Raw genomic sequence first — 55,200 nt, 5'->3', positions numbered from 1 at the left:
AGGAGATGCGGATGTTAAAGCGTGAAATGAACATTGCCGATTATGATGCCGAACTGTGGCAGGCTATGGAGCAGGAAAAAGTACGTCAGGAAGAGCACATCGAACTGATCGCCTCCGAAAACTACACCAGCCCGCGCGTGATGCAGGCTCAGGGTTCTCAGCTGACCAACAAATACGCTGAAGGGTATCCGGGCAAGCGCTATTACGGCGGCTGCGAATACGTCGATATCGTTGAGCAACTGGCTATCGACCGTGCGAAAGAGCTGTTTGGCGCAGACTACGCGAACGTGCAGCCGCACTCTGGCTCCCAGGCGAACTTCGCGGTCTACACCGCGCTGCTGCAGCCGGGCGATACCGTGCTCGGTATGAACCTGGCGCAGGGCGGCCACCTGACTCACGGTTCTCCGGTTAACTTCTCCGGTAAGCTGTACAACATCATCCCTTACGGTATCGATGAGTCCGGTAAAATCGACTACGAAGATATGGCTAAGCAGGCACAGGAACACAAACCGAAGATGATTATCGGTGGCTTCTCTGCTTATTCCGGCGTGGTTGACTGGGCCAAAATGCGTGAAATCGCTGACAGCATCGGCGCTTACCTGTTCGTGGATATGGCGCACGTTGCGGGTCTGATTGCCGCAGGCGTATACCCGAACCCGGTTCCACACGCTCACGTCGTGACCACCACCACCCACAAAACGCTGGCTGGCCCTCGCGGTGGTCTGATCCTGGCGAAAGATGGTAGCGAAGAGCTGTACAAAAAGCTGAACTCCGCTGTCTTCCCAAGCGCTCAGGGCGGCCCGCTGATGCACGTTATCGCGGCAAAAGCCGTGGCGCTGAAAGAAGCGATGGAGCCAGAGTTTAAAACCTACCAGCAGCAGGTCGCGAAAAACGCCAAAGCGATGGTGGAAGTGTTCCTGAACCGCGGTTACAAAGTGGTGTCTGGCGGTACTGAGAACCATCTGTTCCTGCTGGATCTGGTCGACAAAAACCTGACCGGTAAAGACGCTGACGCCGCGCTGGGCCGTGCCAACATCACCGTTAACAAAAACAGCGTTCCAAACGATCCGAAGAGCCCGTTTGTGACTTCCGGTATCCGTATCGGCTCCCCGGCAGTGACTCGCCGCGGCTTCAAAGAAGCTGAAGTGAAAGCGCTGGCTGGCTGGATGTGCGATGTTCTGGACAACATCAATGATGAAGCCATCATTGAGAGCGTCAAAGGGAAAGTCCTGGATATCTGCGCCCGCTTCCCGGTTTACGCATAATCCCGTTGTGCCCATGAAAAAGGCCGCTGATGCGGCCTTTTTTGTTGCCTGATGGCGGCTACGCCTTATCAGGCCTACAACGCTTTTCCGTAGGCCGGGTAAGCACCAGCGACACCCGGCAATCGTTTATCGCCGATCAAGAGAAAGCGAACCCGGCCCGGCGATTGCCAACAGCAGAAAACCGCCCGCAATACTGATGTTCTTATAGAAGTTAATCATGTTTGGCACCACGGCATCACCGCTCATATCCCAATAGTGATGCCCAATCACTGCCGTTCCCAGGGTATAAAAGATGAAAATCACCGCCAGCGGACGAGTGAAGAAACCCAGCACGATAAGGATCGCGGCAGGCACTTCCATAATCACCGCGATGATAGCCGACAGCATCGGCACTGGCGCACCGCTTGAGGCCATATACTGCACGGTGCCCTGAAAACCCGGCAGTTTGGGATAACCGAAAATAATAAACACGGCCACGAGGGCAATTCGGGCGATCAGCAGTAGTAACGAGCGTGAGGAACCAAAATCGAAATAACGGATGGCGTTCATAGCAAGTCCATTGTGTAAAGGGGGGTCCTTAAACCCTAATACACAACGGAAAAATCTGCCATTACGCTACGATGACAAGGTGTTCAATCTCATTCCGGGGAGGATACGAAAATGCATCCGGAGGACGGCACCGCGCATAAAGAAATAATTTAAAACCGTTCCTGAGAGTATTTCCGTGATCAGCACATTTATCGCTGCCCCCATTATTCCCATTCTCTGAATGAGAACGTATGAAATTAGCACACTGGTCAGGCCGGTAATAAGGGCTTTGATGGAAATGTAGCGATATCCTGTGTACTTGATCATATATCTGGATGAAATGGTTCCCAGTCCGGAAAATAAGCAGCTAATACATAAGATAATGCCGGGTTTGTAAGCCTCGATGTAGGCCTCTCCGTACAACGAAGAAATAATGAAGTGTCCGATGAAAATATATCCAACAATACAAATCATAGCGATCAGGATAGTCACCCGACAGAGTCTGGCGGTTTTATCCTCGGCTCGATTATTATCACGTTCATTATAAATAGAAGGCATCAGAGTCGTGACCAGTGCTACAGTAATAAAGCTCCAGGTCATTGATATCGCCAATGCACAAGAGTAAACACCCAGCGCTTTATCCCCGATCAGGGAGGAAATCAGCAGTTGATTAATGCGAGTGTAAATTGCCACCGAAAGTGCGCTGACAACCAAAGCGCCGCCGGTCTGAAAAATATATTTTGCGTAGCGAGTTCCGTGCTTTTTGACGTTGAACTGTGTGGCTTCGCCAGTGGTTGCAGATGAACGAAAAAACCAGATACAGCGCAAGATTAGCGGTACCAGTGTGGTCAGGATTATCGGTATGCCTAGCCATTCTGCTGGCATCCCCAGTTTGACGATGAGATAGCGGATAGACAGACCGCTAATCAGGCCAGAAAGATTGGCCAGAGTGTTACGTTCTGACTGCAATAATGCATTGTTAAAAAAAGAAAATAAGTCAACAGTAAGAAAAAAGTAAGAGGTAAATACCGCGGCGAAAAGGACCACCGTGACAGGTTCACGGCCCACGCTGATAAACCCTAACACTGGCAAGCCAAGGAGCAGGTATGTCATCCCCACCAGCGTTATGGCGATTTTAGTCAGTCTGATGCCAGAGAGAACTCTGAGTGAGGCCCGCTTGATAATCAGCGTATCGGTACCCATTTGCGCAATAAACTGCACTATCTGAAATACAGATACCGCCAGCGCAATCCGCCCATAAATTGTAGGGCCAATGTAGCGGGCAACATACGCGGTTACCAGTATCAAACCCAGAATTGCTATTATCTTTTCGACAATAATCCACAGGAAATTTGAAATTTTCCTGTCATTCCTTTTGAATCTGTTAAACATATTCCCGCCTTTTTTGTGAAGAGGGCGAATATGGCTTTGTTCGATAAGTAAGTCAATGTGATGTGCTAAGCTGCGATAGAATAATGATTTTCAATAAATACTATATTGCATGCTTTTGCTTTGATTTATAGTAGACACATTATTTATTTTCTGGGTGGATTTATTGTGTTTGTTTTAATCGTATTGTTGTTGGTGGTAATACTTCTGGGATATTGGTTTTATCCCTGGTTTTCGAGAGGCAGTTATGATGTGACAACATTTATTGAAAAAATGGAAAGTGAAGAATCAGAAGAATAAAAACACCCGAGATTTATTTATAAAATTCAGGTGTGGCGACGTTATATTTTCATGTTTTCGTTTGCCAACAGCGCTTCGACATATAAATAACCAATCCCCATGACCTGCTGAGCGCGGGTCAGTTGCCCGAAACTTATCTCCGTCTCGTTTTGCTTTAAACCGTCATTATGATCAAAGGGATTGAAGCCGATGCGCTGTTTGATAGTCGCCAGCCACTGCTCACCAAATTCACAACTGCGGCCATAAAACCAAATCTGATTAATGTTTAAGATATTCAGGAAGTTGTACAGGCTCAGGCCAATGGCATTCGCCGATTCTTCTACCCAGCGCACGACACGCTCATCGCCTTCGCGCCAGGCGCTGACGAGCTGGTGAGATTTAAGCGTATCAGGATCTTGCTGCGCTGGCTGCGGTGACGCTTTGAGCCAGATGCGAGCCTGCTTTTTCAACGCAGACAGGGAGGCTACCGTTTCCAGGCAGCCGTAGCGCCCGCAGTCACAGGCCATTCCGTCGGGGTCGATGATGGTATGCCCGATTTGCCCACTGCCGTACAGGCTGCCGCGATACACCTGATCGTTAATGACAAACGACGAGCCAATTCCGTAATCCACGTTGATAACGCAGAAATCTCGCCCGCGAGCGGTGTTTTGCCATTTCTCTGCCAGCGCCAGCATCACGCAGTCATTGTCTACCATCACCCGCACGCCCAGCTTCTCCTCCAGCAGATATTTCACCTCGATAGGCGCTTTCCACGGGGCCTGTGGCATGGTTTGCGACACACCGGTGACCGGGTCAACCTGACCGTGGATAGCCAGCGCCAGATTGATGGTTCGGTTGGGCCAGAGTTTACGGTGACGGTGCCAGCATTTTTCTATTTCGCCCAGCAGAGCCTGCGGGGAAGGGGCGTCTATCGCCACGCGTTCGAAATCACCCTTTGGGCTCAGGCAGGCGTTCGCCAGCTGGCATTCGATACTGGTCGGGGTGATATTCAGGCACAGCGTCCAGTCACCCTCCGGGGCAATCAGCCAGACTCCGCCGCTGTGACCCCGAGTGGGTTTTTCTTCCTCAACATTCAGCACCCGATTCTCTTTCGCTAACTCATCCAGAATGTTGCTCACGGCCGGAATGGAAATCTGCGCCAGACGAGCCAGCGTCGACTTGTTCGCGCGTTTGACACGGTACAACAGCTCCAGAAGCACACATTTGTTGTGATGCCGGATTTGCTGATTGTTGATGCAAGCCTTCATATCACTAAATCCCGTTTACTGTATTGCGTGATTATTGCGCGAAAACAGTGCCAGATTGTTCATTAAACTGCCATCAATCTTTTTGTTTAGTGTGTCTTGTTAATATTGAGGGCGATATGGAATCAGTCAAAGCGTGGCAAGAAAACCTCAGCATCCCGACCTATGAAACCGGGCCGCAGGATAGTCATCCTATGTTCCTCGAAAATCGCGTTTATCAGGGATCGTCCGGGGCGGTGTATCCCTACGGCGTGACCGATACGCTCAGCGAAGAAAAAACGCTGAAACAGTGGCAAGCGGTGTGGCTGGAAAATGACTACCTCAAAGTGATGATTTTGCCGGAGCTGGGCGGGCGCGTGCACAGAGCGTGGGACAAGGTCAAACAGCGTGATTTTGTCTATCACAACGAGGTTATCAAACCCGCGCTAGTGGGATTGCTCGGGCCGTGGATCTCCGGAGGCATTGAGTTTAACTGGCCGCAGCATCACCGCCCCACCACGTTTATGCCCGTCGATTTCACTATGGAGTCGCATGAAGATGGCTCGCAAACGGTTTGGGTTGGCGAAACGGAGCCGATGCACGGCCTGCAGGTGATGACCGGATTTACCCTAAGACCCGACCGCGCGGCCCTGGAGATCGGCAGCCGTGTTTACAACGCCAACGCCACGCCGCGTCACTTTTTGTGGTGGGCCAACCCGGCGGTGAAAGGGGGTGAAGGGCATCAGAGCGTTTTCCCGCCGGACGTTACCGCGGTGTTTGATCACGGCAAGCGCGCAGTGTCTTCCTTCCCGATTGCCACCGGCACTTACTACAAAGTCGACTATTCCGCTGGCGTGGATATCTCGCGCTACAAAAACGTGCCGGTGCCAACGTCTTATATGGCGGAAAAATCAGAATACGATTTTGTCGGCGCCTGGTGTCATGACGAGGACGGCGGGTTGCTGCACGTCGCCAATCACCATATCGCGCCCGGCAAAAAGCAGTGGAGCTGGGGCTACAGCGAGTTTGGCCAGGCGTGGGATAAAAGCCTCACCGATGAAAACGGCCCTTACATCGAGCTGATGACCGGCATCTTTGCCGATAACCAGCCTGATTTTACCTGGCTTGATGCGTATGAAGAGAAGCGCTTCGAGCAGTATTTCCTGCCTTACCATTCGCTTGGCATGGTGCAGAACGCGTCGCGTGATGCGGTGCTCAAACTTCAACGCAGCAACGAGGGCATTGAGTGGGGGCTGTATGCGATTGCTTCTTTAACGGATCACCGTCTGACCGTCCGTGAAGAAGGGCGACAGGATGCTCTGATCGATGAAGCGATTTCGCTGACACCGGCCACAGCGATTCAGGGCGTGCTGCAACAGGCAGCGCCAGGAAGGCTGACGATTGAGCTTATTAATGCGCAGGGCCAATGTGTCTTACGCTACCAGGAACATCAGCCGACGGCGGTGCCGCTGCCGGAAGTGGCGACCGCCCCTTTGGCTGCTGAAGAGATTGCCAGTGCGGATGAAGCCTGGTTTATCGGTCAGCATCTGGAGCAATATCACCATGCCAGCCGTTCGCCGTTCGATTACTACCTTCGCGGCGTGGCGCTCGACCCGCTTGATTATCGCTGCAACCTGTCGCTGGCGATGCTGGAGTACAACCGGGCTGATTTCACCCGAACGATAGACTATGCAACCCAGGCGCTGAAACGCGCCCATCGGCTCAATAAAAATCCTCAGTGTGGTCAGGCAAGCCTCATCCGTGGCAGTGCCTATGAGCGGCAGGAGAAATGGCACGAAGCAGAAGAAGACTTCTGGCGTGCGGTGTGGAGTGGGAACAGTAAAGCAGGTGGGTATTATGGCCTCGCGCGTCTGGCGGCGCGTCGTGGCGAAAATGATGCTGGCCTGGAATTTTGCCAGCAGAGCCTGCTCGCGTGCCCGACCAATCAGGACGTTTTATGCCTGCAAAACCTGCTGTTGCTGCAAAGCGGCAAACAGCGTGAGTCCCGCGAACAGCGCGAAAAATTGTTGCGGGGGTATCCGCTGAATCCAACGCTTTGGTGGCTTAGCTGGTTTGATGAGCGCAGCGAAACCCGTCTTTCACAGTGGCGCGGGATGTGTCGTGGTCGCGATATCAACGCGCTGCTCACCGCCGGGCAGCTGCTGAGCTGGGGAATGCCAGCGCTTGCTGCGGAAATGCTGGATGCGTTGCAATGTCAGCAGACGCTGGCGCTCTATTTGCAGGCCAGCCTGAAGCAGCCGCAGGAGAGAGCCGCGCTTATCGAACAGGCGCGTGCGGCCTTCCCGCAGTTTGTCCGTTTCCCAAATAGTCTTACCGAAGTCGCCTCGCTGGAAAACCTCGAAGCGTGCTGGTTTGCCCGTCATCTGCTGGCCTGTTTCCACTACAACAAAGGCCGCTACGACAAAGCCGTCGGGCTTTGGCAGCGCTGTGTGGAGATGGAGCCTGAATTTGCCGACGCCTGGCGCGGGCTGGCCATCCACGCCTGGAACAAACTTCATGATCCTCAGAAGGCTACGCGTTACCTCGATACTGCCTGCGCATTGGCCCCACACGATCCTCGTCTGCTCTTCGAACGAGACTTGCTGGACAAGCTGGTGGGCGTCGCCCCTGAGCAACGACTGGCTCGTCTGGAGCAACATTTATCCTGTGCGCTTCAGCGTGACGATATGACCGCAGAATTGCTGAGTCTGTGGCATCTGACAGGGGAAACCGCCAAAGCCGCAGACATTCTGGCCACGCGTAAATTCCATCCCTGGGAAGGTGGGGAAGGGAAGGTTACCGGCCAGTTCATTCTCAACCAGCTGTTGCGCGCCTGGCAGTGTATTCAGCAAAAACAGCCGCAGCCCGCTCAGGCTTTGCTCCGTGCTGCATTGCACTACCCGGAGAATCTGAGTGAAGGTCGTCTGCCCGGACAGACCGATAACGATATCTGGTTTTTCCTTGCTGTCTGCGCTCAGGCGTCTGGCGATGAAGCTGAGACAAAGCGTTGTTTGCGGATGGCGGCAACCGGCGATCGCACTATCAATATTCACAGTTATTACAACGATCAGCCGGTCGATTATCTGTTCTGGCAAGGGCTGGCGTTGAAGATGCTGGGGGAAGAGCAAGCTTCCGGGCAGCTTTTCAGCGAGATGAAACAGCGGGCACAGCATATGGCGAAAAGCAGCATTGAGGCCGATTTCTTCGCCGTTTCCCAGCCAGACCTGCTGTCGCTGTATGCCGATTTACAGCAACAACACCGGGAAAAATGCCTGATGGTGGAGGCGCTGGCGGCTGCCGGGCTTGGCGATATCGAGGCTTATGAGAATGCCAGCCGTGCGCTTGCAACACTCAATCCGGCCTGGCCGAAAGCGGCGCTGTTTCGTGAGGTCATGCCTGCTGTACAGCAGTGGGTGAAGTCCTGATTTAGCCTGTCAGTGAGCGGCGTTGTCTGCCGCTCAGTTTTCGATGTCTGTATTCAACTGTCAGCAGGTGTGCCGGAGCCTGCTGAAGACGCTTTGCCGTAAATAACAACAATGCCTTAACCCTACAAGGAGGCACTTAATGTGCGGAAATATCAGAACATCTCTTCTCTTCCTTATCGCTTTGCTCAGTTTGACCTCGTCTGCGTTCGCAGTCCCGAAGCAAATCACCGTCGGGGCAATCTATCTGGATACCCAGGGCTACTATGCGGGCGTCCGTCAGGGCGTGCAGGACGCGGCGAAAGCGTCTGCGGTGCAGGCTGAATTAATCGAAACCAACGCTCAGGGGGATATCTCCAAAGAAAGCACCTTCGTGGATACTTTGGTCGCGCGTAACGTCGACGCGATTATTCTTTCCGCCGTATCCGAAAACGGCAGCAGCCGTACCGTACGCCGTGCCAGCGAAGCCGGTATTCCGGTGATTTGTTACAACACCTGCATTAACGCCAAAGGCGTGGATAAATATGTCTCCGCCTATCTGGTGGGCGACCCACTGGAGTTTGGCAAAAAGCTCGGTAACGCCGCGGCGGACTACTTCCTTGCCAGCCATATCAGCGAGCCAAAGATTGCCGTTATCAACTGTGAAGCGTTCGAAGTCTGCGTTCAGCGCCGCAAAGGATTTGAGGAAGCCCTGAAAGCGAGAGTGCCTGCCGCACAAATCGTGGCGAATCAGGAAGGGACGGTTCTCGATAAAGCCATCTCGGTCGGCGAAAAGCTGATCATTTCGACTCAAGGTTTGAACGCCATTATGGGCGAATCTGGTGGAGCGACGCTTGGCGCAGTGAAGGCCGTGCGTAACCAGAATCAGGTCGGAAAAATCGCGGTGTTCGGCTCTGACATGACCACGGAAATCGCGCAGGAGCTGGCGAGCAATCAGGTTCTGAAAGCGGTGGTGGATATCTCCGGCAAGAAGATGGGCGATGCGGTCTTTGCCCAGACCCTGAACGTCATCAATAAAAACCCGCCAAAAGAGAAAGTGATTCAGGTGCCGATTGACCTTTACAGCACCACTGAAGATGGCAAGCAGTGGCTGGCGACGCACGTTGACGGTCTGCCGTGAGTGAACTGAGGGGATCATGATGACGGCAACGCAATTCATCTCGCTTCCTGTCGCGCAGGTTATCGGCGGCAACAAACGCTATCCCGGCGTGGTGGCTCTGGAAGATGTCAGCTTCACGCTGAAAAAAGGGGAGGTGCGCGCGCTACTCGGGAAGAACGGCGCGGGAAAATCCACGTTGATTCGATTGCTGACCGGCAGCGAAAAGCCTGACAGCGGCGAGATTTGGCTGGACGAAATACGGCTTGAGGGAGACGAAGCCACGTTAACCCGCCGCGCCGCTGAGTTGGGGGTTCGCGCGGTGTATCAGGAGCTCAGCCTGGTGGAAGGGCTGACGGTGGCAGAGAACCTGTGTCTTGGGCACTGGCCGCAGCGCAACGGCATGATTGACTACCAGCAGATGAAAGACGAGGCCAGCCAAAGCTTGATGGCGTTGGGTGTGGAAGTCGATCCTCTGCAGCTGGTTTCCTCACTTAGCCCGGCGCAAAAACAGCTGGTCGAGATAGCGCGGGTGATGAAAGGCCAGCCGAAAGTGGTGATCCTCGATGAGCCGACCAGTTCGCTCGCCAGCGCGGAGGTGGAGCTGGTTATCAACGCCGTTAAAAAGATGTCAGCGCTGGGCGTGGCGGTAGTTTATGTCAGCCACCGCATGGAGGAGATCCGCAGGATTGCCTCCTGCGCCACCATCATGCGCGACGGGCGAGTGGCCGGGGATGTCGTCCTTGAAAGCACCTCCACCCGCGAGATTGTGTCGCTGATGCTTGGGCGCGATCACATCGAAAGCGATCCAATTGTCTCTCTTAACTGTCCGCAAGACGCTGTGCTGGAAGTACGTGAGCTGCGGCAGGCCCCAAAACTGAACAACATCAGTTTCACCCTGCACCGGGGCGAAGTCTTAGGGATTGCCGGGCTGCTTGGCGCAGGGCGAAGCGAATTGCTGAAAGCGTTGCTTGGGCTGGAGGAAGCCGAGACTGGCGAGATCGTCGTTAACGGTGAAAGCATCAAACGGCCTGACTACCAGGGCATGCTGCGCCGGGGAATCGGCTACACCCCGGAAAATCGCAAGGAAGCGGGGATCATTCCCTGGCTTGGGGTAGATGAAAATACGGTTATCACCCATCACCGGAAAGTCAGCGTTCGCGGTGTTCTGCAATGGCCGGCGATCCGCCGTCTCACGGAACAAGTGATGCAAAGAATGACCGTGAAAGCCGCCAGCAGTACGACGCCGATTGGCACGCTGTCCGGTGGCAATCAGCAAAAAGTGGTGATTGGCCGTTGGGTGTATGCCGCCAGTCAAATCCTGCTGCTGGATGAGCCCACCCGTGGCGTCGACATTGAAGCCAAGCAGCAGATTTACCGCATCGTACGCGAGCTGGCCGCCGAGGGAAAAAGCGTGGTCTTTATCTCCAGTGAAGTGGAAGAGCTGCCGCTGGTGTGCGATCGCATTTTGCTGCTCCAGCACGGCACGTTTACCCAGGAATTTCGTTCACCCGTCAGTGTGGATGCGCTGATGTCCGCCATTTTGTCCGTCCACTGATGGGCTCACCACGAGGAAACTGAACATGTCTGCATCGCCAATCCCGCTGACGCAAGGCAAGGGTGTCTCGCTCAAAAGTATCGTCAGCCGCCATATCAACGAAATTGGGCTGCTGGTGGTTATTGCCGTGCTCTACCTGGTGTTCTCACTGAATGCGCCCGGCTTTATCTCATTGAATAATCAGATGAACGTCCTGCGAGATGCGGCCACCATCGGCATTGCGGCATGGGCGATGACGCTTATCATCATCGCGGGCGAAATTGACGTCAGCGTCGGGCCGATGGTGGCGTTCGTGTCGGTGTGCCTGGCGTTTTTATTGCAATACCAGGTGCCGTTGAGCATCGCCTGCCTGCTGGTACTGCTGCTTGGAGCGCTGATGGGGACGCTCGCCGGGGTCCTGCGTGGCGTGTTTAACGTGCCGAGCTTTGTTGCCACGCTAGGGTTGTGGAGCGCACTGCGCGGCATGGGGCTGTTTATGACCAACGCGTTGCCGGTACCCATTGATGAAAACGATGTGCTGGACTGGCTTGGCGGCCAGTTTCTCGGCATACCGGTCTCCGCGATAGTGATGATGATCCTGTTTGTGGCGTTCGTGTTTATCAGCCGGAAAACGGCCTTTGGGCGTTCGGTGTTTGCGGTCGGCGGCAACGCGACAGCGGCACAGCTCTGCGGCATCAACGTCCGCCGGGTGCGCATTCTTATCTTTACGCTTTCCGGCCTGCTGGCGGCCATCACCGGGATTTTGCTGGCTGCACGCCTTGGCTCGGGAAATGCGGGCGCGGCCAACGGGCTTGAGTTCGACGTGATTGCTGCGGTGGTGGTCGGGGGAACCGCACTTTCCGGCGGTCGGGGCTCACTGTTTGGCACACTGCTTGGCGTGCTGGTTATCACGCTTATCGGCAATGGCCTGGTGCTGTTGGGCATCAACTCCTTTTTCCAGCAGGTGGTACGCGGCGTGATCATTGTGGCCGCTGTGCTGGCCAACATCCTGCTGACCCAGCGCAGTCAAAAAGCAAAGCGCTGAAGAACGATGAGCCTGGCGCGCCTGCGGCAGGCCTGAATTTTCAATTAAGAGCGATGAGGGAACTATGAACACCATGCTGGCAGCGTATTTACCCGGTAATTCAACGGTCGATCTGCGGGAAGTGCCCGTGCCGACGCCGGGCATTAATCAGGTGCTTCTTAAAATGAAATCCTCCGGGATTTGCGGCAGTGATGTGCATTACATCTATCACCAGCACCGCGCGACGGCGGCGGCTCCGGACAAACCGCTGTATCAGGGTTTTATCAATGGACATGAACCGTGCGGGCAGATTGTCGCCACCGGGCCGGGCTGTCGTCATTTTCAGGAAGGCGACCGGGTGCTGGTGTATCACATTTCCGGCTGCGGTTTTTGCGCCAACTGTCGTCGCGGTTTTCCTATTTCCTGTACGGGCAAAGGGAAAGCGGCATACGGCTGGCAGCGTGATGGCGGCCATGCGGAGTATCTGCTGGCGGAGGAAAAGGACCTGATCATGCTGCCGGAAGCGTTGAGCTATGAGGATGGCGCTTTTATCAGCTGTGGCGTGGGGACGGCCTACGAAGGCATTTTGCGAGGTGAGGTTTCGGGCAGCGACAACGTGCTGGTGGTTGGCCTTGGCCCGGTGGGCATGATGGCGATGATGCTGGCGCGTGGACGCGGGGCGAAGCGCGTTATCGGCGTTGACATGCTGCCGGAGCGTCTGGCGATGGCGAAACAGCTTGGCGTCATGGACAACGGTTATCTGGCGACAACGGCGAACCTGCCGGAACTCATCGCGGACATCACCCGCGGCGGCGCAGACGTGGCGTTGGATTGCTCAGGAAATGCGGCGGGGCGCCTGCTGGCGTTACAGTCCACGGCGGACTGGGGGCGCGTGGTGTATATCGGAGAAACGGGCAAAGTTGAGTTTGAAGTCAGCGCCGACCTGATGCATCACCAGCGTCGGATCATCGGTTCCTGGGTCACCAGCCTGTTCCACATGGAAAAGTGCGCTCATGACCTGACCGACTGGAAACTCTGGCCGCGCAACGCTATCACGCACCGCTTTTCGCTGGAGCAGGCCGGTGAGGCCTATGCGCTGATGGCCAGCGGCAAGTGCGGAAAAGTGGTGATTAACTTTCCGGAATAAGGAGGCAACGCATGGCGCTCTATGGTTTACAAAACGGCGATCTCCGTCTGGCGGTTTCCTCAACGGGCGGGGTGATTGAGGGGTTGTGGCGGCAGGATATCCCACTGCTGCGGGAAGGGAAGAACAGCGGCGTAGCAACAGATTCTTCCTGTTTTCCTCTGGTGCCCTTTGGCAATCGGGTCAGCGGCAATCATTTTGAGTGGCAGGGAAAGACGTACCAGCTGGAAGCCAATGTCGCCTGGGACTCGCACTATCTGCACGGCGACGGCTGGCTCGGCGAATGGTGTTGTGAGTCGCAGAGTGCCGACACTCTGACGCTGGTGTACCAACATGGCCACGGCGTGTACCGCTATCTGGCGCGGCAGGCTTTCCACTTACAGGCGGATACGCTGACGGTGACCCTTTCAGTCACCAATGAAGGCGAAGAGACGCTCCCCTTTGGTCTGGGCTGGCATCCTTTCTTCCCGCTCACGCCCGAGACGCTGATTCAGGCTAAAGCTTATGGATACTGGCTGGAGCGTGAACTGTGGCTGGCGGGTGAGTTCAGCGAACACTTGCCGCCGGAGCTGGATTTCAGTCAGCCTTCACCGCTGCCGCGTCGCTGGTTGAATAATGGTTTTGCTCACTGGGATGGCGTCGCGCATATTTTCCAGCCACAGATGGGCTATCAACTGACGATGAAAACCGATCCTCCGGCACCGTGCTACTTCCTGTTTGTCTCCGATCCTGCTTTTGACGCGGGTTATCAGTTCGGGTTCTTCTGCCTTGAACCGATGAGCCATGCTCCCGATGATCACCATCGCCCTGCTGCTGGTGAGTTGACTCTGTTGGCGCCTGGTGCTTCTGCGACGATGTCGATGATGCTGCATGTCGAATCGCTTTCCTGACTCGCCGACACCCTGTCATCGCAGGGTGTCACGTTCAGTGAACCGCCTTAAGTTAATTGCGTGCCGGGAGCATCTGTTTGAGCCTGGTCTTCTCTTTAGACTCCGTTTTTTAGCTGACTGACAAAGGAACAGAGTCCATGAATCATACGCAAACAGAATTAAAAATGGGGTACGTCTGGACTATCTGCCTGGTCGCCGCCTGTGGCGGTTTGCTGTTTGGTTACGACTGGGTGGTGATTGGCGGCGCAAAGCCGTTCTACGAGGCTTATTTCACTATCACCGATCCGGCACTGTCCGGCTGGGCGATGAGCTCTGCGCTGGCCGGATGTGTCGCGGGGGCGCTGGTTTCCGGCTGGTGTGCGGATAAATTTGGCCGCCGTCTGCCGCTTATTGCTTCGGCGATTTTGTTTACGGCCTCGGCGTGGGGCACCGCGATGGCCAGCAATTTCGATATGTTTGTGGTGTATCGCATCGTGGGTGGCGTGGGGATCGGGCTCGCTTCGGCGTTGAGCCCAATGTATATCGCTGAAGTCAGCCCGGCAGAAAAGCGAGGGCGCTTTGTGGCGGTCAACCAGCTCACCATCGTGATTGGCGTGCTGGCAGCACAGCTCATTAATTTACTGATTGCTGAACCGGTCGCCGCAGGGGCGACGCAGCAGGCGATTGTTGAAACCTGGAACGGGCAAACCGGCTGGCGCTGGATGTTTGGTGCGGAACTGGTACCGGCGGTGGCGTTTTTGCTGCTGCTGTTTGTGGTGCCAGAATCCCCACGCTGGTTAATGAAAGCCGGGAAAGAAGCTCAGGCACGTAAGACGCTGGAGAGGATTGGCTCGGTTTCCTATGCCACGCAAACGCTGAAGGATATCGCTCACACGCTGGCGAAAGACACGCATCGCGTCTCGTTTGCCACGCTCCTGCAACCACAGGTACGCCCGGTAGTGATTATCGGCATGGTGCTCGCGGTCTTTCAGCAGTGGTGTGGCATCAACGTTATTTTCAACTACGCGCAGGAAATTTTTGCCTCCGCCGGGTTTGATATCAACGGCACGCTGAAATCGATTGTCGCCACCGGCATTATTAATCTTATTTTCACGCTCGCCGCCTTGCCGCTGGTGGATAAAATCGGTCGTCGCAAGCTGATGCTGCTCGGCGCAAGCGGGCTGACCGTGATTTATGCGCTGATTGCCGGGGCGTATGCGTTGGGCATTATGGGTTGGCCTGTGTTGCTGCTGGTATTGGCCGCGATTGCCATTTATGCGCTCACGCTGGCCCCGGTGACCTGGGTGCTACTGGCGGAAATCTTCCCGAATCGCGTTCGTGGGCTGGCGATGTCCTTAGGCACGCTGGCGTTATGGATTGCCTGTTTCGTGCTGACTTACACCTTCCCACTGCTGAATGCCGGATTGGGCGCGGCGGGCAGTTTCTCGCTGTATGGCGTTATCTGTGCCCTCGGCTGGATTTACATTCAGCGCAATGTGCCGGAAACGAAAGGGATCACGCTGGAAGCGCTGGAAGAACAACTGGCGGCACGCCATCAGACGTCTTCTTCTGTGGCGAAAGAGCATCGTGCCTGAAAGCGCATTTGTCGAATGATGTTATTAGATTGTTAGAGTGACTTGCCAGCCGGGGCGTTTGTCGCCAGACTAACGCCACCATTCAGGAGGGACTCATGGTCTTGCATTCCACGCGCTGGCTGGCGCTCAGTTATTTCACCTACTTTTTTAGCTACGGCATCTTTTTGCCTTTCTGGAGCGTCTGGCTCGCGGGTACAGGGCTCACGCCTGAAACCATCGGTGTTCTGCTTGGCGCAGGGCTGGTGGCCCGTTTTCTGGGGAGCCTGCTGATTGCGCCGCGCGTCACCGACCCGTCACGTCTGATCAGCGCTGTTCGCATCCTCGCGTTATTAACGCTGCTGTTTATTCTCGCCTTCTGGGCGGGGACGAATGTCGCCTGGATCATGGCGATGATGGTCGGTTTTAACCTGTTCTTCTCCCCGCTGGTTCCGCTGACGGATGCGTTAGCGAACACCTGGCAAAAACAGATAACCATGGATTACGGGCGCGTGCGTCTGTGGGGATCTGTCGCGTTTGTGATTGGCTCGGCGCTGACGGGCAAACTGGTCAGCCTGTTTGACTATCACGCGATCCTCGCACTGCTCAGCATCGGCATTGCTTCGATGCTGATTGGCATGATGATTACGCCGTCGATCATGCCGCAGGGGGCATCGCGTCAGCAGGAATCCGCCGGTTGGCCTGCGTGGAAATCACTCGTCACCCAGAGCTGGCGCTTCCTGGCCTGCGTGTGTCTGCTGCAAGGCGCACATGCCGCTTATTACGGGTTCAGCGCGATTTACTGGCAGGAGGCTGGTTATTCTGCCTCTGCTGTTGGGTATCTCTGGTCACTGGGCGTAGTCGCGGAAGTGATTATCTTCGCGGTGAGCAAGAAAGTGTTTCGTCGCTTCGGCGCGCGCGATTTGTTGCTGCTTTCGGCGTTCTGTGGGCTGGCACGTTGGGGCATCATGGGCTGGACTACGGAGCTGCCATGGCTGATTGTGGCGCAAATTCTCCACTGCGGGACTTTCACCGTTTGTCATCTGGCGGCCATGCGCTACATCGCGGCGCGTCAGGGTAGCGAAGTGATTCGCCTGCAGGCCGTTTATTCCGCCGTGGCGATGGGCGGCAGCATCGCCATCATGACTGTCTTTGCGGGCTTCCTCTATCAGCACTTACATCAGGGCGTGTTCTGGGTCATGGCTTTACTGGCGATCCCGGCCATGTTTGTGCGTCCGAAAATTACCCCTCAGCCTGAGCCTTCCAGCATCTGACTGATATGCCGCCGCTGCCGCTCGTTGAGCGGCTCTCCGGCATGGATCAGCGGCGGAGAAAACAGCGGCAGCGCGATGGTGTAAGGCGTGACGACCAGCGCGATACCTTTTGGTGCCCCTTCCTGCTGGAAGGCATGCAGCGTCTGGTATTTGATGTTAAGCGGGAGCAGCGTCAGTTCCCGCAGCTGTTGCTCAAGCTCCTGTTCCAGCAGCGTGTTATCGCCTGTCAGTAACAACACCTGTTTTTCCTGAAGATCGCTTTCCTGCATCAACCATGCGCCAAAAATAACCGCAATCAGCCCCATCTCTTCATCAGAAAAACGCACGCCGTAATGGTCTTCAAAGGGGATCAGCGCCTGCTGGGTGGTGCGCATCAGCCGTGGATACAGCCGCTGCACCTCTTCCGGCAGGCTGTTATCAATGCTCACCCCATACAGACTGCGATTAATCGCCTGGGCCAGATGGATATAGAGCTGATCGCGCAGGCCGCGGCGGTCCGTAAAGCGGTGATCGGAAAGCTGCTGGAAGTGGTCGATTAGCTGATTGATGCTGCGATACAGCCGAACTTCCTGAGTGTGATGATCGCGTTTCGGATCGGGCACTTTGAGCATCATAAACAGCAAAGCGAGAAACAGATGCTCATCCGGATGGGCTTCTTTCAAGGTGCGTCGCTGCCAGTGGCGAGCAATTTCCGCCGCGACCTGATACTCCGCGCTGGCCTGCGCCCATTTTCGCTGCCCGTCGTTAAATTCAGGAGCCTGAGACGGCTGCTGCTGGAGCAGGCAATATTGCAAATACAGCCCCAGAAACGCCGCGTCACGGCTGTCGAATTGCCGCTGTAAGTTCTGCCCGCAGCGATTGACCAGCGCCCGCAGATTGGTATCGTCATACAGAATGCGCGAAATGCCGGATTGTTTAAGCCGGGTTTTTAGCGATGGGGTAAACTGCCCGCTGATAAAGGTGGGGCATAAACGCAGCGCGCGACGCAGCCAGTGAATCAGGCATAAGCGTTGGTCAAGTGTGGTGCCTTCAATCCGGTAGCTGCCGTCTGCAAGCGTCACGATGTTCAGTCGATGATAGCGCTGGATAACATGACGAATTTCGGCAATATCGTCGCGGGCCACGGTGTCATCAACACGGTTAACCCGGCTAATCGCTTCCGGCGTCACGGACTGCCCTGGCAGATAGAGCATCAACATTATCTGGCAGCGGCGCTGTGGACTGGAAAGCACAGATGGCGGTTCGAGTACGGTCATCATCTGACAGGTTCCAGTAAGGGTTTTTGATAAGAATAGTTAAAGGATCCGCGTGTGAAAGCCAGCCGGGATGCCTTTGCGCAAGGATTGCGGGAGTCGGTCACAGAATTTTTCACGGAGTTTGCGATGACAAGAGTGAAACAGGGCACAGTTTTGGCGTTTGGCGCGCTTTTATCGTGGCAGGCGCTCGCGCACCCACACAGTTTTATCACGATGCAAAGCCAGCTGGTGGCAAAAGACGGGAAGTTAACCGCCATTGATATGCGCTGGACGATGGACGAAATCACCTCTGCGGATCTGCTTTATGATGCGGGAAAGGCAAAGCCGGGCGATGAGGTCTGGAAAAAGCTGGCGGCGGAAGTGATGGCCAACGTGCTCGGGCAGCACTACTTCACCGAATTCTGGCACGGAAAGCAGAAGGTGAAATTCGATAATCTTCCCACGGCCTATGGCCTCGCCCGCGAAGGGCATAAAGCGGTGCTGACTTTCACATTACCGCTGGATCAACCGCAGCCGCTTGCCGGGCAGAGCTACCAGTTTGCTACTTTTGATCCGAGCTATTTTGTTGATATGCATTACGACAAAGATGCGGATGTTATGCCGCCCGCGACTCTGCCAAAGGGCTGTAAACTTAGCGTACATACGCCCAAACCCAGTGAAGATTTAACCGCTTATGCGCTGTCGCTCGATAAGGCCGACGCGCCGCCCGAAAGCATGGATTTAGGCAAACAGTTTGCCCAGCAGGTGACGCTCACATGCCCGTAATTTTCCCCGCACCGACTCGCTCACGCAGCTGGCTGCAGCTGTGGCCGCTGGCGCTCTTTTTGCTGCTGGCGATTGCCGGGGGCATCTGGTTGTGGAGCGCATGGCCGCAGGTCATGATGAAAAGCATCATCTGGCAGCGGGATGTCAATCAGCAGATGAGCGGTTTGTTACAGGCCGTGGCGGAAAACCCAGCCAAAGCGGGCGGGTCGCTTCTGGCGTTTAGCTTTCTCTATGGCGTGCTTCACGCACTTGGGCCGGGGCACGGCAAAATCGTCATCACCACCTGGCTTGCCACTCACCCTTCAAAACTGAAATCGAGTATCGGCCTGACGCTTGCGGCTTCACTGTTGCAGGGGCTGGTGGCGATAGGGCTGGTTGTGGTGGTGCTTACGCTGTTAGCGCTTCCCGCACGCCAACTCCATTTGAGCAGCTTCTGGCTGGAGAAGGGCAGCTATGCGCTGGTGGGGCTTCTCGGCGTATTGCTGTGTTGGCGTGCGCTGAAAAAATTGCGGCAGTTGCTGCGTAAACCGACCTTCAAATCCTTCGTGCCACACCATGTTCATGACGCGAATTGTGGCTGTGGGCATCAGCATTTGCCCGATCCGCAACAGCTTGAAAGCGGCAATGACTGGCGCGCAAGGTTGATGATTATCCTCTCAATGGGCATGCGACCGTGTTCGGGAGCAATCATGGTGCTGCTGTTCAGCAAGGTGATTGGCGTGTTCAGTTGGGGTGTGGCCTCTGCACTGGCAATGGCAGCAGGCACGTCGATAACCATTTCATCGCTGGCGCTGTTGGTGCACAGTTTCCGCCAGTTGGCGGTCAGGCTCAGTAAGAATAAGGCGCCGGTGCTGTGGAGACAGGTAGGCTGGACGACATTAGCGTTTGCAGGCGGAGCTGTTTTGATAGCCGCAGCCGTGGTGATGTGGATGAGTGCGGTACCGGTGGGAAGGGGGTTGCGGCCTTTTTAGTTTTGTCCTTAAAACAACCCCTCACCCTAGCCCTCTCCCAAAGGGAGAGGGAACTGTTCGGCGCGGTTTGTTTTTCTCCCTCTCCCAAAGGGAGAGGGCAGGGGAGAGGGGATTTCACTTCGCTAACAGAACGCCTGAACGATTAACGCTTCAGCGCTTCGCTCAGTTCATCACGCATGCTCGCCAGCATCGCTTTCACGACGCGTGGGTTGCCCGCTACGATGTTGCCGGTGGTCAGGAAGTTGTGACCACCAGTGAAATCGCAAACCAGGGCGCCTGCTTCACGAGCAATCAACTCACCCGCTGCGAAATCCCACGGCTTCAGGCCCAGTTCGAAGTAACCGTCAACGCGGCCAGCAGCCACATAGCACAGATCCAGCGCAGCAGAACCGGTGCGACGGAAGTCTGCGCATTCGGTGAAGAGCTTGCCGAGAATGTTCATGTACGCGGGGGCGTGCTGTTTGGCTTTGAACGGGAAACCGGTCGCCAGAATGGTGCCGTCGAGGTCGCGAGCAGTGCTGCCGCGCAGACGGTAACCGTTCAGCTGTGCGCCCTGGCCACGGGTAGAGGTGAACAGCTCGTTGCGCATTGGATCGTAAACCACAGCCACTTCAGTACGGCCTTTGATGCGTACGGCGATGGAAACAGCGAAGTGTGGAAGGTGTTTAACGAAGTTGGTGGTGCCATCCAGTGGATCGATAACCCATTGAACATCCTGATCTTCGCCGACATGCTCACCGCTTTCTTCGGTGATGATGGTGTGCTGCGGGTAAGATTTACGAATGGTTTCGATAATGATCGCTTCTGCGGCTTTATCGACGTTCGTCACGAAATCATTGCTGCCTTTCTGGCTGGTTTCTACGGAATCTGGCATCTCGTAGTGCTTGGCAATAACATTACCCGCCTTGCGCGCTGCGCGCACGGCGATGGTCAACATAGGATGTTGCATCGGTCACTCTCACTGGATGTTAAAGAACGGGAAAAACGGCGCATATCATAGCAGCGAATTCGGATTCTGTCTTCGCTTTATGATAATATGCGGCGAATAATCTTTAGCCGAAGAAAGACAATGCTGCAAAATATCCGAATCGTACTGGTAGAAACTTCCCACACTGGCAACATGGGTTCTGTCGCTCGCGCCATGAAAACCATGGGCTTAACGAACTTGTGGCTGGTGAACCCGCTGGTTAAACCTGACTCTCAGGCCATTGCCCTGGCCGCCGGTGCCAGCGATGTGATTGGCAATGCGCAGATTGTCGACACCCTCGACGAAGCGCTGGCAGGTTGCAGCCTTGTTGTCGGCACCAGCGCGCGTTCCCGTACGCTGCCATGGCCGATGCTCGACCCGCGCGAATGTGGGCTGAAAAGCGTAAGCGAAGGCGCACATGCGCCCGTCGCGCTGGTGTTTGGTCGCGAACGTGTGGGCTTGACCAACGACGAATTGCAGAAATGTCACTATCACGTGGCGATTGCCGCGAACCCGGAATACAGCTCGCTGAATCTCGCGATGGCGGTGCAGGTTATCGCCTACGAAGTGCGTATGGCATGGCTGGCGGCAGAAGAGAAAGGCGAGAAAGCCGAACACGAAGAGACGCCATACCCGCTGGTGGATGACCTGGAGCGCTTCTACGGCCACCTTGAGCAGACGCTGCTGATGACCGGTTTTATTCGTGAAAACCATCCCGGTCAGGTGATGAATAAGCTTCGTCGCATGTTCACCCGTGCACGCCCGGAAAGCCAGGAGCTGAACATCCTGCGCGGCATGTTGGCGTCTATTGATCAGTTAAAGAAAGAGAAGTAATGCCTGTTTGCCGGGTGGCGGCTGCGCCTGACCCGGCCTACAAAACGTAGGCCTGTGCAAGCGAAGCGCCGCCGGGCAAATAAAGAGCGCACAGAACGTTAAATACCTGACTAAAACAGTCAAGTAAATAGTTGACCATTTTAGTCGGGAATGTCAGACTTGGCCCTGCTATGCAATTCACACATTTTAATAACAACCCCGGGCAGGGGCGAGTTTGAGGTTAAGTAAGACATGAGACTGACATCTAAAGGGCGTTATGCCGTGACCGCGATGCTGGACGTTGCGCTCAACTCCGAAGCGGGCCCGGTTCCGTTGGCTGATATTTCTGAACGTCAGGGAATTTCACTTTCCTACCTGGAACAGTTGTTCTCTCGCCTGCGTAAAAATGGTCTGGTTTCCAGCGTTCGCGGTCCTGGCGGTGGTTATCTGCTGGGCAAAGAAGCCGGTAGCATCGCCGTTGGCGAAGTGATTAGCGCAGTAGACGAATCCGTCGACGCCACCCGTTGTCAGGGTAAAGGTGGCTGCCAGGGCGGCGATAAATGCCTGACCCACGCACTGTGGCGCGATCTGAGCGACCGTCTCACCGGTTTCCTGAATAACATCACCCTGGGTGAACTGGTGAATAACCAGGAAGTGCTGGACGTGTCCGACCGTCAGCACACGCACGAATCTCATCGCAATACCCGCGCACAAGTCGCAATCGACGTCAAATTACGCGCGTAATAACAAGATTTCAGAATCAGGCCGGGGTGCGAACGGCACCCCGTCAACACGGTCGTACATCCAGCCGGTTGCCTGGTTCATTGCATTGAAGCGATGTACGGAGTTTATAGAGCAATGAAATTACCGATTTATCTCGACTACTCCGCAACCACGCCGGTGGACCCGCGTGTTGCCGAGAAAATGATGCAGTGTCTGACCCTGGACGGAAACTTTGGTAACCCAGCTTCCCGTTCACACCGTTTTGGCTGGCACGCTGAAGAGGCGGTTGATATCGCCCGTAATCAGATTGCTGAGCTGGTAGGCGCTGACCCGCGTGAAATCGTCTTTACCTCTGGTGCGACTGAGTCTGACAACCTGGCTATCAAAGGTGCGGCCAACTTCTATCAGAAAAAAGGCAAGCACATCATCACCTGCAAAACCGAGCACAAAGCGGTTCTCGACACCTGTCGTCAGCTGGAGCGTGAAGGGTTTGAAGTGACTTACCTCGCCCCACAGAGCAACGGCATCATCGATCTGAAAGAGCTCGAAGCGGCGATGCGTGACGACACCATCCTCGTGTCCATCATGCACGTGAATAACGAAATCGGCGTGGTGCAGGATATTGCGACTATCGGCGAACTGTGCCGTGCGCGCGGCATCATCTATCACGTTGATGCGACCCAGAGCGTGGGCAAACTGCCTATCGATCTCAGCCAGCTGAAAGTGGATCTGATGTCCTTCTCGGGCCACAAAATCTATGGCCCGAAAGGTATCGGTGCGCTGTATGTGCGTCGTAAACCCCGTATTCGTATCGAAGCACAGATGCACGGCGGCGGTCACGAGCGCGGCATGCGTTCCGGCACCCTGCCTGTCCACCAGATCGTGGGCATGGGCGAAGCTTACCGCATCGCCAAAGAAGAGATGGACACCGAGATGGCACGCCTGCGCAAGCTGCGTAACCGTCTGTGGGAAGGCGTGAAAGATATGGAAGAAGTGTATCTGAACGGCGATCTCGAGCAGGGCGCACCGAACATCCTCAACGTCAGCTTTAACTACGTTGAAGGCGAGTCGCTGATCATGGCGCTGAAAGACCTGGCCGTCTCTTCCGGTTCTGCCTGTACGTCTGCAAGCCTTGAGCCATCCTACGTGCTGCGCGCACTGGGCATGACTGACGAGCTGGCACACAGCTCCATCCGTTTCTCTTTAGGTCGTTTTACTACCGAAGAAGAGATCGACTACACCATCGCTCTGGTGCAGAAATCCATCGGCCGTCTGCGTGACCTTTCTCCGCTGTGGGAAATGTTCAAGCAGGGCGTGGATCTGAACACCATCGAATGGTCGCATCACTAATCGGTACCCAATAAGGAGAATTCATCATGGCTTACAGCGAAAAAGTTATCGATCATTACGAGAATCCGCGCAACGTCGGCTCGTTTGACAACAGCGACGACAGCGTCGGCAGCGGCATGGTCGGTGCACCGGCGTGCGGCGACGTGATGAAGTTGCAGATCAAAGTCAACAATGAAGGTATCATTGAAGACGCGCGCTTCAAGACCTATGGCTGCGGTTCTGCGATTGCCTCCAGCTCCCTCGTGACCGAGTGGGTGAAAGGCAAATCCCTGGACGAAGCTCAGGCGATTAAAAACACCGATATTGCAGAAGAACTCGAACTGCCGCCGGTGAAAATCCACTGCTCCATCCTGGCAGAAGACGCGATCAAAGCCGCTATTGCGGACTACAAAAGCAAACGTGAAGCAAAATAATTGAGGTTGTTATGTCGATTACCCTTAGCGACAGCGCTGCCGCGCGAGTAAGCTCCTTCCTGGCCAACCGTGGCAAAGGCTTCGGTCTGCGCCTGGGCGTGCGGACTTCCGGTTGCTCTGGTATGGCCTACGTGCTGGAATTTGTCGATGCACCGAATGCGGAAGACACCGTGTTTGAAGACAAAGGCGTGAAGGTAGTGGTCGATGGCAAAAGCCTGCAATTCCTCAACGGCACCGAACTGGACTTCGTCAAAGAAGGCCTGAACGAAGGGTTTAAATTCACCAACCCGAACGTGAAAGACGAGTGCGGTTGTGGCGAAAGCTTCCACGTTTAAACACGCGTAAGATAACCCCACGGTAGCCAGGCTGCCTGTGGGGTTTGCTTTTTCAGAGATAGCTATGGATTACTTCACTCTCTTCGGTCTGCCTGCTTCTTATCACCTCGATAGCCAGCAGCTTGCGACGCGCTTTCAGGATCTCCAGCGCGAGAATCATCCGGACAAATTTGCCAGCCACTCTTCTGCCGACCAGCTCGCAGCGGTTCAGCAGTCTGCGACCATTAATCAGGCCTGGCAGACGCTGCGTAATCCGCTGACTCGCGCGGAATATCTGCTTTCCCTGCACGGTTTCGATTTGGCGAGTGAACAGCACACGGTTCGCGACACGGCTTTTTTGATGGAACAGCTTGAGCTGCGTGAAGAGCTGGATGAGATTGAGCGCGCCAAAGACAGCGACAAGCTTGAAGCTTTCATGAAGCGTGTGAAAGGCATGTTCGATACGCGTCATCAGCAGATGGTAGCGGAACTCGATAATGAAACGTGGGACGCGGCGGCAGATACCGTGCGTAAACTGCGTTTTCTCGATAAACTGCGCAGCTCAGCAGAACAACTCGAAGAAAAGCTGCTCGATTTTTGATTCTGGAAGCTCAACATGGCCTTATTACAAATTAGCGAGCCTGGGATGAGTGCTGCGCCGCACCAGCGTCGTCTGGCGGCGGGCATTGACTTAGGCACCACCAACTCACTGGTGGCGACCGTGCGTAGCGGCCAGGCAGAAACGCTGGCTGACCATCAGGGGCGTCATCTTCTTCCTTCCGTTGTGCACTATCAGGCACAAGGGTATGACGTGGGCTATGATGCTCGCGCCAACGCCGCACTTGATCCTGTGAATACCATCAGCTCGGTAAAACGCCTGATAGGCCGTTCCCTTGCCGATGTTCAGGCTCGTTACCCGCATTTGCCGTATCAGCTGCAAGCCAGCGAAAACGGCTTGCCGATGCTGGTTACGGCAAGCGGCGTACTGAACCCGATTCGTATCTCCGCCGATATCCTCAAAGCGCTGGCAGCACGCGCAACAGAAGCCCTTGAGGGCGAGCTGGACGGCGTGGTGATTACTGTTCCGGCCTACTTTGATGACGCACAGCGTCAGGGCACCAAAGACGCAGCGCGTCTGGCGGGCCTGCACGTATTGCGTCTGCTCAACGAACCGACGGCGGCAGCGATAGCCTACGGTCTGGATTCCGGGCAGGAAGGCGTGATTGCCGTCTACGATCTGGGCGGCGGCACCTTTGATATTTCGATTCTGCGTCTTAGCCGTGGGGTGTTTGAAGTGCTGGCAACCGGCGGCGATTCTGCGCTCGGCGGTGACGACTTCGACCATCTGCTGGCGGATTTCATTCGTGAGCAGGCAGGCATTGCGGATCGTTCCGACAACCGTCTGCAGCGTGAGCTGCTGGACGCGGCGATTGCGGCCAAAATTGCGCTTAGCGATGCAGACAGCGTTAGCGTGAACGTTGCAGGCTGGCAGGATGAGATTACTCGTGAACAGTTCAATGAGCTGATCGCGGCGCTGGTAAAACGCACGCTGCTGGCTTGCCGTCGCGCGCTGAAAGATGCGGGTGTTGAAGCAGAAGAAGTGAAAGACGTGGTGATGGTTGGCGGCTCCACTCGTGTGCCACTGGTGCGCGAGCGAGTGGGCGAATTCTTCGGCCGTACGCCGCTGACGTCTATCGATCCGGATAAAGTGGTCGCCATCGGCGCCGCCATTCAGGCAGACATTCTGGTCGGCAACAAGCCGGACAGCGAAATGCTGCTGCTGGACGTTATCCCGCTGTCGCTTGGTCTTGAAACCATGGGCGGCCTGGTGGAGAAAGTCATTCCGCGTAACACCACCATTCCGGTGGCGCGTGCGCAGGAGTTCACCACCTTCAAAGACGGCCAGACCGCGATGTCCATCCACGTAATGCAAGGCGAGCGCGAACTGGTTCAGGATTGCCGTTCTTTGGCGCGTTTCGCGCTGCGCGGTATTCCGGCGCTGCCTGCGGGCGGGGCTCACATTCGCGTCACCTTCCAGGTCGATGCTGATGGTCTGTTGAGCGTCACGGCGATGGAGAAATCCACCGGAGTGGAAGCGTCCATCCAGGTGAAACCGTCTTACGGCCTGAGCGACAACGAAATCGCGTCGATGATTAAAGACTCGATGAGTTACGCCGAGCAGGACGTTCAGGCACGCATGCTGGCAGAACAGAAAGTGGAAGCCGCGCGCGTGCTGGAAAGCCTGAACAGTGCCCTGGCTGCTGATGCTGCTCTGCTGAGCGCGCAGGAGCGTCAGGCGATTGATGACGGCGTGGTCGCCCTGCAGACCGCTGCCGCGGGCAGTGATGCCGAAGCCATTAAAGAAGCCATTAAAAATATCGACACACAAACCCAGGAATTTGCCGCTCGCCGCATGGACCAGTCGGTCCGTAAAGCGCTGAAAGGCCAATCCGTGGACGAGGTTTAATATGCCAAAGATTGTTTTTTTGCCTCATCAGGATCTCTGTCCGGATGGCGCAGTTCTGGAAGCTGAACGCGGTGAAACCATCCTTGACGTTGCGCTGCGTAACGGCATTGAGATTGAGCACGCCTGTGAGAAATCCTGCGCCTGCACCACCTGCCACTGCATCGTGCGTGAAGGGTTTGACTCGCTGCCTGAAAGCACCGAAGACGAAGATGACATGCTCGACAAAGCCTGGGGTCTGGAGCCGGAAAGCCGCTTAAGCTGTCAGGCTCGCGTCACCGATGAAGACCTGGTGGTCGAGATGCCGCGTTACACCATCAACCACGCACGTGAGCACTGATATGGCCCTGAAATGGACTGACAGCCGTGAAATCGGCGAAGCATTGTACGATGCATACCCGGACACCGATCCAAAAACGGTTCGCTTCACAGATATGCATCAGTGGATTTGCGAGCTGGAAGATTTTGAGGATGATCCCAACGCATCCAATGAAAAAATTCTCGAGGCGATTCTGTTAGTCTGGTTAGACGAAGCAGAATGATTTTCGCGAAACGGGCTGCCTCAGGCGGCCCGTTTGCTCAATAAGGATAAAGACAATGACCGAAGCGATGAAGATTACGCTCTCCACCGAACCCGCCGACGCGCGCTGGGGTGAGAAAGCCAGCTACAGCATTAACAACGACGGCATTACCCTGCATCTGAACGGCAAAGACGATCTGGGCCTGATCCAGCGTGCTGCCCGTAAAATCGACGGCATGGGCATCAAAAATGTCTCCCTGACGGGCGAAAGCTGGGACACAGACCGCAGCTGGGCGTTTTGGGCTGGCTACAAAGGGCCGAAAGGCACCCGTAACGTCGAGTGGGCAAACCAGGACGACGAACTGAAAAACCGTCTGGCGATCGTCGACTGGGTTCGCGACACCATCAATGCTCCGGCAGAAGAACTGGGCCCTGAGCAGCTTGCCGCGCGTGCCGTTGATTTACTGTGCCGCTTTGGTTGCGACAATGTGCATTATCGCATTACCAAAGGCGAAGACCTGCGCGAGCAAAACTACATGGGCATCCACACGGTGGGCCGTGGCTCTGAGCGTCCTCCTGTGCTGCTGGCGCTGGATTACAACCCAACTGGCGATGAAAACGCGCCGGTTTACGCGTGCCTCGTGGGCAAAGGGATCACCTTCGATTCCGGCGGTTACAGCATCAAGCAGAGCGCGTTCATGGATTCCATGAAGTCCGACATGGGTGGCGCGGCGCTGGTGACTGGCGCACTGGCTTTCGCTATCACTCGCGGTCTGAACAAGCGCGTGAAGCTCTACCTGTGCTGCGCTGACAACATGGTTAGCGGTAACGCGTTCAAACTGGGCGACATCATTCGCTATCGCAACGGCAAAAACGTTGAGGTGATGAACACCGACGCGGAAGGCCGCCTGGTACTGGCCGATGGCCTGATTGACGCCTGCGCGCAGAAACCAGAGCTGATTATCGATGCCGCCACGCTGACCGGTGCGGCGAAAACGGCACTGGGTAACGATTACCACGCGCTGTTCAGCTTCGACGATAAACTGGCTGCCCGTCTGATGGCGAGCGCTGCGGCTGAGAACGAGCCTTTCTGGCGTCTGCCGCTGGCGGAGTTCCACCGCAACCAGCTGCCGTCTAACTTTGCAGAGTTGAACAACACTGCCAGCGCGGCTTACCCGGCAGGCGCCAGCACCGCAGCAGGTTTCCTGTCGCACTTCGTTGAGAATTATCACGAAGGCTGGCTGCACATCGACTGCTCCGCAACCTACCGTAAATCTGCCGTTGAGCAGTGGGCGGCTGGTGCAACCGGGCTGGGTGTGCGTACTCTCGCCAATTTGTTGACCGCTGAATAATATTTGCCCCTCTCCCTAACCCTCTCCCAAAGGGAGAGGGGACTGTCAGGTGTTCTCCCTCTCCCTTTGGGAGAGGGCCGGGGTGAGGGGCTGGCACGATCTGGAATTATTATGTCCGAAACCAAAAACGAATTAGAAACCTTACTGGAACAGGCGGCGACTGAACCCGCGCATCGTCCGGCTTTCTTCCGCGCACTGCTTGAGGCGACCATCTGGGTGCCAGGCACGGCGGCGGAAGGCGAGCAGGTTGTAGAAGACAGCGCGCTGGATTTGCAGCACTGGGAGAAAGATGACGGCACTACGGTTATCCCTTTCTTCTCTTCTCTCGAAGCAATGCAGCAGGCCGTGGATGTCGAACAGGCATTTGTGGTCATGCCGGTGCGTGCGTTGTTTGAAATGACGCTCGGTGAAGCGCTGTTTCTGAATGCCAAACTGCCGACCGGGAAAGAGTTCACTCCGCGTGAAATCAGTCATCTGATTGGCGACGAAGGCAACCCACTCAGCACGCAAACGGTGCTGGAAGGCGGCGCTTCACTGCTGCTGTCTGAAGTGGCGGAGCCGCCTGCGCAAATGGTGGATTCGCTGACCACGTTGTTCAAATCCCTGAAAACCGTCAAACGCGCATTTCTGTGCTCCATCAAAGAGGGGGCTGATGAACGGCCAAACCTGCTGATTGGGATTGAAGCCGAGGGCGATATCGAGGCGATTATTCAGGCGACAGGCAGTGTGGCGACCGATACGTTACCAGGCGATGAGCCGATTGATATTTGTCAGGTCGTGGAAGGGGATAAAGGGATCAGCCATTTCATGATGGCCCACATCACCCCATTCTATGAACGCCGCTGGGGCAGCTTCCTGCGCGATTTTAAGCAGAACCGGATTATTTGACAGGGATTGTGCGGCCTGATGCCCTCACCCCGGCCCTCTCCCACGGGGAGAGGGAGCACACACTAAAAGCCTTCTCCTGAAGAAGGCTTTGCTGTTTACCTTGTGCCGCCGGGCATTATTTCGCGACAGGTAAATCCTCGCGAGCACCCCATTCGCTCCATGAGCCGTCATAAAGCGTCACATCAGGGGCATCCAGCGTAGCCAGTGCAAGCATCACCACGGCGGCGGTCACACCTGACCCACAGCTGGCGATGATAGGGGTATTGATATCCACGCCCTGACGCTCAAAGATCTCTTCCAGTTCGTCGGTTGTCTTCAGCTCACCGTTAATGACCAGATCCCCCCACGGCACATTTTTCGCACCTGGGATATGACCACGTTTGAGCCCTGGACGGGGTTCATCGGCCTGGGCAAGGAAACGCGGTGCCGGGCGAGCATCCACCAGTTGAACATTTCCCTCATGGCTGGCAACCAGCACGTCAGTCAGGCGTTTGATTTTTTCGGGGGCGAATTTCACCTCAAAATCGCCTTCCGGCAAGTTAACGTCGCCCGTTTCCAGCAGCAGTTCATCGCGCTGCCAGCCTGCCAGTCCGCCTGCAAGAATCGAGACATTCTCAACGCCAAAAGTCTTCAGCATCCACCACGCGCGTGGCGCAGAGAACAGGTTGCCTTCGTCGTATACCACCAGGTGCTTGTCGCTGTTTACGCCGAGTTCGCGCATGGCGACGGCGAAAGCTTCCGGGCGCGGCATCATATGCGGCAGCGGGCTGGTGTGATCGGACAGCGCTTCAATGTCAAAAAACACCGCACCCGGCAGATGTCCGGCGCGATATTCTGCACCCAGGTCGCGGTGCTCCTGGCCTGGAGGCGCCATGCGTGCGTCGAGAAGTTGAATTTGCGGATCGTGAATGTGCTCTGCCAGCCAGTCGGCGGCGACAAAATAAGAGGTGGTCATGGTGCTCTCCATTTTCCCATTGATTACCGGATTGTGGGCTGTTTTCCCCGTTGCGACAAGGGAGCGAGATCTATAATTGGAGTCAATATCAGAGTTTTTAGGCTGTTGGAAAAACGATAGATTAAGCATAATACTGTGTTGACGAAAATTTGAGGCTTTCGGGCCAGAGGTTAATGGATGAAACCGTATCGAATCGCTGCGCTGTCGCTCGCGTTGCTCACCGCCGTGTCGCTAAGTGGTTGTGATGATAAGGACGCGCCGCAGGCCGCAAAACCTGCTGCATCCACGTCGGACACCCCGTCTAAAGTGTCTTCCGCTAAGCCTGATGCCGCCGCGCTCGCAAAGCTCGCCGCTCAAAGTCAGGGCAAAGCACTTACCTTGATTGATGCGTCTGAAGTGCAGCTTGACGGTGCCGCGACGCTGGTTCTGACTTTCTCCATTCCTCTCGACCCGGCACAGGATTTTTCCAGCCGGGTGCATCTGGTCGATAAGAAAAGCGGCAAAGTGGATGGTGCCTGGGAACTGGCCCCGAATCTTAAAGAATTGCGCATGCGCCACCTTGAGCCGAAGCGCAATCTGGTGCTGACCGTTGATCCTGATCTGGTGGCGGTGAACAAAGCCAGCTTTGATAAGACTTACGAAAAAGCCATCGAAACGCGTGATATCGCGCCAAGCGTCGGTTTCGCCAGCCGTGGCTCGCTGCTGCCGGGCAAAGTGGTGGTCGGGCTGCCGGTGATGGCGCTCAACGTCAATAACGTCGACGTTAACTTCTTCCGTATCAAACCTGAATCATTGGCTGCTTTCGTCAGCCAGTGGGAATACCGCAGCTCGCTCAGCAACTGGGAATCCGATGAGCTGCTGAAAATGGCCGATCTGGTGTACACCGGTCGTTTTGACCTGAATCCTGAACGCAATACCCGCGAAAAACTCCTGCTGCCCTTAAGCGACATCAAGCCGTTGCAACAGGCGGGGGTGTATGTGGCGGTGATGAATCAGGCCGGGCATTACACCTACAGCAATGCCGCCACGCTCTTTACTCTGAGCGATATTGGCGTGTCCGCACACCGTTATCATAACCGCCTCGATATCTTCACCCAGAGTCTGGAAAACGGCGCGGCGCAAAGCGGCATCGACGTGCAGCTGCTGAATGACAAAGGCCAGACGCTGGCTCAGGCCAACAGCGATGGTAAAGGCCATGCCACCTTGCAAACTGACAAGGAAGCGGCGCTGCTGCTGGCGCGCAAAGACGGGCAAACCACGCTGCTGGATTTGAAGCTCCCGGCGCTGGATCTGTCGGAATTTGATATCGCCGGTGCGCCGGGGTACAGCAAGCAGTTCTTTATGTTCGGCCCGCGCGATCTCTATCGCCCTGGCGAAACGGTGATTGTGAACGGGCTGCTGCGCGACAGCGACGGTAAACCGCTGGCGGATCAGCCCGTGAAGCTGGAAGTGGTTCAGCCTGACGGGCAGGTGGTTCGCACCGTGATGAGCAAAGCGGTGAATGGCCTGTATCAGTTTAACTGGAAGCTGGATGCCAGCGCCGCGACGGGAATGTGGCACGTCCGCGCCAGTGCCGGAGATAACCAGAAACGCGAGTGGGATTTCCACGTCGAAGATTTCATGCCCGAGCGCATGGCCTTAAACCTGACACCTGAAAAAGCGCCAGTCGACTCGTCGGACGAAGTGAAATTCGGCGTAACGGGCTACTACCTGTATGGCGTGCCAGCGAACGGCAATGCCTTGCAGGGCAAGCTTTTCCTGCGCCCGCTGCGTGAAGCAGTGGCTGCGCTGCCGGGCTACCAGTTTGGTGATATCGCCGAAGAAAACCTCTCCCGCACGCTCGATGAAGTGCAGATGAAGCTGGATGATAAGGGGCGCGGTGAAGTCACGACGGAAAGCCAGTGGCAGGAAACGCACTCACCTTTACAGGTTATCTTACAAGCAAGCCTGCTTGAGTCCGGTGGCCGTCCGGTGACCCGTCGTGCTGAACAGGCCATCTGGCCTGCTGAAGCGCTGCCGGGGATCCGCCCTGAATTTGCCAGCAAAGCGGTGTATGACTATCGCACTGACAGCACCACCAGTCAGCCGATTGTTGATGAAGACAGCAATGCGGCTTTCGACATTGTTTACGCCAACGCTCAGGGCGAGAAAAAAGCTGTCTCTGGCTTGCAGGTTCGCCTGATCCGCGAACGCCGCGACTACTCGTGGAACTGGTCTGACAGTGAAGGCTGGCAGTCACAGTACGATCAAAAGGATCTGGTGGAAGGTGAGCAAACGCTGGAGTTGAAAGCTGATGAGACGGGGAAAGTCAGCTTCCCGGTAGAGTGGGGCTCATACCGTCTGGAAGTGAAAGCGCCGGACGAAACCGTCAGCAGCGTTCGCTTCTGGGCGGGCTACAGCTGGCAGGATAACAGCGACGGCACTGGTGCGGCGCGTCCTGATCGTGTGACCATGAAGCTCGACAAACCGGCTTACACCGCAGGTGACACCATCAAACTGCATATCTCGGCACCTGCCGCAGGGAAAGGCTATGCGATGGTGGAATCCAGTGAAGGCCCGCTGTGGTGGCAGGAAATTGACGTGCCTGAACAGGGCATGGATCTTTCGATTCCGGTCGTTCAGAAGTGGAACCGTCACGACCTCTATCTCAGCACGCTGGTGATTCGCCCTGGCGATAAATCAAAATCCGCCACGCCAAAACGCGCTGTTGGCTTACTGCATCTGCCGCTGGGGGATGAAAACCGCCGCCTGAATGTGGCCCTCGATACGCCGCAGAAGATGCGTCCGAATCAGCCATTGACGGTGAAAATCAAAGCCAGCGTGAAAGACGGCGCTTTGCCAAAACAGGTGAACGTGCTGGTCTCTGCGGTGGACAGCGGCGTGCTGAATATTACGGATTATGCGACGCCCGATCCGTGGAATGCCTTCTTCGGGCAGAAGCGCTATGGCGCGGATATCTATGATATTTACGGCCAGGTGATTGAAGGTCAGGGCCGTCTTGCCAGCCTGAAATTTGGGGGGGATGGTGATGAACTGAAACGTGGCGGCAAACCGCCGGTCAATCACGTCACCATCGTTGCCCAGCAGGCTCAGCCTGTCACGCTGGATGACAAAGGTGAAGGAACGGTCACGCTGCCGATTGGTGATTTCAACGGTGAGCTGCGCGTGATGGCGCAGGCCTGGACCGCAGAGGATTTCGGCAGCAGCGACAGCAAAGTGGTTGTCGCCGCGCCAGTGATTGCGGAACTCAACACGCCACGCTTCATGGCGGGTGGCGACAACAGCCGTCTGACGCTGGATGTCACTAACCTGACGGACCAGCCGCAGACGCTGAATGTCCAGTTGACGGCCAGCGGGTTGTTGCAGCTGCAGGGCGCTCAGCCGCAGCCGATAAAGCTTGAGCCCGGCGCTCGCATGACGCTGTTTATTCCTGTCAGTGCGAATGACGGGTTCGGTGAAGGTGCCGTTCAGGCGATCGTCACCGGCCTGGCGCTACCGGGTGAAACCTTCGCGCCATTGCAGAAAGAGTGGAAAATTGGTGTACGTCCTGCCTTCCCGGCGCAAACGGTGAACACGGGCATTGCCCTTCAGCCGGGTGAAAGCTGGACGGCTCCAGCGGTGCATGTTGAAGGATTCTCCCCGGCCACGCTCGAAGGGCAACTGCTGTTCAGCGGCAAGCCGCCACTGAATCTGGGTCGCTATATCCGCGAACTGAAAGCTTATCCTTACGGTTGTCTGGAGCAAACGACCAGCGGCCTGTTCCCGCAGCTTTATACCAATGCGGAACAGCTCAAAGCGCTGGGTATTGCCGGAGACAGCGACGATAAACGTCGTGCCGCGGTTGATATCGGTATCTCTCGCCTGCTGCAAATGCAGCGTGACGACGGCGGTTTTGCGCTGTGGGATAAGGAAGGCGCGGAAGAGTACTGGCTGACTGCGTATGTGATGGATTTCCTCACTCGCGCCAGCGAACAAGGCTACAGCGTCCCTGCGGATGCGATCACCAAAGGCAACAACCGTCTGCTGCGTTATCTGCAGGAGCCGGGCCTGATGACCATTCGCTACACCGACGATGCGCAGGCGAGCCGCTTCGCGGTGCAGTCTTATGCGGCACTGGTGCTGGCGCGTCAGCAAAAAGCACCATTGGGTGCACTGCGCGAAATCTGGGAGCGTAATGCTCAGGCCAAAGCAGGCCTGCCGTTAGTGCAACTGGGTCTGGCGTTGAAAGCGATGGGCGATGCGCCACGCGGCGAGCTGGCTATCCAGCAAGGGCTCAAAACCCCAAGACAGGATAACACTCGCTGGATGGCGGATTATGGCAGCGTGCTGCGCGACAATGCGCTGATGCTGAGCCTGCTGGAAGAGAACAAGCTGCTGCCAGAGGCACAGAGCACGCTGCTCAACACGTTGTCTCAACAGGCGTTCGGCGAGCGCTGGTTGTCGACTCAGGAAATGAACGCGCTGTTCCTTGCGGCGAAAGGATTGCAGGACTTGCCGGGCAACTGGCAGGCACAAACGTCGCTGCAGCCGGAAGCCCTGAGCGGTGATAAAGCGCAGTCGCGTAACCTGACTGCCGATCAGCTGACTTCGCTCAACGTGAAGAACACCGGGACTCAGCCGTTGTGGCTGCGTCTGGACAGCAGCGGTTACCCGGAATATGCGCCACAGCCCTCCAGCAATGTGTTGCAGATTGAACGTCAGTTCCTCGGCACGGACGGTCAGTTGAAGTCGCTCTCTTCCCTGCGTAGCGGCGATCTGGTGCTGGTGCATCTGCAAATCAAAGCCAACCAGAATGTGCCGGATGCGCTGGTGGTTGACCTGCTGCCTGCCGGGCTGGAGCTGGAAAACCAGAATCTGGCCAACAGCAGTGCCAGCCTGCAGGACAACGGGGCGGAAGTGCAGAATTTGCTGAACCAGATGCAGCAGGCAGATATCCAGCATATCGAATTCCGCGACGACCGGTTTGTCGCGGCGGTGGCGGTGAATCAGGGGCAGCCTGTGACGTTGGTTTATCTTGCCCGTGCCGTTACGCCGGGTACGTATGATGTTCCGGTGTCGCAGGTGGAATCGATGTACGTTCCACAATGGCGGGCCACCGGAACAACAGACGGGCCGCTGATTATCGTTCCGTAAGATGCGATTAACCCTGCGCAAAAAATCCCGCTGGCTGTGGCTGGCGGGATTTTTCATTTCACTGTGCCTGGCCGTCTGGCTGGCAGACAGAATATGGCCGTTGCCGTTGAAAGAAGTCACGCCTGCAAGAGTGGTGGTGGCGGAAGACGGTACGCCGCTGTGGCGCTTCGCTGACGCGGAAGGGATCTGGCGCTATCCCGTCACGATCGAGGATGTCTCGCCACGCTATTTGCAGGCGTTGATCCAGTATGAAGACCGCTGGTTCTGGGATCATCCGGGCGTGAATCCTTTCTCAGTGCTGCGAGCCGCATGGCAGGATCTTCGTGCAGGACGAGTCATCTCTGGCGGAAGCACCCTCACGATGCAGGTCGCTCGTCTGCTCGATCCTCATTCCCGGACTTTAGGGGGCAAAATCCGCCAGCTCTGGCGTGCCTTCCAGCTTGAGTGGCATCTCGATAAACGTCAGATCCTGACGCTGTACCTTAATCGCGCCCCTTTTGGCGGCACGCTTCAGGGCATTGGTGCCGCAAGCTGGGCCTATCTTGGAAAACCCCCGCAGCAGCTGAGTTATTCTGAAGCCGCGTTGCTCGCTGTACTTCCACAAGCGCCAAGTCGTTTGCGCCCTGATCGCTGGCCTGAACGTGCTCAGGCGGCGCGTGACAAAGTTCTGCAACGCATGCTCACGCAAAAGGTGTGGTCCGCTCAGGTGGTGAAGGAGGCTCGCCAGGAGCCTGTCTGGCTGTTCCCACGGCAAATGCCCCAACTGGCACCGCTTTTTTCCCGACGCGTGCTTGCCAGCAGCCGCAATGAAAAAGTCGTCACCACGCTGGATGCGTCATTGCAGCGTCAGCTGGAAGAACTGGCGCTCAACTGGAAATCACGTTTACCGCCACACAGCTCGCTGGCGATGATCGTCGTCGATCATACCAACATGAAAGTGCGCGGCTGGGTGGGATCGGTCGATATCAATGACGACAGTCGTTTCGGGCATGTTGATATGGTGAGCGCCATTCGTTCACCGGGATCGGTCCTGAAACCGTTTATCTACGGCCTGGCCATGGATGACGGACTTATTCATCCGGCCTCTTTGCTTCAGGATGTGCCGAGGCGTTTTAGTGATTACCGTCCGGGGAATTTTGACAGCGGCTTCCACGGGCCTGTCAGCATGAGCGATGCGCTGGTGCGCTCGCTGAACCTGCCTGCCGTACAAGTGCTGGAGGCTTATGGGCCAAAGCAATTCGCAGCCCGGCTACGTAACGCTGGCCTGCCTCTCATTTTACCCAACGGCGCGGAGCCAAACCTTTCGCTGATCCTGGGCGGTGCTGGGGCGAGACTGGCTGATATTACCGCCGCCTACAGCGCCTTCGCCCGTCATGGGCAGGCCGGAAGATTGCGCATGTTAGAGGGCGATCCGCTGACTGAACGCCCGCTGCTTTCACCGGGATCGGCGTGGATCATCCGTCGCATTCTGGCCGGAGAGGATCAGCCGCTGCCGGATGGCTCTTTGCCGTCGATCGTTCCTCTGGCCTGGAAAACGGGCACCAGTTATGGCTATCGCGATGCGTGGGCGATGGGGATCAATGCTCGCTATGTGATTGGGATCTGGACCGGTCGTCCGGACGGAACGCCTGTTGTCGGGCAATTTGGTTTTATCAGCGCCGTGCCGCTGCTTAACCAGGTCAGCAATATGCTGCTTTCACGCAGTGCTTCGGTCAAAAATGGCCTGCCCGTCGATCCTCGTCCGGCTTCGGTGAGTGCGGGCACTGTTTGCTGGCCGGGTGGGCAATCGCTTGATGCCGGAGACACCAACTGCCGTCGCCGGTTATCCACCTGGTTGCTGGACAACAGCCAGCCGCCGACGCTGCTGTTGCCGGGGCAAGAAGGTCTGCGAGGGATTCGTTTCCCCGTCTGGCTGAATAAGCAAGGCGAACGCGTGGCGGCAGACTGCCCGGGTGCACAGCAACTAAATCTGGATGTCTGGCCGTTACCGCTGGAACCATGGCTACCAGCAGGGGAGCGTCGTGCGGCGCGTTTACCTGTGGCGTCTGAAACCTGCCCGCCACTGCATCAGCAGGATTTGATCCCACTGACGCTATCGGGTGTGCGTGATGGCATGGTGATCAAGCGCCTTCCTGGGGCAAAGCAAGCTTCGCTGGCATTGCAAACAAGCGGGGGAGAAGGGCGGCGCTGGTGGTATCTCAACGGTGAGCCACTGGAGTCGGCAGGGAATACGGCCACGCTGTTGCTTGATCATGCCGGGGAGTATCAGCTGGTGGTAATGGACGAGGCGGGACAAACGGCGACGGCGAGCTTTAGTCTGCAATAAGAGGATTCTTGCGCTTGGGTTGTGAGTGTTGCTCAAAGTCGTCTTATTTTAAAAAAATGTTACCTTAAGCCATAGGCAGCAGGATTATTGCTCATTATAATGCGCGCCAGGTCATACGTCCGTATGCACAACAACACAATATTTTAGAGGTTATCATGGCTATTGAACGTACTTTTTCCATCATTAAGCCGAACGCGGTGGCAAAAAACGTTATTGGCAGCATCTTTGCGCGCTTTGAAGCAGCAGGGTTCAAGATTGTCGGTACCAAAATGCTGCATCTGACCGTTGAGCAGGCTCGTGGCTTCTACGCTGAACACGACGGCAAGCCATTCTTCGACGGTCTGGTTGAGTTCATGACGTCTGGCCCAATCGTGGTGTCTGTTCTGGAAAGCGAAAATGCTGTGCAGCGTCACCGTGACCTGCTGGGCGCAACCAACCCGGCGAACGCGCTGGCTGGCACCCTGCGTGCAGATTACGCTGACAGCTTCACTGAGAACGGCACCCACGGTTCTGACTCCGTTGAGTCTGCAAAACGCGAAATCGCCTACTTCTTCGGTGAAGGCGAAGTGTGCGCTCGCACCCGTTAATCGGGTATTACACTTTATTTCGCTGATGTCGCGTGCAAACGTGGCATCCGTGCGCCAGAATTTGTACAATGTCACGCCCCCGGACGAGCAGATAGCTCACCGGGGCGTTTCTTTTTCAACCCTCCAGGGGCCATAACGTGTAACAACGAGGCCGGAAAACATTATGTCTGATTTAGTTAACACCACTGAAGTCGTCACGCCTGCCATTCCTGAAAAAAACGGAAAAATTAACCTGCTGGATTTAAACCGTCAGCAGATGCGTGAGTTTTTCCAAAACTTAGGCGAGAAACCTTTCCGCGCCGATCAGGTGATGAAGTGGTTGTATCACTACTGCTGCGACGACTTTGATGAGATGACTGACATCAACAAAGTCCTGCGCACCAAACTCAAAGAACTGGCTGAAATCCGCGCTCCGGAAGTGGTGGAAGAGCAGCGTTCTTCTGACGGCACCATCAAATGGGCGATTGCCGTAGGCGATCAGCGCGTTGAAACCGTATACATCCCGGAAGACGATCGCGCCACGCTGTGCGTCTCTTCTCAGGTGGGTTGTGCGCTGGAGTGTAAATTCTGCTCCACGGCGCAGCAGGGCTTTAACCGTAACCTGCGCGTTTCAGAAATCATTGGCCAGGTCTGGCGTGCCGCGAAAATTATCGGCGCGCAGAAGAAGACGGGTGTGCGCCCAATCACCAACGTGGTGATGATGGGCATGGGAGAGCCGCTGCTCAACCTGACCAACGTTGTGCCTGCGATGGAAATCATGCTCGATGATTTCGGATTCGGTCTGTCCAAGCGCCGCGTAACCCTTTCTACTTCAGGCGTGGTTCCTGCGCTGGATAAACTGGGTGACATGATTGACGTCGCGCTGGCCATTTCCCTGCACGCGCCGAACGATGAAATTCGTGACGAAATCGTCCCGATTAATAAGAAGTACAATATCGAAACGTTCCTCGCCGCGGTTCGCCGTTATCTGGAAAAATCAAACGCCAATCAGGGCCGTGTCACCATTGAGTACGTCATGCTTGATCACGTCAACGATGGCACCGAGCACGCTCACCAGTTGGCTGAGCTGCTGAAAGACACGCCTTGTAAGATAAACCTTATTCCGTGGAACCCGTTCCCGGGCGCGCCGTATGGTCGCAGTTCGAACAGCCGAATCGACCGTTTTTCCAAGGTGCTGATGGGCTACGGTTTCACCACTATCGTGCGTAAAACGCGTGGCGATGATATCGATGCCGCGTGTGGTCAGCTGGCAGGCGATGTTATCGATCGTACCAAGCGTACGATGCGCAAACGCATGCAGGGTGAACCGATCGACGTTAAAGCGGTCTGATAAACAGTCTCTGACGCACGTTTTTGTGCGCAGGGACTAAAATGTTTAAGGAATAACCGAAACGCACTGATCCGGTTAATAATTACGGTGCGTTTCTGCCAGGATTGAGGCAGTATGTAGCGGGGCAACAACAGGGTAGCCATACGTTTTATACTGTCTGTCTGATGACGGGCAATCAGATGTTTCGCGGTGCAGGTTCACCTCGCACCAGAACCTTAAATTTACGTACCAGCAGCTGTAGCGAATGAATACTGAAGCCACTCAAGATCAACAAGCAGCACAAACTACGGGTACGCGTCTGCGTAATGCCCGTGAACAACTCGGACTCAGCCAGCAAGCTGTTGCCGAACGCTTATGCCTGAAGGTTTCCACCGTGCGTGACATTGAGGACGACAAGGCTCCTGCCGAGCTCGCTTCAACGTTCCTGCGAGGCTATATCCGTTCCTACGCCCGTCTTGTCCATATTCCTGAAGAAGAACTTTTGCCGATGATGGCAAAAGAGATGCCAGCGCGGGCCGCGAAAGTGACCATGGGGCAGAATATGTCTCTGGGCAAACGTCGCAAAAAACGTGACGGCTGGTTAATGAGCTTCACCTGGCTGGTGCTGTTTGTGGTGATTGGCCTGACGGGCGCATGGTGGTGGCAGAACCACAAGGCGCAGCAGGAAGAGATCACCACCATGGCCGATCAATCCAGCGCTGAGCTGAATGCGAACGACAACAATAGCGGCCAAAATGTGCCGCTGGATACCAGCGGTACGCAAACTCAGGCTCCCGATGCGACGGCTGATAATGCTCAGACGGCTGCACCAGAAACCGCAGCGCCTGCCGCAACAGCACAGAACAACGCTCCAGCGGCTGCGCCTGACGCTCAAAACAATGCCGTTGTTTCGCCTTCTCAGGCAAACGTCGACAACACGGCAACGGCGAATACCGCTGCTCCAGCCGCAAACCCTGCCGCTCCGCTGCCGACCGATCAGGCTGGCGTAACGCCAACGGCTGACGCTAACGCGCTGGTGATGAATTTTAACGCTGACTGCTGGCTGGAAGTGACCGACTCTACGGGCAAAAAACTGTTCAGCGGTTTGCAACGTAAAGACGGTACGCTCAATTTAGCCGGTCAGGCTCCGTACAAACTCAAAATTGGCGCACCTGCAGCGGTTCAGATCCAGTTCCAGGGTAAGCCGGTTGATCTGAGCCGCTTTATCAGAACAAACCAGGTTGCACGTTTGACCCTTAATGCCGAACAATCGCCGGCTCAGGCTCAGTAACAAACGCGCACCGCGGGAGATTTTTCATGCATAACCAGGCTCCAATTCAACGTAGAAAATCAACACGTATTTACGTTGGGAACGTGCCTGTTGGCGATGGGGCTCCTATCGCCGTACAGTCCATGACCAACACGCGTACCACTGATGTGGAAGCCACGGTCAACCAGATCAAGGCGCTTGAACGCGTCGGTGCTGATATCGTTCGTGTTTCCGTTCCCACGATGGACGCGGCGGAAGCCTTCAAGCTCATCAAGCAGCAGGTAAATGTTCCGCTGGTTGCTGATATCCACTTTGACTACCGCATTGCGTTGAAAGTGGCTGAATACGGCGTTGACTGTTTGCGTATCAACCCGGGCAATATCGGCAACGAAGAACGTATTCGCATGGTTGTCGACTGTGCACGTGACAAAAATATTCCTATCCGTATCGGCGTGAACGCCGGATCGCTCGAAAAAGATCTGCAGGAAAAGTATGGTGAGCCAACGCCTCAGGCGCTGCTCGAATCGGCCATGCGTCATGTGGATCATCTTGATCGTCTGAACTTCGATCAGTTCAAAGTCAGCGTGAAAGCCTCTGATGTGTTCCTCGCGGTGGAATCTTACCGCCTGCTGGCGAAGCAAATCGATCAGCCTTTGCACCTGGGGATCACCGAAGCGGGTGGTGCTCGTGCTGGCGCTGTGAAATCGGCGATCGGCTTGGGTTTACTGCTGTCAGAAGGGATCGGCGATACGCTGCGTATCTCGTTGGCGGCAGATCCTGTTGAAGAGATCAAAGTCGGCTTCGACATTCTCAAGTCGCTACGTATCCGCGCGCGCGGGATCAATTTCATTGCCTGCCCAACCTGTTCACGTCAGGAATTTGACGTGATCGGTACGGTTAACGCACTGGAGCAGCGCCTGGAAGACATTATCACGCCAATGGATGTGTCCATTATCGGTTGTGTTGTGAACGGGCCTGGCGAAGCACTGGTTTCCACACTCGGCGTGACCGGCGGCAATAAGAAAAGCGGCCTGTACGAAGACGGCGTGCGTAAAGATCGTCTGGATAACGACGATATGATTAGCCAGCTTGAAGCACGTATTCGTGCCAAAGCCAGCATCCTCGACGAAGCTCGTCGCATTGACGTTCAGCAGATCGAAGCAAAATAACGTATTGGGAAGCCGCGCGCTTCCCGTGTATGATTGAACCCGCAGACGCACCGGCGTCAGGGTTCATTTTTGTATCTATAAAGAGAAAAAACGTGGCAAAAAACATTCAAGCCATTCGCGGCATGAACGATTACCTGCCGGGCGATACCGCTCTTTGGCAGCGCATTGAAGGCACACTGAAACAGGTGCTCGGCAGCTACGGTTACAGCGAAATCCGTTTGCCGATTGTAGAGCAGACCCCGTTATTCAAGCGCGCTATCGGTGAAGTCACCGACGTGGTTGAAAAAGAGATGTATACCTTTGAGGACCGTAATGGCGACAGCCTGACCCTGCGTCCTGAAGGCACTGCGGGCTGTGTACGCGCCGGCATCGAACATGGTCTTCTGTACAATCAGGAACAGCGTCTGTGGTACATCGGTCCGATGTTCCGCCACGAGCGTCCACAGAAAGGGCGTTACCGCCAATTCCATCAGTTGGGTTGTGAAGTGTTTGGCCTGCAAGGCCCGGACATTGACGCCGAGCTGATCATGCTGACGGCCCGCTGGTGGCGTGCGCTGGGCATTTCTGAGCATGTTAGCCTGGAGCTGAACTCCATTGGTTCTCTGGAAGCGCGTGCGAGCTATCGCGATGCGCTGGTCGCTTATCTTGAGCAGTTCAAAGACAAGCTCGACGAAGACTGTAAACGTCGCATGTATACCAACCCGCTGCGTGTGCTGGATTCCAAGAATCCGGACGTGCAGGCGTTGCTGGATAACGCGCCAGCGCTTGGCGATTATCTTGACGAAGAGTCTCGCGAACACTTTGCCGGCCTCTGTGCCTTGCTGGATGCGGCAGGCATCGCCTATACCGTGAATCAGCGTCTGGTTCGTGGCCTCGACTACTACAACCGCACTGTGTTTGAGTGGGTAACCAGCAGCCTTGGTTCTCAGGGCACTGTTTGTGCCGGTGGTCGCTATGACGGTCTGGTTGAGCAATTAGGCGGGCGTGCAACGCCGGCTGTCGGCTTTGCGATGGGTCTTGAGCGATTAGTTTTGCTGGTTCAGGCTGTTAATCCGGAATTTAAAGCCGATCCTGTTGTCGATATATACCTGGTCGCTTCTGGTGCCGATACTCAGTCAGCCGCGCTGCGTCTGGCGGAAGCGGTACGCGATGAGCTGCCTGGCATCAAGCTGATGACCAACCATGGTGGTGGTAACTTCAAGAAGCAGTTTGCCCGTGCTGATAAATGGGGCGCTCGCGTCGCACTGGTACTGGGCGAATCTGAAGTGGCAGACCGCAATGTGGTGGTGAAAGATTTGCGCTCTGGTGAGCAGACGACTGTAACGCAGGACAGCGTTGCCGCGCATTTGCGCACATTGCTGGGTTAATCGCCCGGGAAAATTATTCAGGAGAAGAACTGCGTGGAAGTCTACAGTAACGAAAACGAACAGGTCGACGCCATTAAGAATTTCTTTGCTGAGAATGGCAAAGCGCTGGCGGTAGGCGTGATTCTGGGGATTGGGGCGCTGGTTGGCTGGCGCTACTGGAACTCGCATCAGGAAAATACCTCCCGTGAGTCTTCACAGGCCTATGAAAATGCCGTGGCGGCGGTGAAGGCGAATAAGCCAGAAACGTTTGCTGCTGCGGAAAAATTCGCGGCAAGCGAGAAGAACACCTACGGGGCATTTGCCGGGCTCGAACTGGCACAGCAGTTTGTTGATGCTAACCAGTTGGACAAAGCAGAAAAGCAGTTGCAGCTTGGCTTAGCCGCTGCTTCTGACGATAACCTGAAATCCGTTATCAACATGCGTCTGGCCCGTGTACAGCTGCAGATGAAACAGCCTGATGCCGCTTTAAAAACCCTCGAAGGCATTAAAGGGGAAGGTTGGGCTGCCATCGTCGCGGATTTACGCGGTGAGATTCTGTTAAGCAAAGGCGATAAGCAGGGGGCTCGCGCCGCCTGGGAAGCTGGCGTGAAAAGTAATGCTTCACCTGCGCTCAGCGAAATGATGCGCATGAAAATGAATAATTTGTCCATCTGAGAGGGACTCGATGCAATTGCGTAAATTACTTTTGCCAGGACTGCTGTCTGTTACGTTATTGAGCGGTTGTTCACTGTTTAGCGGCGAAGAAGACGTGGTCAAAATGTCCCCGCTGCCAACGGTTGAAAACCAGTTTACGCCGTCTACCTCCTGGAGCACGTCCGTGGGTAGCGGTATTGGTGATTTCTACTCTAACCTGCATCCGGCGATTGCCGATGGCAACGTATACGCGGCAGACCGTAAAGGTACCGTGAAGGCAGTTAACGCCAATGACGGGAAAGAAGTCTGGTCTGTGAACCTGGCTGAAAAAGATGGCTGGTTTTCTCGTGCACCTGCGCTGCTTTCTGGCGGTGTTACCGTTGCCGGTGGCCACGTGTATGTCGGATCTGAAAAAGCTCAGGTTTATGCTCTGAACAGCAGCGACGGTAGCGTTGCCTGGCAAACTCGCGTTGCCGGCGAAGCCCTGTCTCGCCCGGTTGTCAGCGATGGCATGGTGCTGATTCACACCAGCAACGGTCAGTTGCAGGCGCTGAATGAAAGCGACGGCGCGATTAAGTGGACGGTTAACCTCGATATGCCTGCGCTCTCTCTGCGTGGCGAATCAGCACCGGCTACGGCCTTTGGTGCGGCGATTGTCGGGGGGGATAACGGTCGCGTTAACGCCGTGCTGATGCAACAAGGTCAGCTGATTTGGCAGCAACGTATTTCTCAGGCCACCGGCCCAACCGAAATCGATCGTCTTAGCGATGTCGACACCACGCCGGTTATCGTAGATGGCGTTGTTTATGCGCTGGCCTACAACGGCAACCTGACGGCGCTAGATCTGCGCAGCGGCCAGATCATGTGGAAACGTGAACTGGGTTCGGTGAACGATTTTGTTGTTGAAGGCAACCGCATCTATCTGGTCGATCAGAATGACCGTGTGCTGGCACTCAGCACTGACGGTGGCGTAACGCTCTGGACGCAAAGCGATCTGCTGCACCGCCTGCTGACCGCTCCGGTGTTGTATAATGGAAGTCTGGTCGTTGGTGATAGCGAAGGCTACATGCACTGGCTGGATCCGCAGGACGGACACTTTGTCGCTCAGCAAAAAGTAGACAGCTCTGGTTTCCTGACCGAGCCCGTACAGGCTGACGGTCAACTGGTTATCCAGGCGAAAGACGGCACGCTGTACGCTATTACGCGCTAAGTCTTTTTGCGGTTTGCATTGCAAGACGGCTCCTGTTTGAAGCAGGGGCCGTTTTACTGTTTTTAGAATTAATGAGGCATTTAACATGGTACCTGTGGTCGCGCTTGTCGGGCGCCCTAACGTTGGAAAATCCACGCTGTTCAACCGCCTGACGCGTACACGAGATGCGCTGGTCGCGGATTTCCCGGGTCTGACTCGTGACCGTAAGTACGGTCGTGCTGAAGTGGAAGGCCGCGAGTTTATCTGTATCGATACCGGCGGTATCGACGGCACCGAAGAAGGTGTGGAAACCCGCATGGCGGAACAGTCCCTGTTGGCGATTGAAGAAGCGGATGTCGTGCTGTTTATGGTTGATGCCCGTGCAGGCCTGATGCCTGCAGACGTGGCGATTGCCAAACACCTGCGCTCACGTGAAAAGCCGACTTTCCTGGTGGCAAACAAAACCGACGGCATCGATCCGGATCAGGCGATGGCCGATTTCTGGTCGCTCGGCTTAGGCAATATTCACCCGATCGCTGCTTCACACGGCCGTGGTGTCACCAGCCTGATTGAAGAAGCCTTGCTGCCGTTTATGGAAGAAATTGCGCCAGCGGAAGAAGTGGACGAAGACGCTGAATACTGGGCGAAGTTCGAAGCCGAGCAGAATGGCGAAGAAGTGGAAGAGCCGGAAGACGATTTCGACCCGCGCAGCCTGCCTATTAAATTGGCTATCGTTGGCCGCCCGAACGTGGGTAAGTCAACGCTAACAAACCGTATCCTTGGTGAAGACCGCGTCGTCGTTTACGACATGCCGGGCACCACTCGCGACAGCATCTACATCCCGATGGAGCGCGACGAACGTGAATACGTTCTGATCGACACCGCCGGGGTGCGTAAGCGCGGTAAAATCACGGATACCGTTGAGAAATTCTCCGTTATCAAAACGCTGCAGGCGATTGAAGACGCCAACGTGGTGATGCTGGTTATCGATGCCCGCGAAGGCATTTCCGATCAGGATCTCTCGCTGTTGGGCTTTATCCTCAATAGTGGGCGCTCACTGGTTATCGTGGTCAACAAGTGGGATGGCCTGAGCAACGAAGTGCGTGAGCAGGTCAAAGAAACCCTCGACTTCCGTCTGGGCTTTATCGACTTTGCGCGTGTGCACTTTATCTCCGCATTGCACGGCAGTGGCGTGGGTAATCTGTTTGAATCCGTTCGCGAAGCTTACGACAGCTCAACCAAACGTCAGAGCACCGCGATGCTGACCCGCATCATGAATATGGCAGCCGACGATCACCAGCCACCGCTGGTCCGTGGCCGTCGTGTGAAGCTGAAGTATGCGCATGCTGGCGGTTACAACCCGCCGATTGTGGTGATTCACGGCAACCAGGTGAAAGACCTGCCGGACTCCTACAAACGCTATCTGATGAACTACTTCCGTAAATCACTGGACGTGATGGGCACGCCTATCCGCATTCAGTTCAAGGAAGGCGAAAACCCGTTTGCCAATAAGCGCAACACGCTGACGCCAAACCAGATGCGTAAACGTAAACGCCTGATTAAGCACATCAAGAAAAGCAAATAACGCGACATCGCGAGTTGCCGCGTTCTGCCCAAGCCCGCATTGATGCGGGCTTTTTCATTCGCCTTTCTCACACATTATTGCGGTTTGTATTAGTCCTGATAATGTCAATCACTATCCCTTTTGTGCCAACATAAAATCTAAGAAAATAGACAAACGTCGAGTTTTCATCTTAAAGTCCCTGGCCGCTCATCAGATAAAGCTGGCGTCAGGTTACGAAATGGTTAAATAATACTTCGCCGATTGTCAATGAACGGCCGGATAAATAACTGGCTGACGGGCAAATCGGTGCTTGCAAACGCGACAACATCTTTAGTTGGGAGAGTTTATGTATTCCTCTGGTAGTAAAAACGAAAGCCGAACGTTCTTCGGTCATCCTTATCCGCTCGGTTCACTGTTTTTCACGGAAATGTGGGAGCGGTTCTCGTTCTATGGCATTCGTCCTTTACTGATCCTGTTTATGGCGGCGACCGTCTATGACGGCGGCATGGGGCTGGCGCGTGAAAACGCTTCTGCTATCGTCGGCATTTTCGCTGGCAGCATGTATCTGGCTGCGTTGCCAGGTGGATGGCTGGCCGATAACTGGTTAGGGCAACAAAAAGCGGTCTGGTACGGTTCCATCCTGATTGCGCTTGGTCACCTGTCGATTGCTCTGTCCGCCATGATGGGCGACAGCCTGTTCTTTATCGGCCTGATGTTTATCGTGCTCGGCTCTGGCCTGTTCAAGACCTGTATTTCGGTCATGGTGGGCACTCTGTATAAAAAGGGTGATGCACGCCGTGACGGCGGTTTCTCGCTGTTTTATATGGGCATCAACATGGGGTCGTTCATCGCACCGTTGATTTCCGGCTGGCTGATTAAAACCCACGGCTGGCACTGGGGCTTTGGTATCGGCGGTATCGGGATGCTGGTGGCGCTGGTTATCTTCCGCGTGTTTGCCGTTCCGTCGATGAAACGCTACGACAGCGAGGTGGGTCTGGATTCCACCTGGAACAGCCCAGTAGTGAAGAAAAACGGCGTGGGCGGCTGGCTGCTGGCACTGGCCGCTGGTGTGGCAATTATTGTCGCACTGATCTCGATGGGCGTGATTGTCATCAACCCTGTCGCCGTTGCCAGTACGCTGGTTTATGTGATTGCGGCGTCGGTCGCGCTGTACTTTATTTATCTGTTTGCGTTTGCAGGCCTGACCCGAAAAGAGCGCGCCAGATTACTGGTCTGCTTTATCCTGCTGGTGTCTGCGGCATTCTTCTGGTCGGCATTCGAACAAAAGCCGACCTCCTTTAACCTGTTTGCCAACGACTACACCAACCGCATGATCGGTAATTTTGAGATCCCGGCGGTCTGGTTCCAGTCCATCAACGCCCTGTTTATTATTCTGCTGGCGCCTTTATTCAGCTGGGCATGGCCGATGCTGGCGCGTAAAAATGTGCGCCCGAGCAGTATTACCAAGTTTGTTATCGGCATTTTGTTTGCGGCCGCGGGCTTTGGCCTGATGATGCTTGCCGCAAAGGACGTGCTGAGCAACGGCGGTGCGGGCGTATCTCCGATGTGGCTGGTGGGCAGCATTCTGATGCTGACGCTGGGTGAGCTGTGTCTGAGCCCGATAGGGCTTGCGACCATGACGCTGCTGGCACCGGAAAGAATGCGCGGCCAGATGATGGGCCTTTGGTTCTGTGCGAGCGCACTGGGCAACCTGGCAGCAGGTCTGATTGGCGGGCACGTAAAAGCGGATCAGCTGGATATGCTGCCTGATCTCTTTGCCCGCTGCTCAATCGCCCTGCTGATTTGCGCAGCGGTGCTGATCATCCTCATTGTGCCGGTGCGCAGGATGCTCGAAAACGTTCAGACTAAGCCTGAGCAAAAACCTGTAACCAACGCCTGAGTGTCATTTTGACTTGCCGGGGGTAGGATAGGCCCCCGGTAATCAAATGAACGAGGTGAAAGATGCACGCAGGATTTATTGGTCTTGGTGCTGTCGTGGAGACAGCGTATTTACCCGCACTACGCCGCCTCTTTGATTCTTCCTTACGCTGTTCAGGGTTTGATATTCAGCCTGAACGACAACCCCACGGCGTCAACCGCAGCGTTTCTCTCGCCGCACTTCTTGCCGAGCCTCTTGATACGCTGTTTATCACCACCTCCTCACTCTGGCATTTGCCCGTGCTAGAGCAGGCGCTTCAGTCAGATATTCCACGCATTGTGGTAGAGAAACCCGTTGCCGCGAGCCTCGCACAGCTTGAGCATCTTCAGGCACTGCTGGCCTTGCCTGAAAATCGTGACCGTGTACTGGCGCTGGATCACTGGATGGCGCGCGACGGCGTCACGCAGTTGATCCGCGGCAAGCTGGAGAACGACTGGCAACCGGAAGCTGGCGCTTCAGCCCTGAATCCATTTGCGGCCTCTCTTGCCGATATCGTAAAAATCGAGGGTTTCCTGCTGGAGCCAAGCGGTTTTAACGAGCAGGGCGAACCGATAGCGCTGAATTTTGCCACCGGCGAACCGGATACCCGCACGCTACGTCACCCGGACGGCGTGATTGTGGATATCGGTACTCACGTGCTGGCGATGATGCATGAAACGCTTGCGGCGGCAGGCGCGAACAATCAGTTAGTGCTTACTCTGACAGAGGCCAGTGACAGGCTGGGCAAGCCGATTGCTCAAGGCGACCTCATCACAGCGGAAGGGCGCGCGCACTTGCAAGGTGAGATCAGCGGCGTTCCTTTTGATATCTGGCTGAATAAATACGCCGGGCCGTCTGGCGGTCAAAAGGGTATTCGCCTGACTCTGCGAGACGGCACGGTGTTGAGTCAGGATCGCAGCGCCACCGGAGAAGTGCTGGAATTAGCCAAAGGCGAAACGTTACAACGCTGGACACTGAGCGGCCCGGTTTATGAACGCTGTCTGCAACGCATGATTTTGGGGGAGAACAGCCTGTTTCGTCGCGCGCCGCAGCAGATAAGCCAGTTCACGCAGCGTCGTATCGCAGAAGTGACCGCTTTACTGCAATTACAGCAGCAACTGCGCGGTCCGCATTGAGGGCTGTGATAAAATAGCCCGATGATATCAGCCTGACTTTGGAGTTAACGATGGAACTGACTTGCCCGGTTTGCCATGGCCCGCTGGAACAGCAGGGCGATAAGGCGCATTGCGCGAAGTGCTCGCAGGATTTCACGCTGACCGCGCTCTGCCCGGACTGCCACAAGCCACTGGAAGTGTTAAAAGCCTGCGGAGCGGTGGACTATTTCTGTCAGAACGGACACGGACTGATTTCGAAAAAACGCGTGGAATTTGTGGTCGCGACGCAATAAATAATGCCCGGTGGCGCTGCGCTGACCGGGCCTACAGAACCCGCGTAGATCGGGCAAACAACGTGCCGCCCGGCAGCGTGTTTATGCTTTACGGGCGCGAGTTTTTTTCACCGGCGTGATTTTGGTGACTTCGCTTTCCACCACGCCGTCTGCCAGACGCGTCGTCAGCGTTTCTCCCGCCTTCAGCTCTTTGGCCTGTTTTACCAGCTTGCCATCGGCGGCGGTGGTTACGCTGTAGCCACGAGCCAGCGTCGAGAGCGGGCTAACGGCTTCCAGATGCGTCACGGCATTGCCGAAACGTTCACGTGTGCTGCCAAGTTGGGCGCGAATCGCCTGCGACAAACGATATTCCAGTTGCTGAATACGAGTCTGCGCACGATGAATACGTGGCTGTGGGTTTTGATTATTCAGTCGCTGCGTCATGCACTGCTGGCGCTGAGTGGCCTTTTTCAGCTGATTATCCAGCGCGAAGTTCATGCGTTGGCGCAGTCTGTCGAGCACGGTTTGCTGACGCGCCAGCCGAAGCTGCGGATGCTGCTGTTGCAAACGATGATGCAGCAAGCTGAAACGACGGTTACGATTGGCAAGGAAATAGTCCATCGCCATTTCCAGCCGCTGTTGTGCTGACTGCACCTGACGCAGCAGCTCCAGCTGATTACGGCTGACAATCTCAGCCGCCGCAGAAGGGGTGGGGGCACGTAAATCTGCCACGAAATCTGCAATAGTGACGTCTGTTTCATGACCGACTGCGCTCACCACCGGAATGCGGCTGGCGAAAATCGCCCGGGCGACTCGCTCGTCGTTAAAGCTCCACAAATCTTCCAGCGAGCCGCCGCCGCGACCCACAATCAACACATCACACTCTTCACGCAGATTCGCCAGTTCGATGGCACGAACAATTTGCGCTGGCGCATCCTCGCCCTGAACGGCCGTGGGGTAAATCACCACAGGCAGCGACGGATCGCGGCGCTTAAGGACATGCAGAACATCGTGCAGCGCGGCACCGGTTTTCGAGGTGATCACGCCCACGCAATGCGCGGGTGAGGGAAGTGGCTGCTTGAATTGCTGATCGAACAGGCCTTCCGCAGAAAGCTGCGTTTTCAGCTGCTCGTATTTCTGCTGAAGTAAACCTTCCCCGGCTGGCTGCATGCTCTCGACGATGATCTGATAATCGCCGCGCGGTTCATACAGTGTGATATTGGCGCGAACCAGAACCTGCTGGCCGTGCTGAGGACGAAACGTTACCCGGCGATTGCTGTTGCGGAACATTGCACAGCGCACCTGGGCGTTATCGTCTTTCAGGGTGAAATACCAGTGACCGGAGGAGGGCTGGGAAAAGTTGGAGATTTCGCCGCTGATCCACACCTGGCCCATTTCCTGCTCAAGCAGCAGTCGTACCGTCTGATTCAGGCGGCTGACGGTAAAAATTGCGGGGGATTGAGAGGGTAACATGTGAGCGAGATCAAATTCTAAATCAGCAGGTTATTCAGTCGATAGTAACCTGCTCAGAGGTAATCGCAAGGATTAATTGCAAAAAAGTGTGGATGCAACCGATTACGCTCTGTATAATGCCACGGCAATATTTATTAACCACCCAGGTAGAGATATTGCCCATGCTACGTATCGCCAAAGAAGCACTGACGTTTGACGACGTCCTCCTCGTTCCCGCTCATTCCACTGTTCTGCCGAATACTGCTGATCTCAGCACCCAACTGACTAAATCTATTCGTCTGAATATTCCTATGCTCTCCGCAGCCATGGATACCGTGACTGAAGCACGCCTGGCCATTGCCCTGGCGCAGGAAGGCGGCATCGGCTTTATTCACAAAAACATGTCTATTGAGCGTCAGGCGGAAGAAGTTAGCCGCGTGAAAAAATATGAGTCTGGCGTGGTAACCGACCCGCAAACCGTTCTGCCAACCACAACCCTGGCTGAAATGAAAGAGCTGACCGCTCGCAACGGTTTCGCAGGCTACCCGGTGGTAACCGAAAACAACGAGCTGGTGGGCATCATTACCGGCCGCGACGTGCGTTTCGTCACCGACCTGAACCAGCCAGTTACCGTCTACATGACTCCGAAAGAGCGTCTGGTGACCGTACGCGAAGGCGAAGCGCGTGAAGTCGTGTTTGCGAAAATGCATGAAAAGCGCGTTGAAAAAGCGCTGGTGGTGGATGACAGCTTCCATCTGATCGGCATGATCACCGTAAAAGATTTCCAGAAAGCAGAGCGTAAACCTAACGCCTGTAAAGATGAGCAGGGTCGTCTGCGCGTTGGCGCGGCCGTTGGCGCAGGTGCCGGTAACGAAGAGCGCGTAGATGCGCTGGTTGCCGCTGGCGTTGACGTTCTGCTGATCGACTCCTCTCACGGTCACTCCGAAGGCGTTCTGCAACGTATTCGTGAAACCCGTGCTAAATACCCGAACCTGCAAATCATCGGTGGTAACGTAGCGACTGGCGCAGGTGCTCGTGCTCTGGCTGACGCTGGCGTAAGCGCCGTGAAAGTCGGTATCGGCCCTGGTTCTATCTGTACCACTCGTATCGTAACTGGCGTAGGTGTTCCTCAGATCACCGCCGTTTCTGACGCAGTTGAAGCGCTGGAAGGCACAGGCATTCCTGTTATCGCCGATGGCGGTATTCGTTTCTCCGGTGATATCGCGAAAGCGATTGCTGCGGGTGCAGCAGCGGTGATGGTGGGCTCCATGCTGGCCGGTACTGAAGAATCCCCGGGTGAAATCGAACTTTACCAGGGCCGTTCTTACAAATCTTACCGCGGTATGGGATCTCTGGGCGCAATGTCCAAAGGTTCATCTGACCGTTACTTCCAGAGCGATAACGCAGCTGACAAACTGGTTCCGGAAGGGATCGAAGGTCGCGTGGCGTACAAAGGTCGCCTGAAAGAGATCATTCACCAGCAGATGGGCGGCCTGCGCTCCTGCATGGGCCTGACCGGCTGTGGTACTATCGATGCGCTGCGCACGCAGGCTGAGTTCGTCCGCATCAGCGGCGCGGGCATTCAGGAAAGCCACGTACACGACGTGACGATCACCAAAGAGTCCCCGAACTACCGCATGGGTTCTTGATTATTTCCGCGCCCGGCTTAATGCCGGGCGCTTTGATTTTGTTTCACTTGCCCTGGAATTACCGTCAATGACCGACAATATTCATAAGCATCGCATTCTTATCCTCGATTTTGGTTCTCAGTACACCCAACTGGTTGCGCGCCGCGTGCGTGAACTGGGCGTTTACTGCGAGCTGTGGGCCTGGGACGTTACCGAAGCTCAGATTCGTGAGTTCAACCCGAGCGGCATCATCCTCTCCGGCGGCCCGGAAAGCACCACTGAAGCAGGCAGCCCGCGCGCGCCGGAATACGTGTTCCAGGCTGGCGTGCCGGTGTTTGGCGTTTGCTACGGCATGCAGACCATGGCTATGCAGTTAGGCGGCCACGTTGAAGGTTCTAACGAACGTGAGTTCGGCTACGCACAGGTTGAAGTGCAGACTGACAGCGCCCTGGTTCGCGGCATCGAAGATTCCCTGACCGCAGAAGGTAAAGCGCTGCTGGACGTGTGGATGAGCCACGGCGATAAAGTGACTGCTATTCCGGCTGACTTCGTCACCGTTGCCAGCACTGAGAGCTGTCCGTTCGCCATTATGGCTAACGAAGAAAAACGCTTCTATGGCGTGCAGTTCCACCCGGAAGTGACCCACACCCGTCAGGGTCTGCGCATGCTCGAGCGCTTCGTCATTGATATCTGCCAGTGTGAAGCGCTGTGGACGCCAGCCAAAATCATCGACGACGCCGTTGAGCGTATTCGCCAGCAGGTGGGCGACGATAAAGTGATCCTCGGCCTCTCTGGCGGCGTGGATTCTTCCGTTACCGCGATGCTGCTGCACCGCGCTATCGGCAAAAACCTGACCTGCGTGTTCGTGGATAACGGCCTGCTGCGTCTCAATGAAGCCCAGCAAGTTATGGACATGTTCGGCGACCACTTTGGTCTGAACATCGTTCACGTGGAAGGCGAAAAACGCTTCCTCGACGCGCTGGCGGGTGAGAATGACCCGGAAGCGAAACGTAAAATTATCGGCCGCGTGTTCGTCGAAGTGTTCGATGAAGAAGCACTGAAGCTGGAAGACGTGAAGTGGCTGGCGCAGGGGACTATCTATCCTGACGTTATCGAATCTGCCGCTTCCGCGACCGGTAAAGCACACGTCATCAAATCTCACCACAACGTGGGCGGCCTGCCGAAAGAGATGAAGATGGGTCTGGTTGAACCGCTGCGTGAGCTGTTCAAAGATGAAGTGCGTAAAATTGGCCTGGAACTGGGCCTGCCGTACGACATGCTTTATCGCCACCCGTTCCCGGGCCCGGGCCTCGGTGTGCGTGTGCTGGGCGAAGTGAAGAAAGAGTACTGCGACCTGCTGCGCCGCGCTGACGCTATCTTCATCGAAGAACTGCACAAAGCTGATCTGTACAACAAAGTGAGCCAGGCGTTCACCGTGTTCCTGCCAGTACGTTCTGTGGGCGTGATGGGCGATGGCCGTAAATACGATTGGGTGGTTTCCCTGCGTGCCGTCGAAACCATCGACTTCATGACCGCGCACTGGGCGCATCTGCCGTATGATTTCCTCGGTCGCGTGTCCAACCGCATCATCAATGAAGTGAACGGCATTTCCCGCGTGGTGTACGATATCAGCGGTAAGCCACCTGCTACCATTGAGTGGGAATGATGTCCACATGAGACATGCCGGGTGGCGCTGACGCTTACCCGGCCTACAAAATCAAAACCTCTGCTCATCAGTAATGCCGATCAGTTAAGGATCAGTTGACCGATCCAGTGGCTGTGTAAGAATCCGGAAACGCTCACTCGTTTCCGGATTTTTTTATGCTCATTGGACAGGCACTTGATTTGGTATCCCGTTACGATTCTCTGCGTAAC

Annotated in this window: 44 protein-coding genes; 37 read left to right on the top strand and 7 right to left on the bottom strand. The window is 55.7% G+C overall.

Annotated elements, in window-relative coordinates; all coding sequences use genetic code 11:
- The first annotated feature begins 11 nt into the window (after positions 1-11).
- Positions 12-1,265 carry a serine hydroxymethyltransferase gene (gene glyA / locus ACRCWW_RS07100; RefSeq protein WP_438681778.1) on the top strand — a complete coding sequence of 418 codons (1,254 nt, stop codon included), beginning with the start codon at positions 12-14 and terminating at the stop codon, positions 1,263-1,265.
- A gap of 126 nt (positions 1,266-1,391) precedes the next feature.
- Here glyA and ACRCWW_RS07095 read toward each other — a convergent pair whose 3' ends face one another.
- From ACRCWW_RS07095 to ACRCWW_RS07085, 3 genes are all read right to left on the bottom strand, one after another.
- Entirely contained in the window at positions 1,392-1,814 is a 423-nt protein-coding gene (locus tag ACRCWW_RS07095; protein ID WP_438681777.1) for a DoxX family protein, read from the bottom strand.
- A 66-nt stretch (positions 1,815-1,880) separates the two neighbouring features.
- The gene (locus ACRCWW_RS07090) at positions 1,881-3,185 is read right to left on the bottom strand and encodes an oligosaccharide flippase family protein (protein ID WP_438681776.1); all 1,305 of its coding nucleotides are present in this window, start codon (positions 3,183-3,185) and stop codon (positions 1,881-1,883) included.
- A gap of 338 nt (positions 3,186-3,523) precedes the next feature.
- Positions 3,524-4,729 (bottom strand): ROK family protein, encoded by a 1,206-nt coding sequence (locus ACRCWW_RS07085; protein ID WP_438681775.1) that lies wholly within the window; start codon positions 4,727-4,729, stop codon positions 3,524-3,526.
- 116 nt (positions 4,730-4,845) lie between these two features.
- Here ACRCWW_RS07085 and ACRCWW_RS07080 point away from each other — a divergent pair, with 116 nt between their 5' ends.
- From ACRCWW_RS07080 to ACRCWW_RS07045, 8 genes are all read left to right on the top strand, one after another.
- Positions 4,846-8,130, top strand: a complete 3,285-nt coding sequence (locus ACRCWW_RS07080) for a DUF5107 domain-containing protein (RefSeq protein WP_438681774.1) — start codon at positions 4,846-4,848, stop codon at positions 8,128-8,130.
- Between the two features lie 139 nt (positions 8,131-8,269).
- Positions 8,270-9,247 carry a substrate-binding domain-containing protein gene (locus ACRCWW_RS07075; RefSeq protein ID WP_438681773.1) on the top strand — a complete coding sequence of 326 codons (978 nt, stop codon included), beginning with the start codon at positions 8,270-8,272 and terminating at the stop codon, positions 9,245-9,247.
- Between the two features lie 16 nt (positions 9,248-9,263).
- Positions 9,264-10,781 (top strand): sugar ABC transporter ATP-binding protein, encoded by a 1,518-nt coding sequence (locus ACRCWW_RS07070; protein ID WP_438681772.1) that lies wholly within the window; start codon positions 9,264-9,266, stop codon positions 10,779-10,781.
- A 25-nt stretch (positions 10,782-10,806) separates the two neighbouring features.
- Complete coding sequence (locus tag ACRCWW_RS07065) at positions 10,807-11,805, top strand: ABC transporter permease (protein ID WP_438681771.1); 999 nt, start codon at positions 10,807-10,809, stop codon at positions 11,803-11,805.
- 64 nt (positions 11,806-11,869) lie between these two features.
- Positions 11,870-12,931: a zinc-dependent alcohol dehydrogenase family protein gene (locus ACRCWW_RS07060; RefSeq protein WP_438681770.1), complete on the top strand. Its 1,062-nt coding sequence runs from the start codon at positions 11,870-11,872 to the stop codon at positions 12,929-12,931.
- Between the two features lie 11 nt (positions 12,932-12,942).
- Entirely contained in the window at positions 12,943-13,818 is an 876-nt protein-coding gene (locus ACRCWW_RS07055; RefSeq protein ID WP_438681769.1) for an aldose 1-epimerase, read from the top strand.
- A 137-nt stretch (positions 13,819-13,955) separates the two neighbouring features.
- On the top strand, positions 13,956-15,392 hold the full coding sequence (locus ACRCWW_RS07050; RefSeq protein ID WP_438681768.1) for a sugar porter family MFS transporter: 1,437 nt from the start codon (positions 13,956-13,958) through the stop codon (positions 15,390-15,392).
- A gap of 95 nt (positions 15,393-15,487) precedes the next feature.
- Positions 15,488-16,642 (top strand): 3-phenylpropionate MFS transporter, encoded by a 1,155-nt coding sequence (locus ACRCWW_RS07045; RefSeq protein WP_438681767.1) that lies wholly within the window; start codon positions 15,488-15,490, stop codon positions 16,640-16,642.
- Here the strand turns inward: ACRCWW_RS07045 and csiE are convergent.
- Positions 16,618-17,901 (bottom strand): stationary phase inducible protein CsiE, encoded by a 1,284-nt coding sequence (csiE, locus tag ACRCWW_RS07040; protein ID WP_438681766.1) that lies wholly within the window; start codon positions 17,899-17,901, stop codon positions 16,618-16,620. The genes ACRCWW_RS07045 and csiE overlap by 25 nt on opposite strands.
- Positions 17,902-18,024: 123 nt before the next feature.
- Here csiE and ACRCWW_RS07035 point away from each other — a divergent pair, with 123 nt between their 5' ends.
- The gene (locus ACRCWW_RS07035) at positions 18,025-18,663 is read left to right on the top strand and encodes a DUF1007 family protein (RefSeq protein WP_438681765.1); all 639 of its coding nucleotides are present in this window, start codon (positions 18,025-18,027) and stop codon (positions 18,661-18,663) included.
- The gene (locus ACRCWW_RS07030) at positions 18,654-19,634 is read left to right on the top strand and encodes a nickel/cobalt transporter (protein ID WP_438681764.1); all 981 of its coding nucleotides are present in this window, start codon (positions 18,654-18,656) and stop codon (positions 19,632-19,634) included. Before ACRCWW_RS07035 ends, ACRCWW_RS07030 begins: the two co-directional genes overlap by 10 nt.
- 142 nt (positions 19,635-19,776) lie before the next feature.
- On the opposite strand, the gene suhB is transcribed toward ACRCWW_RS07030, so the two are convergent.
- The gene (gene suhB, locus ACRCWW_RS07025; RefSeq protein WP_438681763.1) at positions 19,777-20,583 is read right to left on the bottom strand and encodes an inositol-1-monophosphatase; all 807 of its coding nucleotides are present in this window, start codon (positions 20,581-20,583) and stop codon (positions 19,777-19,779) included.
- A 120-nt stretch (positions 20,584-20,703) separates the two neighbouring features.
- Between suhB and trmJ the strand changes: the two genes are divergently transcribed.
- The 11 genes from trmJ to sseB all read left to right on the top strand — a co-directional run bounded on the left by trmJ (position 20,704) and on the right by sseB (position 29,438).
- Positions 20,704-21,435, top strand: a complete 732-nt coding sequence (gene trmJ / locus ACRCWW_RS07020) for a tRNA (cytosine(32)/uridine(32)-2'-O)-methyltransferase TrmJ (protein WP_438681762.1) — start codon at positions 20,704-20,706, stop codon at positions 21,433-21,435.
- A 231-nt stretch (positions 21,436-21,666) separates the two neighbouring features.
- Entirely contained in the window at positions 21,667-22,158 is a 492-nt protein-coding gene (gene iscR / locus ACRCWW_RS07015) for a Fe-S cluster assembly transcriptional regulator IscR (protein ID WP_438681761.1), read from the top strand.
- 114 nt (positions 22,159-22,272) lie between these two features.
- Positions 22,273-23,487, top strand: a complete 1,215-nt coding sequence (locus tag ACRCWW_RS07010; RefSeq protein ID WP_330983050.1) for an IscS subfamily cysteine desulfurase — start codon at positions 22,273-22,275, stop codon at positions 23,485-23,487.
- 26 nt (positions 23,488-23,513) lie between these two features.
- Complete coding sequence (gene iscU / locus ACRCWW_RS07005) at positions 23,514-23,900, top strand: Fe-S cluster assembly scaffold IscU (RefSeq protein ID WP_015703172.1); 387 nt, start codon at positions 23,514-23,516, stop codon at positions 23,898-23,900.
- Between the two features lie 11 nt (positions 23,901-23,911).
- Entirely contained in the window at positions 23,912-24,235 is a 324-nt protein-coding gene (gene iscA, locus ACRCWW_RS07000) for an iron-sulfur cluster assembly protein IscA (RefSeq protein ID WP_330983049.1), read from the top strand.
- 64 nt (positions 24,236-24,299) lie between these two features.
- Positions 24,300-24,815, top strand: coding sequence for a co-chaperone HscB (gene hscB, locus ACRCWW_RS06995; protein WP_438681760.1), 516 nt, complete (start codon positions 24,300-24,302; stop codon positions 24,813-24,815).
- Positions 24,816-24,830: 15 nt separating this feature from the next.
- Entirely contained in the window at positions 24,831-26,681 is a 1,851-nt protein-coding gene (hscA, locus tag ACRCWW_RS06990) for a Fe-S protein assembly chaperone HscA (RefSeq protein WP_438681759.1), read from the top strand.
- A 1-nt stretch (position 26,682) separates the two neighbouring features.
- Positions 26,683-27,018 carry an ISC system 2Fe-2S type ferredoxin gene (gene fdx, locus ACRCWW_RS06985; protein ID WP_404658446.1) on the top strand — a complete coding sequence of 112 codons (336 nt, stop codon included), beginning with the start codon at positions 26,683-26,685 and terminating at the stop codon, positions 27,016-27,018.
- Position 27,019: 1 nt separating this feature from the next.
- A complete protein-coding gene (gene iscX / locus ACRCWW_RS06980) occupies positions 27,020-27,220 on the top strand; it encodes a Fe-S cluster assembly protein IscX (protein WP_404658445.1) in 201 nt (66 codons plus the stop codon).
- A gap of 55 nt (positions 27,221-27,275) precedes the next feature.
- Positions 27,276-28,550 carry an aminopeptidase PepB gene (gene pepB, locus ACRCWW_RS06975; protein WP_438681758.1) on the top strand — a complete coding sequence of 425 codons (1,275 nt, stop codon included), beginning with the start codon at positions 27,276-27,278 and terminating at the stop codon, positions 28,548-28,550.
- 111 nt (positions 28,551-28,661) lie between these two features.
- On the top strand, positions 28,662-29,438 hold the full coding sequence (gene sseB / locus ACRCWW_RS06970) for an enhanced serine sensitivity protein SseB (protein WP_438681757.1): 777 nt from the start codon (positions 28,662-28,664) through the stop codon (positions 29,436-29,438).
- 115 nt (positions 29,439-29,553) lie between these two features.
- Here the strand turns inward: sseB and sseA are convergent, their stop codons facing one another.
- Positions 29,554-30,393: a 3-mercaptopyruvate sulfurtransferase gene (sseA, locus tag ACRCWW_RS06965; RefSeq protein WP_438681756.1), complete on the bottom strand. Its 840-nt coding sequence runs from the start codon at positions 30,391-30,393 to the stop codon at positions 29,554-29,556.
- Between the two features lie 177 nt (positions 30,394-30,570).
- Between sseA and ACRCWW_RS06960 the strand changes: the two genes are divergently transcribed.
- From ACRCWW_RS06960 to ACRCWW_RS06900, 13 genes are all read left to right on the top strand, one after another.
- The gene (locus ACRCWW_RS06960) at positions 30,571-35,526 is read left to right on the top strand and encodes an alpha-2-macroglobulin family protein (protein ID WP_438681755.1); all 4,956 of its coding nucleotides are present in this window, start codon (positions 30,571-30,573) and stop codon (positions 35,524-35,526) included.
- Position 35,527: 1 nt separating this feature from the next.
- Complete coding sequence (gene pbpC, locus ACRCWW_RS06955) at positions 35,528-37,852, top strand: peptidoglycan glycosyltransferase PbpC (RefSeq protein ID WP_438681754.1); 2,325 nt, start codon at positions 35,528-35,530, stop codon at positions 37,850-37,852.
- Positions 37,853-38,007: 155 nt separating this feature from the next.
- Positions 38,008-38,439 carry a nucleoside-diphosphate kinase gene (gene ndk, locus ACRCWW_RS06950; RefSeq protein WP_438681753.1) on the top strand — a complete coding sequence of 144 codons (432 nt, stop codon included), beginning with the start codon at positions 38,008-38,010 and terminating at the stop codon, positions 38,437-38,439.
- 163 nt (positions 38,440-38,602) lie between these two features.
- Positions 38,603-39,769 carry a bifunctional tRNA (adenosine(37)-C2)-methyltransferase TrmG/ribosomal RNA large subunit methyltransferase RlmN gene (locus ACRCWW_RS06945; RefSeq protein ID WP_438681752.1) on the top strand — a complete coding sequence of 389 codons (1,167 nt, stop codon included), beginning with the start codon at positions 38,603-38,605 and terminating at the stop codon, positions 39,767-39,769.
- A gap of 244 nt (positions 39,770-40,013) precedes the next feature.
- Positions 40,014-41,039 (top strand): cytoskeleton protein RodZ, encoded by a 1,026-nt coding sequence (gene rodZ, locus ACRCWW_RS06940; protein ID WP_438681751.1) that lies wholly within the window; start codon positions 40,014-40,016, stop codon positions 41,037-41,039.
- A gap of 26 nt (positions 41,040-41,065) precedes the next feature.
- Positions 41,066-42,187 (top strand): flavodoxin-dependent (E)-4-hydroxy-3-methylbut-2-enyl-diphosphate synthase, encoded by a 1,122-nt coding sequence (gene ispG, locus ACRCWW_RS06935; RefSeq protein ID WP_438681750.1) that lies wholly within the window; start codon positions 41,066-41,068, stop codon positions 42,185-42,187.
- Between the two features lie 92 nt (positions 42,188-42,279).
- Positions 42,280-43,554: a histidine--tRNA ligase gene (gene hisS, locus ACRCWW_RS06930; RefSeq protein WP_438681749.1), complete on the top strand. Its 1,275-nt coding sequence runs from the start codon at positions 42,280-42,282 to the stop codon at positions 43,552-43,554.
- A gap of 33 nt (positions 43,555-43,587) precedes the next feature.
- A complete protein-coding gene (locus tag ACRCWW_RS06925; RefSeq protein WP_438681748.1) occupies positions 43,588-44,208 on the top strand; it encodes a YfgM family protein in 621 nt (206 codons plus the stop codon).
- Between the two features lie 10 nt (positions 44,209-44,218).
- Positions 44,219-45,397, top strand: coding sequence for an outer membrane protein assembly factor BamB (gene bamB, locus ACRCWW_RS06920; protein ID WP_438681747.1), 1,179 nt, complete (start codon positions 44,219-44,221; stop codon positions 45,395-45,397).
- Between the two features lie 85 nt (positions 45,398-45,482).
- A complete protein-coding gene (gene der, locus ACRCWW_RS06915; protein WP_438681746.1) occupies positions 45,483-46,961 on the top strand; it encodes a ribosome biogenesis GTPase Der in 1,479 nt (492 codons plus the stop codon).
- A 325-nt stretch (positions 46,962-47,286) separates the two neighbouring features.
- Entirely contained in the window at positions 47,287-48,840 is a 1,554-nt protein-coding gene (locus ACRCWW_RS06910; RefSeq protein WP_438681745.1) for a peptide MFS transporter, read from the top strand.
- Between the two features lie 62 nt (positions 48,841-48,902).
- Positions 48,903-49,994 carry a Gfo/Idh/MocA family oxidoreductase gene (locus tag ACRCWW_RS06905; RefSeq protein ID WP_438681744.1) on the top strand — a complete coding sequence of 364 codons (1,092 nt, stop codon included), beginning with the start codon at positions 48,903-48,905 and terminating at the stop codon, positions 49,992-49,994.
- A 50-nt stretch (positions 49,995-50,044) separates the two neighbouring features.
- Positions 50,045-50,266: a zinc ribbon domain-containing protein gene (locus ACRCWW_RS06900; protein ID WP_438681743.1), complete on the top strand. Its 222-nt coding sequence runs from the start codon at positions 50,045-50,047 to the stop codon at positions 50,264-50,266.
- 81 nt (positions 50,267-50,347) lie between these two features.
- Here ACRCWW_RS06900 and xseA read toward each other — a convergent pair whose 3' ends face one another.
- The gene (xseA, locus tag ACRCWW_RS06895; protein WP_438681742.1) at positions 50,348-51,718 is read right to left on the bottom strand and encodes an exodeoxyribonuclease VII large subunit; all 1,371 of its coding nucleotides are present in this window, start codon (positions 51,716-51,718) and stop codon (positions 50,348-50,350) included.
- A gap of 161 nt (positions 51,719-51,879) precedes the next feature.
- On the opposite strand from xseA, the gene guaB reads away from it, so the two are divergent.
- Complete coding sequence (gene guaB / locus ACRCWW_RS06890; protein ID WP_404658424.1) at positions 51,880-53,346, top strand: IMP dehydrogenase; 1,467 nt, start codon at positions 51,880-51,882, stop codon at positions 53,344-53,346.
- A gap of 67 nt (positions 53,347-53,413) precedes the next feature.
- A complete protein-coding gene (guaA, locus tag ACRCWW_RS06885) occupies positions 53,414-54,991 on the top strand; it encodes a glutamine-hydrolyzing GMP synthase (protein WP_438681741.1) in 1,578 nt (525 codons plus the stop codon).
- Positions 54,992-55,200: the final 209 nt, after the last annotated feature.

The organism is Scandinavium sp. (genome assembly GCF_051650185.1).
GTDB lineage: Bacteria > Pseudomonadota > Gammaproteobacteria > Enterobacterales > Enterobacteriaceae > Scandinavium.
The sequence above is the reverse complement of the archived record's forward strand: the minus strand, read 5'-3'. Positions and strand labels throughout refer to the sequence as shown.

What these genes read in the sequence shown, in the direction of transcription:
- glyA (WP_438681778.1), top strand. Translation starts at nt 12, where the DNA reads ATGTTAAAGCGTGAAATGAACATTGCCGATTATGATGCCGAACTGTGG.
- ACRCWW_RS07095 (WP_438681777.1), bottom strand. Translation starts at nt 1,814, where the DNA reads ATGAACGCCATCCGTTATTTCGATTTTGGTTCCTCACGCTCGTTACTA.
- ACRCWW_RS07090 (WP_438681776.1), bottom strand. Translation starts at nt 3,185, where the DNA reads ATGTTTAACAGATTCAAAAGGAATGACAGGAAAATTTCAAATTTCCTG.
- ACRCWW_RS07085 (WP_438681775.1), bottom strand. Translation starts at nt 4,729, where the DNA reads ATGAAGGCTTGCATCAACAATCAGCAAATCCGGCATCACAACAAATGT.
- ACRCWW_RS07080 (WP_438681774.1), top strand. Translation starts at nt 4,846, where the DNA reads ATGGAATCAGTCAAAGCGTGGCAAGAAAACCTCAGCATCCCGACCTAT.
- ACRCWW_RS07075 (WP_438681773.1), top strand. Translation starts at nt 8,270, where the DNA reads ATGTGCGGAAATATCAGAACATCTCTTCTCTTCCTTATCGCTTTGCTC.
- ACRCWW_RS07070 (WP_438681772.1), top strand. Translation starts at nt 9,264, where the DNA reads ATGATGACGGCAACGCAATTCATCTCGCTTCCTGTCGCGCAGGTTATC.
- ACRCWW_RS07065 (WP_438681771.1), top strand. Translation starts at nt 10,807, where the DNA reads ATGTCTGCATCGCCAATCCCGCTGACGCAAGGCAAGGGTGTCTCGCTC.
- ACRCWW_RS07060 (WP_438681770.1), top strand. Translation starts at nt 11,870, where the DNA reads ATGAACACCATGCTGGCAGCGTATTTACCCGGTAATTCAACGGTCGAT.
- ACRCWW_RS07055 (WP_438681769.1), top strand. Translation starts at nt 12,943, where the DNA reads ATGGCGCTCTATGGTTTACAAAACGGCGATCTCCGTCTGGCGGTTTCC.
- ACRCWW_RS07050 (WP_438681768.1), top strand. Translation starts at nt 13,956, where the DNA reads ATGAATCATACGCAAACAGAATTAAAAATGGGGTACGTCTGGACTATC.
- ACRCWW_RS07045 (WP_438681767.1), top strand. Translation starts at nt 15,488, where the DNA reads ATGGTCTTGCATTCCACGCGCTGGCTGGCGCTCAGTTATTTCACCTAC.
- csiE (WP_438681766.1), bottom strand. Translation starts at nt 17,901, where the DNA reads ATGATGACCGTACTCGAACCGCCATCTGTGCTTTCCAGTCCACAGCGC.
- ACRCWW_RS07035 (WP_438681765.1), top strand. Translation starts at nt 18,025, where the DNA reads ATGACAAGAGTGAAACAGGGCACAGTTTTGGCGTTTGGCGCGCTTTTA.
- ACRCWW_RS07030 (WP_438681764.1), top strand. Translation starts at nt 18,654, where the DNA reads ATGCCCGTAATTTTCCCCGCACCGACTCGCTCACGCAGCTGGCTGCAG.
- suhB (WP_438681763.1), bottom strand. Translation starts at nt 20,583, where the DNA reads ATGCAACATCCTATGTTGACCATCGCCGTGCGCGCAGCGCGCAAGGCG.
- trmJ (WP_438681762.1), top strand. Translation starts at nt 20,704, where the DNA reads ATGCTGCAAAATATCCGAATCGTACTGGTAGAAACTTCCCACACTGGC.
- iscR (WP_438681761.1), top strand. Translation starts at nt 21,667, where the DNA reads ATGAGACTGACATCTAAAGGGCGTTATGCCGTGACCGCGATGCTGGAC.
- ACRCWW_RS07010 (WP_330983050.1), top strand. Translation starts at nt 22,273, where the DNA reads ATGAAATTACCGATTTATCTCGACTACTCCGCAACCACGCCGGTGGAC.
- iscU (WP_015703172.1), top strand. Translation starts at nt 23,514, where the DNA reads ATGGCTTACAGCGAAAAAGTTATCGATCATTACGAGAATCCGCGCAAC.
- iscA (WP_330983049.1), top strand. Translation starts at nt 23,912, where the DNA reads ATGTCGATTACCCTTAGCGACAGCGCTGCCGCGCGAGTAAGCTCCTTC.
- hscB (WP_438681760.1), top strand. Translation starts at nt 24,300, where the DNA reads ATGGATTACTTCACTCTCTTCGGTCTGCCTGCTTCTTATCACCTCGAT.
- hscA (WP_438681759.1), top strand. Translation starts at nt 24,831, where the DNA reads ATGGCCTTATTACAAATTAGCGAGCCTGGGATGAGTGCTGCGCCGCAC.
- fdx (WP_404658446.1), top strand. Translation starts at nt 26,683, where the DNA reads ATGCCAAAGATTGTTTTTTTGCCTCATCAGGATCTCTGTCCGGATGGC.
- iscX (WP_404658445.1), top strand. Translation starts at nt 27,020, where the DNA reads ATGGCCCTGAAATGGACTGACAGCCGTGAAATCGGCGAAGCATTGTAC.
- pepB (WP_438681758.1), top strand. Translation starts at nt 27,276, where the DNA reads ATGACCGAAGCGATGAAGATTACGCTCTCCACCGAACCCGCCGACGCG.
- sseB (WP_438681757.1), top strand. Translation starts at nt 28,662, where the DNA reads ATGTCCGAAACCAAAAACGAATTAGAAACCTTACTGGAACAGGCGGCG.
- sseA (WP_438681756.1), bottom strand. Translation starts at nt 30,393, where the DNA reads ATGACCACCTCTTATTTTGTCGCCGCCGACTGGCTGGCAGAGCACATT.
- ACRCWW_RS06960 (WP_438681755.1), top strand. Translation starts at nt 30,571, where the DNA reads ATGAAACCGTATCGAATCGCTGCGCTGTCGCTCGCGTTGCTCACCGCC.
- pbpC (WP_438681754.1), top strand. Translation starts at nt 35,528, where the DNA reads ATGCGATTAACCCTGCGCAAAAAATCCCGCTGGCTGTGGCTGGCGGGA.
- ndk (WP_438681753.1), top strand. Translation starts at nt 38,008, where the DNA reads ATGGCTATTGAACGTACTTTTTCCATCATTAAGCCGAACGCGGTGGCA.
- ACRCWW_RS06945 (WP_438681752.1), top strand. Translation starts at nt 38,603, where the DNA reads ATGTCTGATTTAGTTAACACCACTGAAGTCGTCACGCCTGCCATTCCT.
- rodZ (WP_438681751.1), top strand. Translation starts at nt 40,014, where the DNA reads ATGAATACTGAAGCCACTCAAGATCAACAAGCAGCACAAACTACGGGT.
- ispG (WP_438681750.1), top strand. Translation starts at nt 41,066, where the DNA reads ATGCATAACCAGGCTCCAATTCAACGTAGAAAATCAACACGTATTTAC.
- bamB (WP_438681747.1), top strand. Translation starts at nt 44,219, where the DNA reads ATGCAATTGCGTAAATTACTTTTGCCAGGACTGCTGTCTGTTACGTTA.
- der (WP_438681746.1), top strand. Translation starts at nt 45,483, where the DNA reads ATGGTACCTGTGGTCGCGCTTGTCGGGCGCCCTAACGTTGGAAAATCC.
- ACRCWW_RS06910 (WP_438681745.1), top strand. Translation starts at nt 47,287, where the DNA reads ATGTATTCCTCTGGTAGTAAAAACGAAAGCCGAACGTTCTTCGGTCAT.
- ACRCWW_RS06905 (WP_438681744.1), top strand. Translation starts at nt 48,903, where the DNA reads ATGCACGCAGGATTTATTGGTCTTGGTGCTGTCGTGGAGACAGCGTAT.
- ACRCWW_RS06900 (WP_438681743.1), top strand. Translation starts at nt 50,045, where the DNA reads ATGGAACTGACTTGCCCGGTTTGCCATGGCCCGCTGGAACAGCAGGGC.
- xseA (WP_438681742.1), bottom strand. Translation starts at nt 51,718, where the DNA reads ATGTTACCCTCTCAATCCCCCGCAATTTTTACCGTCAGCCGCCTGAAT.
- guaB (WP_404658424.1), top strand. Translation starts at nt 51,880, where the DNA reads ATGCTACGTATCGCCAAAGAAGCACTGACGTTTGACGACGTCCTCCTC.
- guaA (WP_438681741.1), top strand. Translation starts at nt 53,414, where the DNA reads ATGACCGACAATATTCATAAGCATCGCATTCTTATCCTCGATTTTGGT.